The organism is Paraburkholderia sp. J12 (assembly GCF_905220215.1).
GTDB lineage: Bacteria > Pseudomonadota > Gammaproteobacteria > Burkholderiales > Burkholderiaceae > Paraburkholderia.
Genome location: NZ_CAJMZC010000018.1, coordinates 56,626 through 97,899, shown reverse-complemented (window position 1 = coordinate 97,899; position 41,274 = coordinate 56,626). Strand labels below are relative to the sequence as shown.

41 protein-coding genes and 2 tRNA genes (1 of these 43 only partly in view) are annotated in these 41,274 nt (G+C 59.8%); 19 read left to right on the top strand and 24 right to left on the bottom strand.

From position 1 onward, the window contains the following. Window positions 1-169: 169 nt before the first annotated feature. The 3 genes from U5760_RS27985 to U5760_RS27975 form a co-directional block, all read right to left on the bottom strand. The gene (locus U5760_RS27985; protein WP_322015549.1) at window positions 170-640 is read right to left on the bottom strand and encodes a GNAT family acetyltransferase; all 471 of its coding nucleotides are present in this window, start codon (window positions 638-640) and stop codon (window positions 170-172) included. 30 nt (window positions 641-670) lie between these two features. After that, window positions 671-1,855, bottom strand: coding sequence for an acetylornithine transaminase (locus U5760_RS27980; RefSeq protein WP_322015547.1), 1,185 nt, complete (start codon window positions 1,853-1,855; stop codon window positions 671-673). 329 nt (window positions 1,856-2,184) lie between these two features. Continuing rightward, window positions 2,185-3,216, bottom strand: a complete 1,032-nt coding sequence (locus tag U5760_RS27975; protein WP_322015546.1) for a CDP-6-deoxy-delta-3,4-glucoseen reductase — start codon at window positions 3,214-3,216, stop codon at window positions 2,185-2,187. Window positions 3,217-3,293: 77 nt separating this feature from the next. Between U5760_RS27975 and U5760_RS27970 the strand changes: the two genes are divergently transcribed. Then, a complete protein-coding gene (locus U5760_RS27970) occupies window positions 3,294-4,352 on the top strand; it encodes an NAD-dependent epimerase/dehydratase family protein (RefSeq protein WP_322015545.1) in 1,059 nt (352 codons plus the stop codon). A 34-nt stretch (window positions 4,353-4,386) separates the two neighbouring features. On the opposite strand, the gene U5760_RS27965 is transcribed toward U5760_RS27970, so the two are convergent. Further along, window positions 4,387-4,575 (bottom strand): hypothetical protein, encoded by a 189-nt coding sequence (locus U5760_RS27965; protein ID WP_322015544.1) that lies wholly within the window; start codon window positions 4,573-4,575, stop codon window positions 4,387-4,389. 185 nt (window positions 4,576-4,760) lie between these two features. Continuing rightward, window positions 4,761-5,465: a 16S rRNA pseudouridine(516) synthase gene (locus U5760_RS27960; protein WP_322015543.1), complete on the bottom strand. Its 705-nt coding sequence runs from the start codon at window positions 5,463-5,465 to the stop codon at window positions 4,761-4,763. Between the two features lie 240 nt (window positions 5,466-5,705). Here U5760_RS27960 and poxB point away from each other — a divergent pair, with 240 nt between their 5' ends. The 5 genes from poxB (at window position 5,706) to U5760_RS27935 (ending at window position 12,796) form a co-directional block, all read left to right on the top strand. Further along, window positions 5,706-7,424 (top strand): ubiquinone-dependent pyruvate dehydrogenase, encoded by a 1,719-nt coding sequence (gene poxB, locus U5760_RS27955; RefSeq protein WP_322015542.1) that lies wholly within the window; start codon window positions 5,706-5,708, stop codon window positions 7,422-7,424. 459 nt (window positions 7,425-7,883) lie between these two features. Next, window positions 7,884-8,888 carry a class I SAM-dependent methyltransferase gene (locus U5760_RS27950; RefSeq protein ID WP_322015541.1) on the top strand — a complete coding sequence of 335 codons (1,005 nt, stop codon included), beginning with the start codon at window positions 7,884-7,886 and terminating at the stop codon, window positions 8,886-8,888. A gap of 27 nt (window positions 8,889-8,915) precedes the next feature. Then, window positions 8,916-10,184 (top strand): alcohol dehydrogenase catalytic domain-containing protein, encoded by a 1,269-nt coding sequence (locus U5760_RS27945; protein WP_322015540.1) that lies wholly within the window; start codon window positions 8,916-8,918, stop codon window positions 10,182-10,184. 126 nt (window positions 10,185-10,310) lie between these two features. After that, a complete protein-coding gene (locus tag U5760_RS27940) occupies window positions 10,311-11,465 on the top strand; it encodes an FkbM family methyltransferase (RefSeq protein ID WP_322015539.1) in 1,155 nt (384 codons plus the stop codon). A 320-nt stretch (window positions 11,466-11,785) separates the two neighbouring features. After that, window positions 11,786-12,796 (top strand): SAM-dependent methyltransferase, encoded by a 1,011-nt coding sequence (locus U5760_RS27935; RefSeq protein WP_322015538.1) that lies wholly within the window; start codon window positions 11,786-11,788, stop codon window positions 12,794-12,796. Between the two features lie 258 nt (window positions 12,797-13,054). Here the strand turns inward: U5760_RS27935 and U5760_RS27930 are convergent. Then, window positions 13,055-13,139 (bottom strand) — tRNA-Leu (locus U5760_RS27930). Between the two features lie 142 nt (window positions 13,140-13,281). Then, the gene (gene hemN, locus U5760_RS27925) at window positions 13,282-14,667 is read right to left on the bottom strand and encodes an oxygen-independent coproporphyrinogen III oxidase (protein ID WP_322015537.1); all 1,386 of its coding nucleotides are present in this window, start codon (window positions 14,665-14,667) and stop codon (window positions 13,282-13,284) included. A gap of 167 nt (window positions 14,668-14,834) precedes the next feature. On the opposite strand from hemN, the gene U5760_RS27920 reads away from it, so the two are divergent. The 3 genes from U5760_RS27920 to U5760_RS27910 all read left to right on the top strand — a co-directional run bounded on the left by U5760_RS27920 (window position 14,835) and on the right by U5760_RS27910 (window position 16,704). Then, complete coding sequence (locus tag U5760_RS27920) at window positions 14,835-15,137, top strand: YkgJ family cysteine cluster protein (RefSeq protein WP_415914190.1); 303 nt, start codon at window positions 14,835-14,837, stop codon at window positions 15,135-15,137. 58 nt (window positions 15,138-15,195) lie between these two features. Then, window positions 15,196-15,783, top strand: a complete 588-nt coding sequence (locus U5760_RS27915; RefSeq protein ID WP_322015535.1) for a DUF1439 domain-containing protein — start codon at window positions 15,196-15,198, stop codon at window positions 15,781-15,783. 72 nt (window positions 15,784-15,855) lie between these two features. Next, window positions 15,856-16,704 (top strand): undecaprenyl-diphosphate phosphatase, encoded by an 849-nt coding sequence (locus tag U5760_RS27910; protein ID WP_322015534.1) that lies wholly within the window; start codon window positions 15,856-15,858, stop codon window positions 16,702-16,704. A 55-nt stretch (window positions 16,705-16,759) separates the two neighbouring features. Here U5760_RS27910 and trmB read toward each other — a convergent pair whose 3' ends face one another. The 3 genes from trmB to U5760_RS27895 form a co-directional block, all read right to left on the bottom strand. Next, entirely contained in the window at window positions 16,760-17,530 is a 771-nt protein-coding gene (gene trmB / locus U5760_RS27905) for a tRNA (guanosine(46)-N7)-methyltransferase TrmB (RefSeq protein WP_322015552.1), read from the bottom strand. A 250-nt stretch (window positions 17,531-17,780) separates the two neighbouring features. Then, window positions 17,781-17,990 carry a hypothetical protein gene (locus U5760_RS27900; RefSeq protein WP_322015533.1) on the bottom strand — a complete coding sequence of 70 codons (210 nt, stop codon included), beginning with the start codon at window positions 17,988-17,990 and terminating at the stop codon, window positions 17,781-17,783. A 216-nt stretch (window positions 17,991-18,206) separates the two neighbouring features. Then, window positions 18,207-18,281: transfer RNA gene (locus U5760_RS27895), tRNA-Gly, on the bottom strand. Between the two features lie 432 nt (window positions 18,282-18,713). Here U5760_RS27895 and U5760_RS27890 point away from each other — a divergent pair. The 6 genes from U5760_RS27890 to U5760_RS27865 all read left to right on the top strand — a co-directional run bounded on the left by U5760_RS27890 (window position 18,714) and on the right by U5760_RS27865 (window position 24,923). Beyond that, window positions 18,714-18,911 carry a hypothetical protein gene (locus U5760_RS27890; RefSeq protein ID WP_322015532.1) on the top strand — a complete coding sequence of 66 codons (198 nt, stop codon included), beginning with the start codon at window positions 18,714-18,716 and terminating at the stop codon, window positions 18,909-18,911. An 18-nt stretch (window positions 18,912-18,929) separates the two neighbouring features. Next, on the top strand, window positions 18,930-19,514 hold the full coding sequence (locus U5760_RS27885; protein ID WP_322015531.1) for a hypothetical protein: 585 nt from the start codon (window positions 18,930-18,932) through the stop codon (window positions 19,512-19,514). A 100-nt stretch (window positions 19,515-19,614) separates the two neighbouring features. Next, window positions 19,615-20,892, top strand: a complete 1,278-nt coding sequence (locus U5760_RS27880; protein ID WP_322015530.1) for an HlyD family secretion protein — start codon at window positions 19,615-19,617, stop codon at window positions 20,890-20,892. 3 nt (window positions 20,893-20,895) lie between these two features. Next, complete coding sequence (locus U5760_RS27875; RefSeq protein ID WP_322015529.1) at window positions 20,896-23,067, top strand: peptidase domain-containing ABC transporter; 2,172 nt, start codon at window positions 20,896-20,898, stop codon at window positions 23,065-23,067. After that, window positions 23,064-24,542 carry a TolC family protein gene (locus U5760_RS27870; protein WP_322015528.1) on the top strand — a complete coding sequence of 493 codons (1,479 nt, stop codon included), beginning with the start codon at window positions 23,064-23,066 and terminating at the stop codon, window positions 24,540-24,542. The genes U5760_RS27875 and U5760_RS27870 overlap by 4 nt, the downstream gene beginning before the upstream one ends. A gap of 159 nt (window positions 24,543-24,701) precedes the next feature. After that, window positions 24,702-24,923 carry a hypothetical protein gene (locus U5760_RS27865; RefSeq protein WP_322015527.1) on the top strand — a complete coding sequence of 74 codons (222 nt, stop codon included), beginning with the start codon at window positions 24,702-24,704 and terminating at the stop codon, window positions 24,921-24,923. Between the two features lie 3 nt (window positions 24,924-24,926). On the opposite strand, the gene U5760_RS27860 is transcribed toward U5760_RS27865, so the two are convergent. From U5760_RS27860 to U5760_RS27845, 4 genes are all read right to left on the bottom strand, one after another. Then, the gene (locus U5760_RS27860) at window positions 24,927-25,325 is read right to left on the bottom strand and encodes a helix-turn-helix transcriptional regulator (protein WP_322015525.1); all 399 of its coding nucleotides are present in this window, start codon (window positions 25,323-25,325) and stop codon (window positions 24,927-24,929) included. A gap of 100 nt (window positions 25,326-25,425) precedes the next feature. Beyond that, window positions 25,426-26,516 (bottom strand): IS3 family transposase gene (locus U5760_RS27855; protein ID WP_322015524.1). Its coding sequence is split into 2 segments (ribosomal slippage): window positions 25,426-26,264 and window positions 26,264-26,516, totalling 1,092 coding nucleotides; the frame shifts between segments, so codons are not numbered across the junction. 977 nt (window positions 26,517-27,493) lie between these two features. Further along, window positions 27,494-28,450: a hypothetical protein gene (locus U5760_RS27850; RefSeq protein ID WP_322015523.1), complete on the bottom strand. Its 957-nt coding sequence runs from the start codon at window positions 28,448-28,450 to the stop codon at window positions 27,494-27,496. A 239-nt stretch (window positions 28,451-28,689) separates the two neighbouring features. Next, window positions 28,690-29,289 carry a hypothetical protein gene (locus U5760_RS27845; RefSeq protein ID WP_322015522.1) on the bottom strand — a complete coding sequence of 200 codons (600 nt, stop codon included), beginning with the start codon at window positions 29,287-29,289 and terminating at the stop codon, window positions 28,690-28,692. Window positions 29,290-29,781: 492 nt separating this feature from the next. Here U5760_RS27845 and U5760_RS27840 point away from each other — a divergent pair, with 492 nt between their 5' ends. Both U5760_RS27840 and U5760_RS27835 read left to right on the top strand, forming a co-directional pair. Next, window positions 29,782-30,096 carry a hypothetical protein gene (locus U5760_RS27840; protein ID WP_322015521.1) on the top strand — a complete coding sequence of 105 codons (315 nt, stop codon included), beginning with the start codon at window positions 29,782-29,784 and terminating at the stop codon, window positions 30,094-30,096. Beyond that, the gene (locus tag U5760_RS27835) at window positions 30,093-30,248 is read left to right on the top strand and encodes a hypothetical protein (protein ID WP_322015520.1); all 156 of its coding nucleotides are present in this window, start codon (window positions 30,093-30,095) and stop codon (window positions 30,246-30,248) included. The genes U5760_RS27840 and U5760_RS27835 overlap by 4 nt, the downstream gene beginning before the upstream one ends. 1 nt (window position 30,249) lies before the next feature. Here the strand turns inward: U5760_RS27835 and U5760_RS27830 are convergent, their stop codons facing one another. The 6 genes from U5760_RS27830 to U5760_RS27805 form a co-directional block, all read right to left on the bottom strand. Continuing rightward, entirely contained in the window at window positions 30,250-30,993 is a 744-nt protein-coding gene (locus U5760_RS27830) for a hypothetical protein (protein WP_322015519.1), read from the bottom strand. Continuing rightward, window positions 30,986-31,522, bottom strand: a complete 537-nt coding sequence (locus U5760_RS27825) for a hypothetical protein (protein ID WP_322015518.1) — start codon at window positions 31,520-31,522, stop codon at window positions 30,986-30,988. Before U5760_RS27825 ends, U5760_RS27830 begins: the two co-directional genes overlap by 8 nt. 272 nt (window positions 31,523-31,794) lie before the next feature. Further along, window positions 31,795-32,241 carry a DpnI domain-containing protein gene (locus U5760_RS27820; protein ID WP_322015517.1) on the bottom strand — a complete coding sequence of 149 codons (447 nt, stop codon included), beginning with the start codon at window positions 32,239-32,241 and terminating at the stop codon, window positions 31,795-31,797. Between the two features lie 411 nt (window positions 32,242-32,652). Then, complete coding sequence (locus tag U5760_RS27815) at window positions 32,653-33,216, bottom strand: YggT family protein (protein ID WP_322015516.1); 564 nt, start codon at window positions 33,214-33,216, stop codon at window positions 32,653-32,655. A gap of 75 nt (window positions 33,217-33,291) precedes the next feature. Further along, window positions 33,292-33,612: an EthD family reductase gene (locus U5760_RS27810; RefSeq protein ID WP_322015515.1), complete on the bottom strand. Its 321-nt coding sequence runs from the start codon at window positions 33,610-33,612 to the stop codon at window positions 33,292-33,294. A 505-nt stretch (window positions 33,613-34,117) separates the two neighbouring features. Next, complete coding sequence (locus U5760_RS27805) at window positions 34,118-34,438, bottom strand: hypothetical protein (protein ID WP_322015553.1); 321 nt, start codon at window positions 34,436-34,438, stop codon at window positions 34,118-34,120. A gap of 379 nt (window positions 34,439-34,817) precedes the next feature. On the opposite strand from U5760_RS27805, the gene U5760_RS27800 reads away from it, so the two are divergent. Further along, window positions 34,818-35,105 carry a hypothetical protein gene (locus U5760_RS27800; protein WP_322015514.1) on the top strand — a complete coding sequence of 96 codons (288 nt, stop codon included), beginning with the start codon at window positions 34,818-34,820 and terminating at the stop codon, window positions 35,103-35,105. A 109-nt stretch (window positions 35,106-35,214) separates the two neighbouring features. On the opposite strand, the gene U5760_RS27795 is transcribed toward U5760_RS27800, so the two are convergent. The 3 genes from U5760_RS27795 to U5760_RS27785 all read right to left on the bottom strand — a co-directional run bounded on the left by U5760_RS27795 (window position 35,215) and on the right by U5760_RS27785 (window position 39,158). Then, complete coding sequence (locus U5760_RS27795) at window positions 35,215-35,883, bottom strand: LysE family translocator (RefSeq protein ID WP_322015513.1); 669 nt, start codon at window positions 35,881-35,883, stop codon at window positions 35,215-35,217. A gap of 122 nt (window positions 35,884-36,005) precedes the next feature. Further along, window positions 36,006-37,478, bottom strand: coding sequence for an NAD-dependent succinate-semialdehyde dehydrogenase (locus U5760_RS27790; protein ID WP_322015512.1), 1,473 nt, complete (start codon window positions 37,476-37,478; stop codon window positions 36,006-36,008). A 111-nt stretch (window positions 37,479-37,589) separates the two neighbouring features. After that, on the bottom strand, window positions 37,590-39,158 hold the full coding sequence (locus tag U5760_RS27785) for a UbiD family decarboxylase (protein ID WP_322015511.1): 1,569 nt from the start codon (window positions 39,156-39,158) through the stop codon (window positions 37,590-37,592). A gap of 609 nt (window positions 39,159-39,767) precedes the next feature. On the opposite strand from U5760_RS27785, the gene U5760_RS27780 reads away from it, so the two are divergent. Next, the gene (locus U5760_RS27780; RefSeq protein ID WP_322015510.1) at window positions 39,768-40,967 is read left to right on the top strand and encodes a lytic transglycosylase domain-containing protein; all 1,200 of its coding nucleotides are present in this window, start codon (window positions 39,768-39,770) and stop codon (window positions 40,965-40,967) included. 143 nt (window positions 40,968-41,110) lie between these two features. Here U5760_RS27780 and U5760_RS27775 read toward each other — a convergent pair whose 3' ends face one another. Next, on the bottom strand, window positions 41,111-41,274 hold the 3' end of the coding sequence (locus tag U5760_RS27775; RefSeq protein WP_322015509.1) for a pyridoxal phosphate-dependent aminotransferase. The gene runs 1,030 nt beyond the window's last position; the window shows 164 of its 1,194 coding nt (coding positions 1,031-1,194); its start codon lies off the right edge, out of view — the gene reads right to left on this strand; it ends in the stop codon at window positions 41,111-41,113.

Below are 41,274 nucleotides of genomic sequence, written 5' to 3'. Positions count from 1 at the left end.
TGCGAAGCAGATGCTCGACGATCCGAAGGTGCGCGCGGCGTATCTCGGCGAGTAAGTCGTATGCCGCTGCTTCAGGGTTGTCGGCAGCACAAACAAAAGCCGCATGGGTTTGACGCCCATGCGGCTTTTTTCATGGCGTTCGCGCGAGCGCCACGCGGGCTTCGGCTGCTTACTCCACGGCGGCTTCCGTCACCGGTGCCGACGCTTCCAGGCGCTTGCCGAGGCTCACCACGGCGTCGGCGCGATAGCCGAGCGACTCGTAGAACGCGAGCACCTCGGGCTTGCTGCTGAGCACCTGCAGATTGAGCTTCGGGCAGCCGCGCGCGGCGAGCGCAGCTTCCGCATGACGCACGAGCTGCGTGCCGATGCCGAGCCGGCGCGCGGCCGGATCGACGGCGAGCGAATAGAGCCAGCCGCGATGCCCGTCGTAGCCCGTCATCACGGTGCCGACGACCGCGCCGTCGTCGTCGCGCGTGGCGACGAAAAACAGTTCGGGCTGCGTACCGAGTTTGTTCGCGATCGACAGATGCGGATTGCGGTGCGGGCGAGTCGTGTCCCGGTACTCGGGAAACGCCTGCTGCCACAGCGCGATCACGGCATCGGTATCGGCCGGTGCGAAGGGGCGAATCGAAACGGACATCGTGCGTGGCACTCCGTCAGGTTGCGGCGCTTACAGCGAATCGAGGATCGTGCGCAGCATCGACAGCATCTGGTCGATCTCTTCGTTCGTCACGTTCAGCGCGGGCATGAAGCGCAGCAGGTTCGGGCGCGCGGCGTTGAGCAGCAGGCCGTCCGGCTGCATGAGGCGCGCCTTCTCGACGATCTGCGGGCCGATGTCCTTGCCGAGCAGGAGCGCACGCAGCAGGCCTTCGCCGCGCTCGCCTTCGAAGCCGCGCTCGGCCGAGAGTTCGAGCAGCTTGTCGCGCAGGTAGTCGGCGCGCGCGCGCACGCCTTCGAGGAAGCCCGGCGCCACCAGTTGCGAGATCACCGAATAGCCCACGGCGGTCATCAGCGGATTGCCGTTGTAGGTGCCACCCTGGTCGCCCGCTTCGAACACGCAGACGTCCTGCTTCGCGAGGAGCGCCGCGAGCGGCACGCCGCCGCCGATACCCTTGCCGAGCGTCATGACGTCCGGCTCGATGTCCGAGAGCTCGTAGGCGAAGAGCGTGCCCGCGCGGCCGCAGCCGCTTTGCACTTCATCGACGATCAGGAGAATGCCGTGCTTCTGCGTGAGCGCGCGCAGTTGCTGCATGAACTCGCGCGTGGCGGGGATCACGCCGCCTTCGCCCTGGATGGGTTCGAGCATCACGGCAACGGTCTTCTTGCTGATGAGCTTTTCGACCGACGCGATGTCGTTCAGATCGGCCTTCGGGAAACCCGGCACCTGCGGCGCGTAGATCGTGTCCCAGCCGGGCTTGCCGCTGGCGGACATCGTCGCGATGGTGCGGCCGTGGAAGCTGTGGTCGAACGTGATGATTTCGTAGGCGCCGTCGCGATGTTTCCTGCCCCACTTGCGCGCGAGCTTGATCGCGCCTTCGTTGGCTTCCGCGCCGCTGTTGGCGAAGAACACCTTGTCGAAGCAGCTATGTTCCGTGAGGAGGCCGGCAAGCTTCGCCATCGGCTCGTTGTAGAAAGCGGGCGAAGGGTTGATGAGCAGGCGCGACTGCTTCTCGAGCGCCTCGATCATGCCTTCGTTGCAGTGGCCGAGGCTGTTGACGGCCCAGCCCTGGATGAAGTCGAGATAGCGCTTGCCTTCGTTGTCGTAGAGCCACGACCCCTTGCCATGCGTGAAAACGATTTCGGGCCGGTTGGTGATGTACATCAGCGACTCGATCGGGTACTCGGAAAAATTCATGGCAACGGGCTCCGCGCTCAGGATGACAAACAGGTTGGCAGGGAAGCCGCAACGGTGGCGGCCGGAAAAACAAAAAGCCACGGCGGGCCGTGGCTTTCGTGATTCGAACTGCTGCGCGTGAGTGTCACGCGCGTCCGCGACGAGGCCTGGCCCTAAAACGGGGGCGAGCGGCGACGTCGGAGAGTGGACAGGATGCGGTTCATGGGCGCAAGAATACGACAAGCCGAACCGCGGTGTAAACCGTCAATGTTGCGCGACGGAAGAATTTTTCGTGACGGCCGCCGCGCATTTCAGGCGCGCTGGGGTGGGCAGCGCGCCTGAAGCATGCTTCAGACCGCGTTCGCGAGGTCCGCGGCGCTCGTGAAGGAGTCCGCGTAGAACTCGTCTTCGGGCAGGCCGTGGTGCTGCGAGAAGTCGCGCTGGGCCGACTCCACCATCACCGGGGCGCCGCACGCGTACACCTGGTAGCCGGACAGGTCGGGCAGGTCCTCGATCACGGCGCGGTGCACGAAGCCCGTGCGGCCGGTCCAGTTATCGCCGGCGGCGGGCTCGGAGAGCACCGGCACGAAGCGGAAGTCCGGAATGTCCTTCGCCCATTGTTCGGCGAGCTCCATCAGATAAAGGTCTTTCTTCTGGCGCGCGCCCCAGTAGAGCGTCATCGGCCGGTTCAGGTTCTTGTGAGCCGCATGCTCGACGATGGCCTTGATCGGCGCGAAACCGGTGCCCGAAGCGAGCAGGACGATGGGCCTGGCGGAATCCTCGCGCAGGAAGAAGGTGCCGAGCGGCGCCTCGAAGCGCAGGATGTCGCGCTCTTTCATCTGCGTGAAGACGTGGTCGGTGAACTTGCCGCCCGGCATGTGGCGGATGTGCAGTTCGAGCGGCCCCTCTTCGTGCGGGGCCGTCGCCATCGAGTAGCAGCGGCGCGTGCCGTCCTTCAGGACGAATTCGAGGTACTGGCCGGCGAGGTACTGCAGACGCTCGTTCGCGGGCAGTTGCAGCTTCAGGACGATCACGTCGTCGGCGCGGCGCTCGATGGCGGCAATGCGCGTGGGCAGCTTGCGCACCTGCATGTCGCCGACGCCCGCCACTTCGCGGATGTCGATTTCGAGGTCCGTCTGGGCCGTCGCGCAGCACAGGAGGGCCATGCCGCGCGTGCGTTCGTCGTTCGACAGCGCGGAGGCCGCGTGGGCGCGCTGCTCGATTTCGCCGCTGCAGATCGTGCCTTTGCACGAGCCACAGGCGCCGTTCTTGCAGCCGTACGGGAGGCCGACGCCCTGGCGCAGGGCTGCGTTGAGGATGGGTTCGTCCTGCTCGACCTGGAACTGCCGGCCGCTTTGCTTGAGCGTTACGTTGAAAGCCATATTCGAGTGAAGCGTAAGTCCTGTAATCCGTCGGAACCGAGGTCGATCCTGGAGCGACGGCTTAAAATGGGTCCACCATGATTACTACACGAACCTTGCGCCGTGCGCGCATCCTGATCGTCGGTTGCGGCGATGTCGGCCTGCGCTGCGTCGCGCTGTTGCGTTCCCGTGCGCGCGTGTTCGCGCTGACGAGCCAGCCGGCCCGCACGGCGGCGCTGCGCGAGGCCGGCACGATACCGCTCCTCGGCGATCTCGACACGCGCGCGAGTCTTGCGCGTCTTGCCGGGCTTGCCCGCACCGTGCTCCATCTCGCACCGCCCGAAAAGGACGGCGACGAAGACATGCGCACCCGCCGTCTGGTGGCCGCGCTGAGCGCGCGCCGCCGTTCGCCGGCAAGGCCCGCGGGCCCCGGCTCGCGGACGACCTGGCAAGCCAGAAAAAGCCTTTTGCAGCAAGGACCTGCGGCACGGACACCGCATCTGCCGGGCCCGCGCAGAACATCCTCTATTGTACCCGAGCGCACTGCCGGGGCCGTCCATACCCACGCCGGCGTGAAGCTGGTCTACGCCAGCACGACGGGTGTCTATGGCGACTGCGAAGGCGCGCTGATCGACGAAACCCGGCCCGTGCGGCCGGCCAACGCGCGGGCCAAGCGCCGCGTGAGCGCCGAGCGGCTGCTGCGCCGCGCGACCGCGCGTGGCGCGCTCTCGGCGTCGATTGCGCGCATTCCCGGCATCTATGCCGCCAACCGCCTGCCGCTCGCGCGTCTGGCGAAAGGCACGCCGGCGCTGATCGAGCGCGACGACGTGTACACGAGCCACATCCATGCCGACGATCTGGCGGCGATCATGGTGCGCCTCGTGACGCGCGGGCGCCCCGCGCGCGTGATCCACGCCTCGGACGACAGCGAGCTGAAAATGGGGGAGTATTTCGACCGCGTGGCGGACGCCTTCGGCGTGGCCCGCGCGCCGCGCGTGAGCCGCGACGAGGCCGAGCGCAGCCTCGAGCCCACGCTGCTTTCGTTCATGCGCGAATCGCGCCGGCTTTCGAATCGGCGCCTCAAGCGGGAACTGGGCGTGAAGTTGCGCTACCCGAGCGTCGACGACTTTTTGCGCACGATGCCGCCGCACCCGTGAGAGAGGACGCGGCGGCATGGCGCAAGCGTGCCGTTCACGTGATGGCCGGCAGCGCCTCGAGCAGAAGGAAGCAGAACAGGGCGCCGATCAGCACGCCGATCAGGTTCGGGTGATAACGGTGGCGCACGTGCATCCAGACCAGCAGCCCGCCGATCAGGAGCACACCCAATCCTACGAACGCCATCAACACCGTTGAGATTTCGAATGTTCCGTTGATGAACATATCCGCCCCCTTCAATGCATCGCTTGTAATCGTTGTGTTTGTAATCGTTGTTTAAACGAGTATAGGGCGAAACGTCAGGAAGAACATGTTGCGCCGCGGCGTGGCGCGAGGTGTTTTGGGATGCGAAGGTGCGTTAGCGCACATAGCCGCGGAGCGTGCATTCGCGGCGGCTGGCCGGGTGCTCGTCAACCCTGGCGCAGTGCCTCGAGTTCGGACGCGCCGAGCCAGCGCCAGGCACCCGGCGCCAGATCCGCGGGCAGCGTCAAGCCGCCGATGCGCTCGCGGTGCAGCGCTTCGCAACGATTGCCGGCTGCCGCGATCATGCGCTTGACCTGGTGGTACTTGCCTTCCAGCACCGACAGTTCGAGCTCGTGCTCGCTGCGCGCGCGGGCATCGACGGCTGCGACCGGTTCGCGCTCGCCGTGCAGCAGCACGCCGGTGCGCAATGCCGTTAGCTGCGCGTCGTCGAGCGGGTGGCGGGTGGTCGCCACGTAGAGCTTGGGCACCTTGCGTTTGGGCGAGGTGAAGGCATGCACGAACTGGCCATCGTCGGACAGCAGCAGCAGGCCGGTCGTATCCTGATCGAGCCGGCCGACGCACTGCACGCCGCGGGCCGCAAACTGCGCAGGCAGCAGATGAAAGACGCTCAGGTGATGCTGCGGATCGCGCGAGCATTCGTAGCCGGCGGGTTTGTTCAACGCGAGATAGGCGCGCTCGTGGTACGGCCATGCCTCGCCGTCCACGCTGAAGGTGAGCCCCACGGGGTCGAACGGCGCGAGCGGATCGGTGCAGACGATGCCGTCAACGGCAACGCGCGCGTCGGCGACGAGCGCCCGGCACTGGCGGCGCGAGCCGAAGCCCTGGCTGAAGAGAATGCTTTCGAGATTCATGGAGACCGGCGGACGGCGTCAAACCGCTGCATTCTAACCGGCGCGCAGCACTGCGGCGGTGCAGTGGCGAAAGGGCGGAACGGGGACTGCAGGCTTCGCGACGCATTTCACGCAGATGGCGTAACGTAGCGCGATGCATTGCGGATCGTGGCGATGGGTGCATGGCATGCATCGCACGAGATCCATCCTTTTTCCGGCGTGGCGCCCGTGCGTCGCGCATGAGCCCACGAGGAGGACAGCATGGCGAACACGATCGCGGATTTTCTCGCGAAGACGCTCGAAGCGGTAGGCGTCGAACGTATCTGGGGCGTAACCGGCGACAGCCTGAACGGCCTGACCGCGAGTCTGCAGCGTCTTGGCACGATCCGCTGGATGCACACGCGGCATGAAGAGGTGGCCGCCTTCGCGGCCGGCGCCGAGGCCGCGGCCACGGGCCGGCTGGCGGTGTGCGCGGGAAGCTGCGGGCCCGGCAACCTCCATCTGATCAACGGTCTCTACGACTGCCATCGCAACCAGGTGCCCGTGCTGGCGATTGCTGCGCATATTCCCTCGACGGAAATCGGCCTTGGCTACTTTCAGGAAACGCATCCGCAAGAGGTCTTCAAGGAGTGCAGCCATTACGTCGAACTGGTGACGAATGCCTCGCAGTTTCCGCGCGTGCTCGCGACGGCGCTGCGCACTGCCATCGACGAAAAGGGCGTGGCGGTCATCGTCCTGCCGGGCGACGTCGCGCTGCTCGAAGCGACTGCCGAAGAACCGGCGTGGGCTCAGTCGTCGCGACCGGTGACGACGCCGTCTTCGGCCGACCTCGACCGGCTCGCCGATCTGCTCAATCGCTCCGAAGCCGTCACGCTGCTGTGCGGCAGCGGCTGCAAGGGCGCGCACGACGAGGTCGTGGCGTTTGCGGACGCGCTTGGCGCACCGACCGTGCACGCGCTGCGCGGCAAGCAGTACGTGGAGTGGGAGAACCCCAACGACGTGGGCATGACCGGCTTGATCGGCTTCAGTTCGGGCTATCACGCGATGATGTCGTGCGACACGCTCGTGATGCTCGGCACCGACTTCCCGTATCGCAACTTCTATCCGCAGCACGGCAACATCGTGCAGATCGACCGCAATCCGGCGGCGCTCGGCAAGCGCGCGCCGCTCGCGCTCGGGCTCGTGGGCGACGTGCGCGAGACGCTGCGCGAGCTCACGCCCAAGCTCACGCGCAAGACCGACCGCCGCTTCCTCGAACGCGCGAAAGAGCACTACAAGGACGCACGCAAAGACCTCGACGATCTCGCGCGCCCGGCTGCGGCGGGCAAGCCGCTGCATCCGCAGTATGTGACGGCACGCGTCGATGCGCTCGCGGCCGAGGATGCGATCTTCGCCGTCGATGTCGGCACTCCTACGCTCTGGGCAGCACGCTATCTCACGATGAACGGCAAGCGCCGGCTGCATGGCTCGTTCAATCATGGCTCGATGGCGAACGCGATGCCGCAGGCGCTCGGTGCGCAAGCCGCGCATGCGGGGCGGCAGGTGATTTCGCTTTCGGGCGACGGTGGCCTTTCGATGCTGCTCGGCGATATTCTCACGACGCGGCAGCTCGATCTGCCCATCAAGATCGTTGTCCTGAACAATGGCACGCTGGGCTTCGTCGCGATGGAGATGAAAGCGGGCGGTTATGTCGAATCGGGCACCGACCTCATCGCGACCAATTTCGCGGACATCGCGAAAGGGGCCGGCATCTTCAGCGTGCGGGTGGAGACTTCGGAGGCGCTCGACGATGCCTTGCGCGAGGCGTTTGCGCACCCGGGGCCGGCGCTCGTCGACGTGGTGACGACGAAGCACGAACTGGCGATGCCGCCGAAGCTGCAGTGGGCGCAGGCGAAGGGTTTCAGTCTTTATATGTTGCGCGCGGTGTTGAGCGGGCGCGGGGATGAGGTGATCGAGCTGGCGCAGACTAATCTGCGTTAGGGGGTGTGCTGAACGGACTGTATGCGACCAGGGTCCGCGGATGCGGGGCCTGGTTTTTGGATCCGGTGTTCGGGCCGGAATGGACTATCGCCGGCAACTGGCACTTCGGGCTCGAAGGGTTTTTGTCGTCTTGCGCCCAACCTGGACAGTCAACATGACTGTCATGTTGCCGACATGTGCGTGGGCTCTCAATCGCTTGCAGAGACGTCACCCTGCAGGACAACGGCATCACCATGCCGTCACGCAACGTCGGTAACTTCAACATCCCCAGGGAATCCTTCCGGGATCTATGAGGGCGAGTACCCTTACAATTTTCTATCAACGGCGGTAGGTTGCTGGGGCTGAGCGGCGCCGAAAAGGGGCGGCCCTATATCGAAATTACAAGCTGGAAACATTCATTTCAAATTAATACGCCAGGCTACAAGGCCATCGCGATCAACGATTCCACCAGGAGCCCCCGTGATTACAAAGCAGGATGTTGTTGCGGCTTATCAGCTACTTTTGCGTCGAGCACCCGAAAGCGAAGAGGCAATCGACCACTGGCTGGAACGTTGCGCCTACCCTGACGAACTGGTGAATGGGATTCTCGGTTCCAAGGAGTTCGAGGTCGGCCTATACAACCGTTCGACGCCCACGTCATCGATCCGGCCTTCTGACGAAGAAATCGTGGCCAGGTTTGGCGTCTACCCAGAACCGGATCTGGTGCACTGGCTGAGAAATCTTCCGGCCATCGAGGGTATGGTGTTGCCCAGCAGTGCATACATCTCAGCCGCTCTGGCGCAATTCCAGGCACGTAACGATTACCGTGGAAATATCGCAGAGATCGGCGTCTACCACGGCAAGTACCTCGCTGGCCTGGCGACGTCGATTCGACCCGGCGAGAAGGTCATCGCGGTTGACCTGTTCGAAGACCAGGATCAAAACGAAGACGTTGGCGGATACAGCGAAGCCGGATTCGAAGCTCCTCTTCGTGCACTAACACAAGACGTGTTTGCAGAAGTCATGTCGACCTATGCGCCGCACGCTGAACTGCTAACAATCAAGCGCTCCTCACTCAATGTCACTGCGGACGAACTTATGCCGGACGGCCAGCGGGTTCGATTCTTTTCGGTCGACGGAGGTCATACTCATGATGTTTTTCTGAATGATCTCCGTCTGGCGGAGACGACCCTCGCGCCGTACGGCATTGTCTCGATCGACGACATTTTGAATCCTGACTGGCCCGGCATCATCACAGCCGCGGTACGTTACTTTGACGGCACAACGAAGCTGCGCCCTGTAGCCTTTATTGAAAACAAGCTGCTTTGTGCGTACGAATCGCACGCTGACATCTATCGAACGGCGCTTCGCAATATCGCACCTCGTTCACTCAGACGGCGTGACGTCGAGTTCTCGAATTACACGGCTGACGAATATGTCGATGGCTTCGATCTGTATGCGTTCCTGCGATCGTTGCCGCTCTGAACTGAACTGAACAGGCAGGGAAGTCCCATGATTACAAAGCAGGACGTGGAGTCGGCATATCTGCTGCTCCTCGGGCGTCCCGCAGAGCCCGGCGCTATCGATCACTGGATGTCGAGCGCATACAACACGTTTGATCTCGTCAAGGGAATCATGGGTTCGGACGAGTTCCGGGAAAATCGGCTTCCTCGCCTGGTTGATGCCGGAGTTTCGCTTTCGTTGGCGCCCTCGGCCCAGGGGATATCGACGCATTCAGACAGTGGTCCGCCGATGCGAGCGGCTATTCATCGAGGCATTCGCGAGATCGAAGTCGTTGCGATCAACAGGCCTGAGCCGCTGCCCGGCACCGTCGTGATCAAGGTCGGCGCCGCGGGGATATGCGGCACCGATTTGCATGCATATCGCAAGGACGCAAGCCGGCACGATCGTCCGCATGGTCACGAGTATGCCGGTGAGATCGTCGAAGTCGGCGGAGGTGTCTCACCGGCGCGCATGGGGCAGCGCGTCACTGCCGACTCGTTCCTGAACGCGATGTGCGGCGTCTGCGAGTTCTGCGTCGGTGGCAATCCATTTCACTGCACCCATAAGGCACTTCCGTTCCGGTCTGGTGGATTTGCTGAGTACGTTCGCGTTAAGGATTCGGCGACCTTCGACCTCCCGGATTCGGTCGACGATGCACTCGGTGCGCTAGTTGAGCCGCTCGCCGTGGGCGTTCATGCCGTGCGACGAATTGGCGTCAAGCCGGGTATGACAGGCGTCGTGATCGGGGCTGGCGCCATCGGCCTCGGTGCTGTAGCAGCGGCACTCAACGCAGGCGCGACGCAAGTATTCGTGGTTGCCAGACACGCTTTTCAGGGTGAGCTTGCAAAGGCAATTGGCGCGACCGATGTATTGCCAGTTGATCTCGGCGCAGCGATCAATCGCGTACTTCAGGCGAAACCTCACGGCGTTGACTTTGCCATCGAAGCGGTCGGTGGTTCGCAACCGACGCTCGACCAGGCCAGCCGATTTGTACGGCCGATGGGTTCTGTTGCCATCGTCGGCGCGTTCGATCCGGGCTTCAAGGGTGTCGAGTTATATCCGCCCTTGATCAAGGAGCTCACGTTCCACTTCTCCAACTGTTATGGTTATCTGGACAACAGGCACGATTTTGAAATTGCAATCGACCTTCTGGCGCACAAGGGTGATCAGCTTCGCGGGCTGATCACCCATCAGTTTCCAATTGATGATGCAGCTCGTGCTTTCCAGGTCGCGGACGACAAGCAATCTGGTGCGGTGAAGGTTCAGATTCAACCGTAGTCAAGAATTCAACGCTGAAGGGTTTTCTGTAATCGCGAAAGCTAAATGTATGCTCGACAGCGGCAGCATCGGCGATTACATTACCGCGTGCATTCTTGCAAAATTTTTCCGACGGAGCGAGACAAGATGCCAAGTACAGCCGACTTCAACGATAACCAGATCTATACCGGAATTGATCCACAAGACCTGACAATATTCGAGAAGTACCGGAACCCCGCCGCTTGTCCAACTCCAGGCTTCTATACTGACTTTATGGGTGTCAGGACACGCCTGTCGTACTTCGGAGTAAAGGACACCCACTTCGGCGAGTCGGTTGGTGAAATCCCTTTCCCCAGCGATGGGCTACATGCCGAGGCGGTTGAGTATGTTGCGGCCCTCTATGCTGTAGACACATCTGCCCCGTCGTCTTTTACCGCCGTAGAGTTGGGCGCCGGGTATGGGCCGTGGTTAGCCTTTAGCGCCAAAGCCGCGCAGCATAAGGGCGTGAAGAAAATCAATGTCATTGCCGTAGAAGGAGACCGGCCGCGCCTCGCTCTTCTTCGCACCCATTTTGAAGATAACGGTTTACCCGTTCCTGATCAAAGCGGTTCAGGCGTGCTCGGTGATGTACGCTCAAAACTGGTCCACGGAGCCATTTCCGATACTAACGGTACCGTAACGTTCGGCTCGCAAAGCGTTCACGACTGGGGGGCTGCGCCGGTAGAAAACGGGGAGGCCGTTGATTATCGTGGCCTTGAAATAAGTGGCGAAGCGGTCGACTCATACACGATCGAGCATGTTATCCGCGATCTCCCGTCGGTCGATTTCCTGCACATGGACATACAGGGTTTTGAAGCGCGCGCGGTGCGTGCGTCTCTCGACGCTCTGCTCTCTAAAGTTCGTGTGATGCTGATTGCCACGCACAGTCGCCAGATCGAAGGCGAACTGTTCGAGATGCTTTTTGGGCACGGGTGGCGCATCTTCTGTGAGAAGCCTTGCAAGTTCGCGCGAAAGGAAGCCAACAATCTGGTGGCGCTCACAACTGTCGATGGCACACAGGTTTGGGTGAATACGGCCTTGGACGAACAACGGAAGAGCCTTGAGGCGCTCGGCACCGTCAAGGCACAAACGTCGCAACACGAATTGAACGTTGCCCTTGAACGCACCCAGTCCCTTGAAAGGAAGCTGGAGCAGGCAAATGAATCGATTGCCGCCTTGAGGCGCGAGGTCGCGGCCCTTCGGGATTCAACGAGCTGGAAGGTTACCGCTCCGCTGCGCAAATTACGGAGCGTTATACATTGACGAGGCTTGGGACCTGGGTGCCCGCGGCTACCGGCGGGTCAAACTTTACTGCATAGCTGGCCCCGGCAATCATGCTTCGGAGCGGTTTGTAGCATTGCTTTCTCTCAGCCGCATCAAAACAATCCCCAAACCCGGCTTGCTGGTGCACTCGGCATGCTCTGATGGCGCCGTGCCCCATTTGTTGTGCGACGGCGCAGGGTACCTTGCGTAATCGCTGGAGCAGGTTGGTTATCCAGACATGCATCGATCTTTTCCGGCCGGGGAGCGCTGAGCTACCATCCACGGTTACGAAATCTTCCGGGTAGGAAGAGCTGGGCAGCATGCAGCGCGAACAGGCGAATAAAGAACGAGAAATGCAATCTCTGGCTAATGCTTTGAAAGGTGTGGCGAGAGCCTCCAAGAAGGCTCCAGTCGTCGGCCGGATATTTGATACGGTCCATTTTGCAATCTGGCGCGGGCGCATGGAGCGTGACTGGGCACGCCGCTACGAAGAATCGCCTCTCGTGGCGAGCGCGGCTGGCGATCCGCCATCGCTTTCCCGAATCACGTCGCAACTGTGCACGGCAACGCAGTTCCGCGAGGGAGCATATGGGCGCTGGTGCCGCGAAATGCGCACGCCCGCGAGGTTCGCGCGCAAACAATGGGAGTTCGTCTACATACTCGAGGCCCTGAGCCAGCACGGGATGCTTCAGCCGGAAAAGACGGGCTTGGGGTTCGGCTGCGGGAATGAGCCGCTCGCCGCGGTCATGGCGAAGCATGGGGCTAAAGTACTGGCCACCGATCTCGCGACGGCGGAAGCCACAGACAAGGGCTGGGTGGAAAGCAATGAGCACGCGGCGACGCTCGACGGGCTGAACGATTTCGGTATCTGCGACTGGCCCACGTTCCGGCGCAATGTCGGGTTCGAGTTCGCGGATATGAACGCAGTCCCCGAGAAGTTCGACGGCCAGTTCGATTTCGTATGGTCGGCGTGCGCGTTTGAGCATCTCGGCTCGATCCGCCATGGCCTGGACTTCGTCAAAAACTCCGTGCGTTGCCTTAAACCGGGCGGGGTGGCGGTGCATACCACCGAATTCAATCTATCGTCGAATGACCAAACTCTCGAAGATCCGGGTTGCGTCATCTTCCGGCGTCGGGATATGGAGCTTCTTGCTACTGAACTCGAATCACTCGGGTACGAGGTGGCGTCATTCAACTTCAATCCGGGCTCAGCGCCGATCGACCACCACATTGATGCGCCGCCGTACGGTATTCCCCACCTGAAGCTTGCTCTCGAGGGATACGTGGCAACGTCGATCGGCTTGATTGTGAAGCGCCCGTTCGGCTCCTGATGTCGATGACTGCAGGTAACCCCAAGCTAGCTCGCTGCGTTTGGCAACCTGGCGCAGAAAAAGGTGCTTCTTGTGCTGTGCTGGCGCTGTGGCACACCTGGACGACGATTGCTGGAACCCCAGATAACCTCCGGAAAACCCCCACCGAGGCGGTTGTTTGTGATGGCTGAGCTCGGGGATAATTTGCAACAAAAAACCCCGCGAGACTAGATCTGGCGGGGTTTGCTGGTAAAACGTCGTGAGCGTTTGGAGAGTACTTGGTGCCTCGGGCCGGAATCGAACCGGCACTCCTTTCGGAACCGGATTTTGAGTCCGGCGCGTCTACCAATTTCACCACCGAGGCAGAACCCGACTTTGAATCTGTCGCCATTTACGACGGACGCCCATCGGGTAGCCGGAGATTATGGCGCAATTCCTGCCATCGGGCAACTGCAGTCAGCCGGCGCCGCTTACGGCCTCATACAGGGATGGCCAAAAGCACGCCCTCAAACCGTCCGCGAGAACCGCTCGAGGCGCTGCGTGCCGAGATAGCGATCGAACACCATGGCGATATTGCGCACGAACATCCGCCCGGCCGGCAGCACTTCAAGCCGGTTCGTGCTGCGCGCCACGAGTCCGTCGTCCTCGAATGCCCGCAGCCGCGCCAGTTCGTCCGCGAATGCGCTCGGGAAGTGCACACAGTAGGCGGCTTCGAATTCGTCGAAGCGCAGTTCGAGATTGCACATCAGTTCGGTGATGATGTCGCGGCGCAGCCGGTCGTCGGCGTTCAGGCGGATCCCGCGCGCGGTCGCGAGCCGTCCCGCTTCGATCGCCGCGCCATAACCCGGCAGATCCTTCGCATTCTGTGCATAAACGTCGCCGACCTTGCCGATGGACGACGCACCGAAGCCGATCAGATCGCATTCGGCGCGCGTGCTGTAGCCCTGGAAATTGCGATGCAGCGTGCGCTGCTTTTGCGCGATCGCGAGCTCGTCGGTGGGCAGTGCGAAATGATCCATGCCGATATACACATAGCCCGCGTCGGTCAACTGTTCGACTACCAGCTGAAGCAGCGCGAGCCGCGTGGCGGGCGAGGGAAGCGCCGCCGGGTCGATGTGCCGTTGCATCTTGAAGAGATGCGGCATGTGCGCGTAGCCGAACACCGAAAGGCGTTCGGGCGCGAGCAGCAGGATCGTATCGAGCGTGCGCCGAAAGCTCGCCACGTTTTGATGCGGCAGGCCATAGATCAAATCGACGCTGATCGACTCGAAGCCGTTCGCGCGCGCTGCGTTCATGCACTCGACCGTCATGTCGAGCGGCTGAACACGGTTGACCGCGTGCTGTACGAGCGGATCGAAGTCCTGCACGCCAAGACTCAGGCGATTGAAGCCGAGGCCTCGCAGATGCCCAATGGTGGCCGCCGAGGCTTCGCGCGGATCGATTTCGATCGAGTACTCGCCTTCGGTGTCGGGGCGCAGTGTGAAGTGCTCGCGCGTGGTGGCCATGAGCGCGCTCATTTCCTCGAGCGAGAGGAAGGTGGGCGTGCCACCGCCCCAGTGAAGCTGCGAGACGGGGCGCTTCGTGTCGAAGAGCGCGGCCTGGAGCGCCAGTTCGCGAATCAGTTGCTTGAGATACGGCTTCGCGCGGGCGCGGTTTTTTGTCGCAACCTTGTTGCAGCCGCAATAGAAGCAGACCGTGTCGCAGAACGGAATGTGGAAATAGAGCGAGAGATCGGTGTCTTCGGCGCCGGGGTCGGCGGCGGCGCGGCGGTAGTCGGCGGGGTCGAACTGCTCGCTGAACTGCAGCGCGGTGGGGTAGGACGTGTATCGTGGGCCGTTTGCGCCGTACTTCGCGATCAGGTCGGGGCGGAAGAGGAGATCGGCATCGCTCATGCGGGACTCTCGGTGTTGGGGCGACGGAATTTCTCGCGCAGGTTCGATTCAGTTTAAGAGCGTGCCGTGTCCGGTGTTTGTGTAAAAAGGTCGCAGCCGCGGGGATGGCACAATGCGTCTGGTCCGTCGCTTCGCGGCGCCAATGTATCGACTGATTCAGGAAGTAGATGGTGAGTGCCGGTTCCCCCTTCGACGCACCCGGGCACGCGTGCCGCCCCGGCTGCGGTGCGTGCTGTATCGCGCCGTCCATTACGAGTCCGATTCCGGGCATGCCCGAGGGCAAGCCGGCGGGCGTGCGTTGTGTGCAGCTTGGCGACGATCTGCAATGCGCGATCTTCGGTTCGCCGCTGCGGCCCGCATGCTGCTCGGGGCTGCAGCCTCAGGCCGAGATGTGCGGGACCACCCGCGACGAGGCGATCGTCTGGCTCACCCGGCTCGAAGCCGCGACCCGGCCGCCGCACGGCGTCTGAGCGCTGCATCCACGTTTCGAACGGCCGCCCTCGCGCGGGCCATTCAAGGAGATTTCGCATGATTCACACCGCAACGCGCGTTTCCCGGCGGGCTTTTCTCTTCGCGGCCTGTGCCGCGGCGGGCGCGGCTGTCTCGCTGGGCGCGTGTGCGACGGGGACCTTCCCGTTCATCCCCGATCACTACACGTTCTCGCAGGACCAGGTGCAGGCGGCGGTTCAGCGCAAGTTCCCGTACCACCGCTCGGTGCAGCAACTCTTCCAGGTTTCGCTGACGAATCCCGTCGTCGTGCTGCAACCCGATCGCAACCGCGTGGCCGTGCGGCTCAATGCCGAGCTTCAGAGCCCGCTGATCCAGCAGCCGGTGGACGGCGTGTTCACGCTGTCGAGCGAACTCGCCTGGGACAGCGCGGCCCGTTCGGTCGTGCTCAAGTCGCCCTCGGTCGATAGCGTGGACATGCAGGGCGCGGCAGCCGCCTACGGGCAGCAGGTCGGGGCAGTCGCCGCCCTCGCCGCGGCGCAGATGCTCGACAACTATCCGGTCTATACGTTCAAGCCCGAGCAGTTGCAGTTCGCCGGAGTCAACTACGAACCCGGTACAATCACCATCCTTACAAACGGCATACGCGTGCAGATCGTCGAGAAGTGAGCCGACGGGACGCCGCCGCGTGCAGCCGCCCGCGGACTCGCCGCGCGGCGCGAACCCCCGCGAGGAGAAAGGATGGACTGGCTACTGTTCTGCAAGGCGCTGATTCTGGGCATCGTCGAAGGGCTGACCGAGTTCCTGCCGGTTTCGAGCACCGGTCATCTGATCGTCGCAGGGAGTGCACTCAATTTCGACGGCGATTACGAGAAGACCTTCGATGTCGTGATCCAGTTCGGCGCGATCCTCGCCGTGTGCTGGGAGTTTCGCGGCAAGATCGTCAGCGTGATCGCCGGGCTGCCCACGCGCCCCGACGCGCGGCGTTTTGCGTTGAACGTGATCGTGGCCACGGTGCCGGCGGTCGTTCTCGGCCTCCTGTTCGAGAAGGCCATCAAGTCGGTGCTGTTCGCGCCGGTGCCCGTGGCTTTTGCGCTCGTGGCCGGCGGCCTCGTGATCCTCTGGGTGGAAGGGAGCCGACGGCGCCAGAGCGCGCCTGCCGCACAGACGCCGGCACGCGTGCGCTCGATCGACGACATCCGGCCGCTCGACGCGTTCAAGGTGGGCTGCGCGCAGTGCTTCGCGCTGATTCCGGGCATGTCGCGCTCCGGCTCGACGATCATCGGCGCGATGCTGTTCGGTTTCGAGCGGCGCGTGGCGACCGAGTTTTCGTTCTTCCTCGCGATTCCGGTGATTTTCGGCGCGACCGTCTATGAACTGCACAAGAACTGGCAAGCGCTTTCGGTGGACTGGCTGAGCCTGTTCGGCGTGGGCTTTATCGCTGCGTTTCTGAGCGCGTTCGTGTGCGTGCGCTGGCTGCTGCGTTTCGTCGCTTCGCACGATTTCACGGCGTTCGCCTGGTACCGCATTGCGTTCGGTCTCGTGATCCTGCTGTTCGGTTACGGCGGCGGGCTCGGTTGGGACGAGTGAAAATGACAAGGGGCGCTTCAAGCGCCCCTTGTTGTTCGTGCAACCTTCCGCAAGCCTACTGCTCGCGGCGGCGGAACACGAGATCCCACACGCCGTGGCCGAGGCGCAGGCCGCGCCGCTCGAATTTGGTCACCGGGCGATAGTCCGGACGCGGCGCGTAATCGGCCGCGGTGTTTTCCAGCGCGGGCTCCGCGCCCAACACTTCCAGCATCTGTTCGGCGTAATTCTGCCAGTCCGTCGCGCAGTGGAGATAACCACCAGGCTTCATGCGCGAAACCAGCAGTTCGACGAATTTCGGCTGGATCAGGCGGCGCTTGTGGTGGCGCGCCTTGTGCCAGGGATCGGGGAAGAAGATATGGACGCCGTCGAGGCTCGCGGGCGCGATCATCTGCTCGAGCACCTCCACCGCATCGTGCTGGATGATGCGGATGTTCGTGAGGTTTTGCTCGCCGATCAGCTTGAGCAACGCGCCAATGCCGGGCTCGTGGACCTCGACGCCGAGAAAGTCGTCGCCGGGACGCACCGCGGCGATTTCCGCCGTGCTCGCACCCATGCCGAAGCCGATCTCCAGCACGCGCGGCGCGCGGCGGCCGTACACGGAGTCCCAGTCGGGCTCGTGCGGCGTGTACGGGACGACATAGCGCGGGCCGAATTCGTCGAGCGCGCGGCGCTGCCCCGTCGAGACGCGGCCGGCGCGCGTCACAAAGCTGCGGATGCGGCGTCGATGCAGGACCTCGCCTTCGGCGGTGGTGTCGTGCGTTTGTTCCGCGGGGGCGTCGGGCTGCGGGCAGTCGGACGGGACTGCGTCGTTCGGATCGTGAATCATCTTCGAGGATGGGCAGGTGAAGGCAGTGCCGCCGGGCGCGGCGTTCGCGCGTACCGGCGCGCCGGTTTTGCCAGTTTCGCCAATGGGGATCGCGCAAGTCATGCGGGATCGCGATTGGGTGGCCGATCGGGCCGATCTTTCGCGCGGGGCAGGGAGCGCCTGCGGATGCTGCAGGCTGCTGCGCGGCTGCAACCAGCGCGGGAACCGACGCGCATTATAGCAGCGCCGCCTCGCGGGGCCGCCCGCAGGCTCAGTCGGCCGAGATCGTCACCTGGGTGGGCGCCGGCCGCGTGAGTTCGAAGGTGTCGATGCGGCAGGCCCGCACGTCCAGCAGCAGGCGTTCCAGTTGCTGCGCGGTGTCGTGGAGCGGCTGGGCATCTGCGGGGAGACGTTCGTTGGCGTCGGCGAGCAGCTTCTTGCGGGTGCCCACGATCAGCGCGATCGCGCTGCGGCGGGACATGAAAAATCGTTCCATCGTTGACGGTCTCGCGCATTGCGAGAAACGAGCCGGGTTGCATCGGGATCAGGGCGCGCCAGCCGCGGCGAACACCGGGATGATCCATGACGAGCCGGACTTCGAACGTGTGTGAACGTACGACGGAAGGGATTCAGGACAACCCGGGGAGACTGCGCGAGGCCAGCTGCTGCGTGGCCATGCAAGGCTGGTGAGCCGGTGTGGAGCGGGCGATGGGAATCGAACCCACGTCTCCAGCTTGGGAAGCTGGGGTAATAGCCATTATACGACGCCCGCAGAGCCGATGATTCTACAGGGAATTTGGGGGTTTGGGGAGGGGCGTGGTTTGGAGGCTGGCAGCGAAACTGGCATGGTTCGATCGTAGAGCGGTGGCAGTGGGGTGATCGAATTATGGCGGGAGGGACTTTACTCGTAGGCCATTCATGTCTGTCAGGATATTTTTTGAGATAAGGATTGGCTCAAGGATTGCGATGATTGGCGTGCAAAAGATTGTAGGTTGTTGGACCAGCGCACAGAAGAAAATATATATCAACTCCCCGCGGGAGTGTGTTCGTATTAAACGGTTGTTGCAGTTAATTTGTAATGTAAATGGTTGGGTGTTGAAATAATTGTCTGATGAATATCGTTGCGAAAAAAAATTTAGGGTGCTATGTTCTGTGGGCCGAGTGAAAAACGGCGAATCTACCACTAGGAATAGGAGATCAAGCAATGAAAGAGCTTACGGTCGACGAAATTAATCAAGTCGGTGGCGGGGATGCGGTACATGCAGGGATGTTTTATACTGGCTTGCTTGGGGCTATTGCCGGCGGTGCTTTGGTGGCCTCTGGATTGGGAATTCCGATTGCGATTGGGGGCGCAGCACTCGCGGCGGAAGGTGGTGGCCTTATGACGCTTTCATTCTTCTAAAGAAAATTAGGTGGGGTTATGGCATTTTTTTATGATGGAAACGTGAATTATTTTTCCTTGAGCCTTGACCCCATCGGAAAGAAAGTGGCTTATGTTTTTAAACTCACTGGGAGGCAGTTTAAAACTCTCTCCTGGTGCCTTCCGGTTATATTTTTTGTTTTAATTTTTCTTGTTTTATCATCTATTTTTCTGGTTGATGGTCTATTCGGGAATGAATATTTAATCCTGAGTGATCGTTATCAAGACTCCGCTCTTAGAGTGGTTTCTGCAATTTCCGCAATGTTTGCGCTGGCGGAGGTTGGATTTTTCTTATGGGTGAGGGGCAATGGGGGTCTGCGTTTAAATGAGTTGGAGAGAGCGCGGCTGGGATTGGTAAAAATAAATAAGAAATTATCTTTCCTTGCTTACCTTAATTTTCTACTTGGACTTTTACCGTCTCTTTTTGGGTTGGCTTTTTTTTGGAGGCTGGGTGTGATGAGTGGAGAAAGGGTATTTTCCGGAGATATGCTTGTGATGATGCAGGTAGGGGGGCTCAGCTGCGTCATTGCCCTATTTTTGGTCAGAAGAATTTTTCGCGTTGTAATGTGGAAATCCGAAGGATAAGGGCACTCCTTTAGTTGGATCGCAGGCGTCTCGGCGGGCGCAGATGGGGTATTCTAGAAAGTTTCTGTAGAATTAAAATTAAATCGATATAAGAAATATTGTGCAAAATATCTCGCGGCGCGATCTTTTTAGAGGTGAGGTTGTTTTCAATGATAAATCTCACGCGTTGGGGGAAATCGTTCTTGTCCGGCCAATATCATTCCCGTTCATTGCCTGGATATCGCTGCTCATATCTAGCGCAATTGCCGCATTGCTATTCTGGGGTTCTTATACGGCTCGCAGCGCCGTTTCTGGTCAACTCGTTCCCGACGCCGGTCTGATCAAAATTTATGCGCCCCAAAACGGCGAGGTCATAACAAAACACGTAACGGAAGGCGCGCCAGTAAGAGCGGGGGATGTCCTATACGTCCTATCGAGCGATCGGGATAGCAGTGAACTTGGCGCCACACAAGCAGCGATTAGCGCCCAAATCGAATTACAAAAAAACAGCCTCGATCATGAAATAGGCGAAACGCGGTTGCTTGAATCCGAGCAGCGGGTTGGCATTGCCAAGAAAATTTCAGACCTTCAAGGCGAAATGGGTGCGCTTGCACAGGCAATTTCGCTACAAAGCGATAGAGTCAACTTGGCTGAAGACATGCTTGCGCGGTATCAAGTTTTGCTGGCAAAAGATTACATTTCGAAAGAACAACTTCAGCAAAAAACCGAGGATTTGCTTGATCAAAAGCAACGCCTTCAAGATCTTGAGCGGAATCAGATCAGCACACGCAGCGAACTCTCCGATCAGCAAATTGCACTCAAGAGCTTGGGTATGAAGAGTGACAATGAGTTGTCCGAGTTGGATCGAAACCTCGCTTCTGTGCAGGCGCAACTTACGGACAGCGAGTCCAAGCGCCGCGTCGTCATTACCGCACCTATCTCGGGTACACCTAGCGCAGTTTTGGTCGATGTCGGGCAAACGGTAGATAACAGTCGCCCACTATTGAGTATCGTCCCCAAGGATGCTGTCCTTAGAGCCGAGCTGTATGCTCCGAGTCGCGCGATCGGATTTGTGAGACCGGGACAAAACGTCTTGCTCCGTTTCCAAGCTTACCCCTATCAGAAATTTGGCCACCAAACAGGCATCGTGGAGTCGGTCTCGCGAACCGCCTTGACGCCGGAGGAAATTTCCGAAGTTGGTATGTCGCTCGCAGGCATGAGCGACCGCGAGCCGCGTTATCGCATTATCGTCAGACTGCCGGCGCAAACCATTCGCGCCTACGGCGCGCAGCAGCCTTTGCAGGCCGGCATGCTAATCGATGCGGATATCCTGCAAGAGAAACGCCGTCTTTACGAATGGGTACTTGAGCCGTTGTATAGTCTTTCCGGAAAGTTATAGTTGATGATAGAAAATCTTTCCTTTGGCTTTGGCCCCAAGTTGCCGCTTCTGTTGCAAACAGAGGCAACAGAATGTGGCCTCACATGCCTAGGCATGGTGGCGAGCTACTATGGGTACCGCATCGACTTGCCGACTCTACGGCGCCGTTTTCCCATCTCCTTGAAGGGTGCAACTTTAGCGCACTTAATCCGCATCGCCGGAGACTTGAAATTGGTCACGCGACCGCTCAAGCTCGAACTCGGTCATCTGAATCAGTTGAAATTGCCTTGCATCTTGCATTGGGACCTCAACCATTTCGTCGTTCTACAAGAAGTTGGCCCTCGGGCGATCACGATTTATGATCCCGCACGCGGTATCCGAAAGTTGCCGATGGCGGAGGTATCTAAATCGTTTACGGGCGTGGCGCTCGAATGTTGGCCGAGCCCCGAATTCAAAAGGGTGGACCAGCGACAAACGGTAAAGCTCGGTGTACTCGTCGGGCGCGTCACCGGACTTTTCCGGGCGTCTGCACAAATTCTTTCTCTGGCGATTGGGTTGGAAATCATCGCGCTCGTCAGTCCTTTCTTCTTGCAATGGGTAGTTGACAACGTTTTAGTCTCCGCTGACCGTGACCTATTGACGACACTTGCGCTTGGGTTCGGGCTTTTGATGCTGGTCCAACGTGTGATTACCTTGGCACGCAGTTGGATACTGATGGTCGTGAGTACCTCGATTAACCTCCAATGGCGCGCCAATGTCTTTTCTCATCTGTTGCGCTTGCCGATCGCCTATTTCGAAAAACGGCATCTTGGTGACGTAGCATCGCGTTTCGGGTCTATCGACGTCATTCAGCGAACTCTGACGACTTCGTTTGTCGAAGGCGTGCTCGACGGCATGATGTCTATCGTTACGTTGGGCATGATGTTTCTTTACAGCCCGCTATTGGCATGGATCGGTGTGGGAGCGATGACGCTTTATGCCATTGGACGCTGGGCGTGGTTCCAACCTCTACGTAATGCTACGGAAGAGCAGATAATCCATGCGGCGAAACAGCAAAGTCAATTCCTCGAAACGGTCCGTGGCGTCAAGACAATCAAACTCTTTGGTCGGGAGGACGAGCGACGTTCGACTTGGCTCACCCGTCTAGTCGAGCAGATAAACGCCGATCTACGTACTCAGAAGCTAAGCCTGTTATATCAGTCGCTCAACGGGTTGCTATTCGGCATCGAAAATATTCTGGTGATTTGGTTAGGTGCAAAACTAGTACTCGACGGCAATTTCACCGTCGGGGTTCTAATTGCATTTAATGCCTACAAGAGTCAATTTGATACACGTGTGAGTTCGCTGATCGACAAACTGATCGACCTGAGAATGATGCGGCTGCAAGGCGAGCGCCTGGCCGATATCGCGTTGCAGGATGTCGAAATTTCCCATACGGCGGTGTTTAGCGAGGAAACCGCCCATTTGAACCCGTCGCTCGCCATAGAAAATCTACGTTTTCGCTATTCTGAAAATGAACCTTATGTGTTGAACGGCGTGAGCTTCAAGGTACAGGCCGGTGAGTCGATTGCGATCGTCGGCCCTTCCGGCTCGGGTAAAACAACACTTATGAATATTATGTTGGGACTCTACCCACCAACAGAAGGCAAGGTTCGCTTCGGCGGTCGGGACGTTACCCAAGTCGGGTTCGACGTTCTGCGTCAAGCTGTGGGCACGGTACTGCAAGACGACGTACTTTTTGCCGGATCCATCGCTGACAATATCTGCTTCTTCGATGCTCAACCTGAACAGAAACGTATCGAGGAGTGTGCGCGTTTGGCTGCAATCGATGAAGATATTAACGCCATGCCGATGCGTTACAACACATTGGTCGGCGACATGGGCACGGTCTTGTCTGGTGGACAAAAGCAACGAGTTTTACTGGCGCGCGCTTTGTATAAGCACCCACAGATCCTCTTTCTAGACGAGGCGACCAGTCATCTCGATGTAGAACGCGAATATAGAGTAAATACCGCGATCAGGGAATTGAACATCACTCGCGTGATTGTTGCCCATCGTCCAGAAACAATACGCACGGCCGATCGTGTCATTGTGATCAACGGTGGCGTAGTCGTTCAGGATGTGCCGGTATCTTCGATTTTCCCATCTGAAGAAAATTCCCGCCCGCAGTCTGCAGCGGAGGCCTCTGCTGCATGAGGCTTTCCGTAATGCATTATGGTGGACGATTTAAAGCGACGCCTCGCATATTGTCTATAATCGCGGCATTTGTGTTCGCCCACCCAGGCCTCGCGTCGGGCGTTTCGCTGAACGATCCATTGAGCGCGTTGGGTTCGATTCCGTCATCTCCGGCTAAAGATCTAGTGGCGGCACCAGACCCATGTGATCTGGCTACTCCGCTGCAACCAATGCTCGCACTATCCGATGCCGTCGAACATGCACTGTGTCATAACCCGCAAACGCGAGAAGCGTGGGCCAATGTCAAGCTACAAGCCGCCACGATAGGCGAAAAGCAGGCAGCTTATCTGCCGACCCTCACTGTGAGCGGGAGTTACGGTCCTGTCGAAAAATCCACTAGTTATCCCGGGCTTCCGGAATTCGACTCAACGTTGAGCACGCGGAGTAGCGATGTCAACGGCAGTCTTAACTGGGTACTTTACGATTTTGGTCTCCGTTCCGCCAATCTAGAACAGGCGAGGCAACTCCTCAATGCCGCCAGCGCCAACCAAGATGCAGTTCTACAGGCTGTATTCTTTACCACGGCACAGCATTATTATGCGGTTCAGGCAGCACAAGGCCTTACCGTCTCGACCCTGGATGCGGAGCACTATGGGCAGCAAAGTTTTGACGTTGCGAACGAGAAATACAAGCTGGGCGTGGGAACCTTGGCTGATAAACTCGCCGCTCAAACCGCGCTGGACCAGGCCACCCTTAAACGCGTCCAGGCTGAGGGCGATTTGAAGACCGCAATCGGCAATTTAGCAATCGATATGGGGATACCACCTGAAACACCTGTCACGGTTAGTTCTGCGTTTGGAGGAAAAGACGACCCTAGCTTCATGAACGCGGCAGTTAACCAGTTAATTGATGAAGCAGTAGCGGCCCATCCCAAGGTTCTCTCTGCCGAGGCTCAAGTCAAAGCGGCACAAGCCCAAATTGACGCGATAAAGGCTCAAGGACGTCCAACCATATCGCTATTTGCCACGGACGACCGTAGCAATACACCGATTCAAGAAGTCTCGTCTGAGGAAATTGTTGGCACGCGAACCATTGGGATACAGATCTCTATTCCGCTTTTTGAAGGTTTTTCGCGGGAATACAAAATTCACGAGGCACGCGCAGAGCTTGAGGAGAAAGAAGCCGAATTGAGCAACATCGAACAACAAGTCGCCCTGGAGACCTGGACCAGTTTTAACGATTTGAAAACGCAAATGAGTAGCCTCAATGCGACCGCTTCACTGTCGAAAAGTGCCCGCGAGTCTTACGACGTGGCATATGGCCGCTATAAAGCCGGGGTCGGTAGTTTGCTAGAATTGCTGAACGCACAAAGCAACTTAGCGAGTGCGGATCAGCAACGTGTATTAGCACTAACTCGCTATCGAACCGCATGCTTACGGCTTGGGGCGAGCCTCGGGCAGCTTCGACTGGATACTGTGCGCGATAAGAGCAATTAAAAGCGCTCAATTCTCCGGAGCAGATGCTGTCTGGCCTGCTACCGCCTCCAATCGTGATTATTCACACTATTCTCAAATGGTAACTCTATTGAGGCAAGTAAATTGTGCCAGCGGCTATCCGCCGTTGTGCAGTCGCGGGGGTGACGGGATAGTCGTCGCATGGACGACACTCAACACCACGACGATTTCCCGCCGCTGACCATCGAACAGATTCGCGAACTGGCAGAGGCGATCCGCGAAGTCTTTGGAGGCAACCTCCCACGGACGGAGTTTGCCGACAAGCTGATGATGTTTCTCGAAGACGTGCCGGGATACGAGTCCTGCGAAGTTGCTGCGGCGTTGGTTGAGTCGGCGTGGGTGATGTACGCCGACGACCAGTGATAGCTATTTGCGCCGCTGACCCTTGGTCGAATGCCGCGACCTGAGCATATCGGTGAACTGCTGCACAAAATTCACGACGAGCATGCGTTCGTCGGTATCCAGCCCGTTCAGGGCATCTGCAATATTCGCCATCTGGTCATTGGGACGTTTCGATCCCCGCTGCAATAGCTGATCTACCGAGCATTCCAGCGCGTCGCTCAGTTGTTGAAGGCGATGCAGCGTTGGGACACGGGTTCCGCGTTCCCACCGACTGACCGCTTCTTGTTCAAGATCAATCATCTCCGCGAGTTGCGCTTGGGTTAAACCCTTCGCTCGTCGCAGCTCGGCAATGGATTCGCCCACTCGGATCGCGAGCACCGCGTCCTGAGCATCGTTGGTGGACTGATATGAGCGAGTAGGCATAGGACAGAATGGTGGTCTCTATGCCAAACTTGATGAATACCCCAAATGGAATGTATATTCCTATTTGGGTGTTTTTTGCGTCACCGACGTCCCCCCGGTTTCAGTAGCACTCGGCTTTGGAGCCCGGGGTTAATTTAGCTGCGTTCGCAATCAACTGGCGAGCGTAGTTTGCAGGCGTCAGCCCGCCCAGCGATTTCTTCGGCTGCTCCTCGTTGTACTCTCGTCGCCATGCCTCGATCAGCACCTTGGCATGAGACAGACTCGTGAACCAGTGCTCGTTGAGGCATTCGTCGCGGAATCGACCGTTGAACGATTCGATGTAGGCATTCTGATTCGGCTTGCCGGGCTCAATCAGAAACAGCTTCACACCTCGCCGATGTGCCCAGGTCAACATCGCCCGACCACAGAACTCCTTGCCATTGTCGGTCCGAATGGCCTTTGGCAAGCCGCGAAGCAATGCAACGCGATCAAGAATGCGTGTCAGTAAATTTCCGCCAATTGCCCGCTCCGGCACAATGGCCACCGCTTCGTGCGTGGCGTCGTCGACCACGGTCAAGCTCTTGATCACACGGCCTTCGGCCGTCCGGTCAAATACAAAATCCATCGACCATACCTGGTTGGCCGCCGACGGCCTGCCCAGTGGCTGACGTTGCGCAACGGGCACCTTCTTGCGCTTGCGGCGACGCACTTGCAGTTTCTCTTGCGCGTACAACCGCTCTACGCGCTTGTGGTTCACGATCATGCCCGAGCCATAGCGACGGTGCCGCTGCGCCAGCGCGACGATCTGCTCTCGCAGTGCATGATTGCGATCCGGCGCCGGCTGATAACGATAAGCGCTCGCGCTCATGCCAATCACCCGCAGTGCGCGTCTCTCGCTCAAGCCGCCGTGAGTCATATGGCGCACCAAGTCCCGGCGTGACGGTGCGCTCACCACTTTTTTCGCAGCGCCTCGCGCGTCACCTCGTTCTCCAGCATCGATTCAGCGAGCAGCTTCTTCAGTCGGTTGTTTTCGGCTTCCAGTTCCTTCAGCCGTTTTGCGTCGGACACGCTCATTCCGCCGAACTTGCTACGCCACAGGTAGTAGCTCGCTTCGGAAAAGCCATGCTGACGGCAGAGCTCCTTGACTGGCAAGCCAGCCTCCACCTCGCGCAGGAAACCAATGATCTGCTCTTCGGTGAATCGTTTCTTCATGCCCAACCTCCTGACTACGTGATTGGACTCTAAAGCGTCGCGCTACTCAAGGGTGGGGAGACGTCGAAGGTACCGCATGATGCACATGCAACTCGACATCGACGTAATAGGCTGGTGAGCGCCCGCAAATGAGGCAGCGACGGCCATCGCGTGTGAGCACCTCCATGCGCAACTTCTTTGTTGGTGCATGTTGCAGTTGGGTATTCGAAAGGCCATTAGCTGAGATGTAGCCGGTGCCACTGGAATCGCGAAGGCAAACGCGCGGCTCGATATAGCGAGCGAACCGCCGTTGTGCGACCTCTTTTAATATTAGTGCATGTCCACCAAATAAATAAAAATAGCGCAGATCCGATTCATCATTTATGAGAAGAGCAGGACGCCCTGCTCTTCTCAACCAGTCTCTCTGTGCGTCGCCATGAAGGAGCGATCCTTCCCTGATCTCTCTGTGTGGCCTATCGTCTGTATATCCGCACCAATGCGAATCGATTGACCACTGTACCCCAACACCAGGTGTGAGCACTGTCGAAAATTGATAGTAAAGCCCGTCGGTTATCTCTGATTGCGTGAGAAGTCGAATGATCTCGTCTTTGTAGGCCATAGCACGTCAACATAATTTATCGAATACGTCGATAGTTTATATCGACTGGCCGATTTTCGATCTAAGTGACAGTGCTAACGGCCTCTTTTTATGCTGTCCTTGATGCTGCGGGACTGAACGGTTATTCGAGACGGTGACGGGGTGACAATGAGAAGTGCGCGTTGCGGCGAGTACATAACACCCGAACGGCCGCGGGTGTTCCTGCGGCAGAAGCTAGTTAAGCTGATGATGTGCCTCGAAAATTCACGCTGCATCAATAGGATAGGGGGGCGGTGCGGGAGAGTGACGTGAAAACTGTCACTGTTGCTTGCCCGTATCTTCATGCTGGTCGCGTCGTGTTCAATGTCACTGCCCGCTCACCCTGATTCGCTTGGTCCAGTCAGTCAAATAGATCCCTGTTTGGCCCAGAGACCGGTTCAAGACCACTAAAGATTAACTTTGGTCTCTTTGCGCCGATTCGACCTTTCTCGTCGAGTCTGTCAACTATTCCCACGAGGCGGCATGTTTCGAACAGCATCGGCTTAAAGGGAATAATGTTTCGCGTTTCGGGATAGGCTGTAAGAATATGCCCTTGATATTTGAATCCCATCGATTGTGATGTCTTGTTCTCTCGGGTGACTTCTCCGGTCAGGACAACAGAAGCTCCGTGAACAAGTTCTGGAAAGAGAAGTTCGTCTGATTGTTCTTCTTCTTCATCGAAGAAAATCGATTTTTCATCTTCGGTGATGCTCTCCTGATCTACTTCACCTTCCTCTACTACGCCGATTGATAGGGTCGTTTCGGAGTCGACGTTTGCCGCCAGTCTTTCCAATATTTTCGGGCTGCAATTTGCATAGAGTTTCAGATATTTAACGGGCAAGAAAAGATAATCACCGGATTCATTCTGAATCCCAACAAGCTCATTGTTTTCGCTGAATTTGACGCTTTCAAACTGCTTCTTATCTAGGCTACCTAAATGCTTTCCAATTCGCACTACCCATTTGAGGGCCTCTAGGGATGTTTTGAAAATGTCCTTGAAGCCTATACTATCAAAATCCTTTTCGGCCATCTTCTTGGCCGCGTTAGTAACATATGCGGTAGCAGCGATACCAAGACCCAACTTGAACAATGTTGAGATGTCGGTTGGGATTAAGGCTATCCATGATCCTTTTTCAATCCGAACTGGAACCTCGAATTCGGTATCTCTCAGATCCGGTGCCTGCGCAAGAATGAAATGGCGAATTGCTTCGTCAAAGCCAATCAGTGCATTGGCAGACTTGCGTGCATCGAACGCCCCTGATTCCAACCGCTTACCTTCGTACTTTACAAAGCCGACGGATTCTTTTTCCGAGCTCATGGATTTTTTGGTCTGAAATGAATTATTTTGGGTGCTTGACTCTATTTTAATAAGAGTAACCAGCTTCTAAATTATTCAATTTGCATAAAGCTGTCTATATAGCCAGTAGGAGTAAGTTTGCCTGAAAAAACGCATGAGCGCTTACCATCGATGAATTTTCGAGGCTTGCAGGGTCCAGCTCATCGGCGTGCATGGGACCTACTCTGCCTCGGTTTCTGAAGCAGTTGGCTATCAGGTCATCAAGGGGAATTGGGTGGATATTCTTGAGGAGCAATCAGGTCGGTGAGAAAGTCGCTCTCAGCCACAAGATCTTCCGGCACCAGCGCGAATCCGCCCCACACCATGATCCAAAGCGAAAGGTCGCCGATATCATCGATCACATATAGCGAGTGCGGTTTGTCTTTGAGCCTGTCTCGGACGCGATCTGGATTGACCAGCGCTCCTTTGCGGATCTCTTTCGTGGTGTCCTCGCCGACAAAGCCGAGCCATGTGGTTTTGCAGCATGCGACCGATCGCGTCATAAGATCGCCATCATCGTCAAGACCTAGCGCCGCATGGAACCAATAGTAATGGCGATTCTTCGCGGGTTGAACCATCATCGCACAGCGAATACGCTCTTCTTGAATGGCGAAGTGCCGCGCTCTGCTTTTCAGTCCCTTGATGCGTTCGAGAAAATAGTGATGCCGCTCCATGCCAAGCTTCTTGGCCGCAGCGTCGAGCGCTTGCATGTGCTTAATACCAAGCCGCTCTTCAAACTTCTTCGCTTCCCTTTTGTATTTCGCTTCGTATCGGGAAATGAAATTCTCGGCTTCGATATGCCGAAGATCTGATGAGTTCATGACGTGTCCTTTCGTATACGCGGCCATCTTCCAATAGCCCGCTCTAGCCGGAATGGCCACATTAAAGGATGTCAACTCAAGAACCCAGAAACCGTTGCTCTCTAGGAGCGGTTTTGCCTGTGCGGGCGGCAGGTAGTCTGGACTACCTGTCATCAAATATATCAATGGATGATTTCTACCACAAGAGCTCATGATGGGAAGTCTTGCGGCCCGCTCCGATGCCATTTGATCGAGGCGGCGATGGACGCTATGTCGAATAGGTGCGCGAGGTGCCTACGGCAGAATCCTAATAAGCTGATGATCTAGTTCGGAAATCTCCGGCGAATCAAGGGGATAGGGGAAAGGTGGGGGAGGGTGACGTGAAAACTGTCACTGTTGCTTGTCGAAATTCGCTGTGGTCGCCGTCGTGACGGTCGCGATTGCTCGCTTGCCGTTGCCCTGAATGGCAGTTTGCTGGACCCTGGGCGCACGTTCAACGAATGGAGTGCGAAGATGGTCGATCAGAAGCAGGGTGTGGCGAGCAAAGACGAGAAGGTGGGCAAACCGGTTGGCGCTGACCAAAAGCAGGGCGCGGTCGGATCAGCGCCGAGTTCGACGGAGAGCGATCCCGCAACGAAGGTGGAACTGGCTACGCCGACGAAGATGGAATTGGCGACGGAGATCTACAAGCGGATGCGGACCGTCAAGGACGTGACCCGGAAGGACATTATCGAGAAGTTCGTCTCGGAGGTGAAGCTCACGAAGGCCGGTGCAAGCACGTACTACCAGCTCATCAAAGACAAGCACGAGCCGATGGGTAAGAAGTGAAATTCGTGCTGAATGTGGCGTTCGATGAAAGGCTCCTGCTGGAGCCTTTCGTTTTTTCTCGTATTGAAGACGGTAGTCACTGCTTCCATAGCATCGTCGATGCGGCAATGAAAAAAAGGTCGTATGCCAAGCGTGAAATGGCAGGATATTGAGCTAAACGGACAGTTTTTTTAACTCTGCGACTGCCGCCGCGTGGCCCGCTTGCGTAAGCCGATAGCCCGATTTCGCGTCGCCGTGTGCAAGTTTTTCTGCATGTAGGTCTCTCAGACGATTGCGAACAGTGCCAGCGCTCCGGCGACTCAAACTTTTCAGCACCGCATCTACGGCAACGGCGTTAGGATAGTGGCTATGCAGAAGGAACAGCAATTCCGTTCGGACGGGGACGTCCGCATGGACTAGTCTCGTGCCGTCTATTTCTTCGATGAGCGTCCCCACAGGCGCTTGCACGAGTTCGATCAATGCGCCGGCCTCCTGCATTGATATGCCTGTTGCGTTCCGTAGAAGCTCGGCCGTTATCCAGGCCGCACCTTGATGGGCGAATGCTAAGTCGTGCGTGTTCGTATCGACGTCGTTCTTGTGGGCGATGTTTCGCTTGTTTCGGAAGGTGTACATAGCACGCGCGACCCGCGCTGCACATACCCGCAATCCCTCGGGAAGCGAGGTATTCTCGACCTTCTTGCCGAGATAGTCGTCCACACTTGGCTTGGCGTCGTAAGTCCCGGTATCGATGTGCTGAAGGCACTGCACGAATGTCTCGACAAACTTCCCCGGCGCAGCCCTCTCAAGCGTCCTCGTCGCACAATCCCGCCTAACCTTGATAAGATCGGCGGTTAGGTCAGTGGCGAGCGTCGTACCGAGGAGGCTCGACAGCGCGGCTACGAGTCGTATCTCATCCACTGATCATCACCTCAACGCGCTTAACTCCCTCGTGGCTCACCTTATAGAGTTTACGAGCTTGGCGACTGTTCCCGCTCTTCTTGAGCTGAAGGATCAGCATCGGTTTTTGGTTCTTCATCGAGTCTATTGCGTCGGTGATGTTCGCGACCTTGTGTCCAAGATGAGTCAGTTCTTTGTTAGCCGAGGCGGCTGTGAAGTTCTCCGCCCCTTGGCATACCTGTAACCAGTAGCCAACGACTAGCGCCCTTTCGCCGTTGTTTTTTGGGCCAGCGGCAGCGTAGAGCTCCGCGAACGTAGAGAATGTCGGCGCATCTTTGGCTGCTTCGTCGGCGGCCTTTTCCGCCGCTGCCTCGTTGCCGGGCTCCGAGTCTGCGGGTGCTGCGTTGCTTTTGCTCGTTACCTTCGCATCAATACCTAGCAGGCTCGTGATGTAGGCTAATACGCGGGTTCTCGCTTCTTCGTCCAACGGCTCCAGCGCGTCATGTACCGTTTTGATCGCGCTGAATTCCTTTGCTGCTTCTTCGCTCATGACAAAGTCCCCGGACGAATGGTATCGCTGCATTTTATTCGTAGCGTCTTGAGTGTCAAACAGCTCATGTTGCTCCGAATGCCGTAGGCGGCCCAGGCGTTATGTCGACTAGCTATTCAAGTCGCTATTTCGGATGGCGCGGGGGCGGTATGTAAACGTTTGTTCGTTGCGATGCAGCAAAAAAACGATGCATCGTGCGCGCAGCCTCCAAAAGGTTGTAGGCTTCGCGGAGAGGGAGCCAGGGGGGCGGGAAAGGGAATTGTGATCGACAGTCAAAGTAGACGAACGAGCGCTCCCTCAGGAACTGCGCTTAGGACATACATGAAGCCTTGCCAGCCTTTGCGGCGTGCGTTCTCAGACAGGGGCTTGCGAGCGGCAAAGAGCGCTGGGTTTTGAAAGTCTGTTGGCAGATAGTAGATTGCGTGAGCATCGGCGGTCTTGAGAACAAGAAAGAGGGCAAAGTAAATTGCCGCATCCATGCGCTCTTTTTGCGGTCCCCAGGCAGCACCTAACACCTGCTTAGGTAGCGGTGCAACATTTGGCGCCGACATGGTCTTGACTTGTGCGAGGAACCCGCAAAAGTCGCAGATGAGGTCTGCGCACTTGAAATTGGTTGGTAGCCGCTTGAATGTTTTGCTTCTCTTGCACTTGGGGCAATTGCACTTCTTGACAACCAACTGCTCTCCCCATGAGCCGAGCTGTTGCTTTGCTGTTGCCATCGATCACTCAAAAGTTGTAGTTGTACTGGAGGGCGATATGCGGCTTGCATGGTGGTTCTGTTGCGCATAAGTAACACCCATGGCCTCGTAAGGGTCGCATTTTACTGCGAGCTAGATCTGCAGCTTTTGGGTAACGCAAGTGGGGTGAAAACTGGCATCGCGGTGAGCCCCGCATGAACTGTGGGGCTTAGCGAACTCGGGCGAAAACCCGACGTGAGAACGCGCGTGGATAGTGGTGTTGCTTAACGCGCTGGGGCTTGGGAAGCTGGGGTAATGGCCATTATACGACGCCCGCAGAGCGCGCTATTTTACGCGGTTTTCGCCCAGTTGCGCAATCGAGCGCGGCGGCTAACCCGAGGACTTGCAGGCGGTAGTTCTCTGCAAGTCCCCGCCAGCCGCTGCGCACAGCCATCAAATCCCGAACAGCGTGAGCGACACAGCCGCGCGCGTGACCACCATCAGCAGCACCTGCACGATGACGAACAGCAGGATCGGCGACAGATCGAGGCCGCCCAGCTGCGGCACGATGCGCCGCAGCGGGTTGAGGAACGGCGCGGTCAGCTGGAACAGCACCGGCATGGCCGGCGAGCCCGGATTGAGCCACGAAAGCAGCGCCATCAGGATCGTGAGCCAGATGATGAGGTTGAGCGCCCACTTGATGAGCGTGAGCAGGGCGACGATCAGGAGCGTGGGCAGCAGGCCGAGCGGATCGACGCCGGCGAGCCAGACCATCAGCAGCACGTAGAGGAGCGCTGCGATCAGCGCCGCGATCACGCTTGCCCAGTCGATGCCGCGCACGCCGGGAATCACTCGCCGCAAGGGCAGCACGAGCCAGTTGGTGACCTGCTGCACGGCGTGCGACACGGGGTTGTACGCCGGCACCCGGACGTATTGCATCCAGGCGCGCAACAGCAACGCGGCGCCGAATAGCGTGAAGATCGTACTAAGCAGAAAACGGGCGATATCGCCGAACATCGGTGTCTTTTCCTTCGTGTGGTTGGCGCCGGCGCGGACGGTGGCCGGGTCGCAAGGCGGTCGGGGCGTTGACGCTCAGACCGATACTTTGATCTCGCTGATCAGAATCGTGCCATTTCCGCCGTCGGTGTAGTTGGAAATGTCGTCGAGCAGCGTCTGGGCGTGGGGCTGGAACGCGTCATAGAACGCTTCCGGCGTGTCGAACAGAAAGTGCCCCGCAGCGACATACGGCGGCGGCGTGCCCGGCGGCCCCGCGTTGATGCCGATATCGACCGACCAGCCCCGCAGCGTGTCGCCGAACAGGCGCGCGGCGAGCGGCATGTGTCGCGTGGCGTAGTACTCGCTGTCGAAGCGCCCGTTTTCGCGATACGGATAGAGGATGCTGACCTTGATCATTGTGCGTTCTCGTCGGTGGATCCCAGGACGCGCGCCGCATGGTCCGGGCGGTGCGTGTGCCGCTGCCACATTACCACGCCTTTTAGGGGTGCTGTGCACTGTGGCCTGGCTGCCCTGGCTGGGTACGCGGCAGGTTTCTCCCCAAACGGGTAAAGTGGTTTCACCGCCGTGGTTTACCGCGTGTTGCCGTGCCGGCGGGAAGGCGGACCGGTCGCGGCCACGTCCCGGCCACGTGAGGGTTTTCCGCGTGCACACGGGCTATGTTGGATATCGTACCGATGCCGGGCGTGCCGGCGGTTACAAAGAATCAGGGCGGCTCGCCCGACCGGAGGTGCCGGAGCCGCGATGTCCGTGCCTGTCCGTGCCGGATAGCTGGCGCCGGGTAAAAGGCGCCGCATCGCGCACGACCGCGCTACCCGCACGACGGCCGGAACCGTCGCGACCGACAGGTCAAGAGACATATAAGGTGGGATTGCGGCTATCTCGCAACACCGCGGTCACTGCTTCAGATTTTGCGCACAATGGTCTTAATGGTTTCGGTTTTTAGTTGCAGCTGCGTGCGCTGTTTCTTGTCGGCAGTCCGATTCGGGAGTTCACCATGAGCATCTTCGCTTACCGAAAGCATCTGCGGTTTCTCACGCCCATCCAGCGGCGCCGCTGGTGGGATCAGAAGAAGCGCCTGAAGCCCAGGGTTCAGATCAGTGGCGCCTACGTGCCGCCCAGCATCACGCGAGAGTTCACCTATGTGAAGGTCGGATAGCGGCACGCGCTCGCTGGCGAGCGCGACCGGCAAGCCAATCGGCAAGTCATCGGGATGCCCGGTCATGGACCGGGCATCGTCGTTTACGCGCCGCCGGGGGTTCCTGGCGCGCGGGCAGGCGTAGCCGATTCAGCCAATTTGTAATCAAACTTTACCGCGCCATTCGCCGAGACGCGTTTGCCGGACGGTAAGAATGACTTTACGTCGCCTGGTCTGACGATTCACGCCCGGGAACGGCGTATCTGCGGGGTTCTACGGATAAGGGGCATCCGCACCGGCGATTTTGCACGCCTTCTCCGGGCGAAACGGGATTGCAATTTGCAACAAATGGCCACGTCTTGAGCGCTCTATTTTCGATACATTGGGATCGTGGGTTGTGGCCGTCTGTCTAATAGATTGAATTCGTTTGAAGTTGGCGCCGTTGTTGGCTGTCAGGAGAAGAGAAGTGAAAAAGACCGTTTCGTTTATCGTTGCCGCTGCGCTGGGTTTGGGGCTGGTCAGCGCAGCCGAGGCGCACGTTTCGGTGGGCATCGGTATCGGCATTCCGGTTGCGCCCGCGTATCCGGTGTACGCTGCTCCGGTTTATGCGCCGCCTCCGCCCGTGGTCTATGCTCCGCCGCCGGTCGTCTATGCACCGCCGCCGGCCGTCGTGGTGGGCGGCTACTGGGGCCATCCGTACTACTGGCATCACCCGTATTACCACGGCTACTACCACGGGTACTATCGCCGTTGATCGCGGGCGGCAGCCGCCGCCTTGCCGATTTCACGCGCTACGGCGCAACGCGGGTTCAAGCCGCGTTGCGCCGTTTTCGTTTTGCGTCACCGAATAAGCGTAAGGTCGATCAGGACGCGTGCTGATCGATCAGATCGTGGTAGCCGTGCACGATCACGCTATAGGAGAAGTACGCAAAGAGCAGGGCGGAAAGGACGTGGCACGCGCGCAGCAGCGTCGTGCCGGCGCGCTTGCGGCCGTGGCTCGCGAGGCTGCAGAGGAAGAGCGTCCAGCCGAGTCCGCCAAGGAAGAAGCCGGTGAGGAAGAGCGCTGCGGCCCCGGCACTCGTCGCCCCCGACTTCGCGATCAGCGCGCCGCCTACCGCAGCGAACCACAGGATCGCACTCGGCGAAGAGAGTGCGAGCAGCACGCCGCGCAGGAAGCCGCGCCACGGCGACAGCGTGGGCGAGGCCGGATCCGCCTCGCCTTCCACGGGCGGTGCCGCCGCCGGATTGAGCGCTTCGCGCGCCATCTTGAAGGTGAGCATCAGCAGAATGGCCGACCCGCCGATCCAGACCACCCAGCGCACCGGCTCGAATTGCAGCAGCGCCGCCATGCCCGCGAGTGCGAGGGCCGCGTAGGTGAGATCGCCGAAACAGGACCCGAGGCCCAGCCAGAAACCCGGCTTGAAGCCGTGCGACAGCGTGAGCGAGATGATCGCGACGTTAACGAGGCCGATATCGAGGCAGAGCGAAAGCGAGAGAAAGAAGCCGTCTGAGAGCAGTGAGAAATGAGGCATTGAAGCGAATTTCTTGTTTGAACTTTATTGTTTGGACTGGCGTGTCCGTATAGGTGTCCATATGGCGCGAGCGGCGCGGCGCCGTCCGCGCGCTTCCTGTCGCGAGTGTAAGGTCTCAATAATCAGACGCCAATACACAGGTATTTGAGCTCGACATATTCGTCGATGCCGTACTTCGAGCCCTCGCGCCCGAGTCCCGACTGTTTCACGCCGCCGAACGGCGCGACTTCGTTCGAGATGAGCCCGGTGTTGATGCCCACCATGCCGTACTCGAGCGCTTCGGCCACGCGCCACACGCGGCCGATGTCGCGGCTGTAGAAGTAGGCGGCCAGGCCGAATTCCGTGTCGTTGGCGAGATGGATCACTTCCGCTTCGTCGCGAAAGCGGAACACGGCGGCCACCGGACCGAACGTTTCCTCATGCGCGATCAGCATGTCGCGCGTGACGTTCGCGAGCACGGTCGGCTCGACGAAGCGGCCTTCGCCCATGCCGCCTCCGGTGACGAGCGTGGCGCCCTTCGCCGTGGCGTCGGCAATGTGTTGAGCGACCTTTTCGACCGCGGCGTCGTCGATCAGCGGGCCCTGGGTAATGCCGGCCTCGAAGCCATTGCCGACACGGATTGCCCGCGAGGCTGCCGCGAGTTTCCCGACGAACGCATCGTAGATCGCGTCGTGCACATAGAAGCGGTTGGTGCAGACGCAGGTTTGTCCCGCGTTGCGGTACTTCGAGATCATCGCGCCTTCTACTGCCGCATCGAGATCGGCATCGTCGAAGGCGATGAACGGCGCGTGGCCGCCCAGTTCGAGCGCGATCTTCTTTACGGTGGGCCCGCACTGCTGCATGAGGATGCGTCCCACCGGCGTCGATCCCGTGAACGAGAGATGCCGCACGATGTCGCTTTCGCAGAGCACTTTGCCGATCGCGATCGAATTCGCCGCATCGGCCGTCACGACGTTGAACACGCCGCGCGGCACGCCCGCGCGCTGCGCGAGTTCGGCCAGCGCCAGCGCGCAGAGCGGCGTCTGCTCGGCGGGTTTCACGACGATCGTGCAGCCCGCGGCGATTGCGGGTGCGACCTTGCGGGTGATCATCGCGATGGGGAAATTCCACGGCGTGATCGATGCGCAGACACCGATCGGCTGTTTCAGGACGACTAATTTTCTGTCTGCCGCAGGACTCGCAAGAACATCGCCGTTGACCCGCTTCGCCTCTTCGGCAAACCATTCCAGAAACGATGCGCCGTATGCGACCTCGCCGCGCGCTTCGGCAAGCGGCTTGCCCTGCTCGGCGGTCATGATGGCGGCGAGATCGTCGGCGTGCTCGGTCACGAGTTCGAACCAGCGGCGCAGGATCGCCGCGCGCGCCTTGCCGGTCAGCGCGCGCCAGGCGGGCAGGGCGGCGTGGGCCGCCGCGATCGCGCGCTGGGCTTCGTCGGCGCCGAAATCCGGGACGCGGGCGATTTCGGTGTTGTCGGCGGGGTCGAGGACGGCGAAGTCCGCGGTGCCGCCGCTCCATTCGCCGTCGATCCAGGCGCGGGTCTTGAAGAGAGCGGGGTCTTTAAGCTGGGTCAGGCGCTCCGTTGCGGACAGAATCATCTTCGTGTCTCCTGAGTGCGTGAGCGGCGCGGCGATGGCCGCACCGCTCTCCAGTCGGGCGGCGCGAGGCGCGCGCGATCCGGCCGGAGCGGGCACCGGAGGCGCCGCGCCTCAGAGCCCGAGTTCGTCGTACAGCGTGTCGATGCGCGACTTCACGGCGGGGTCCATCTCGATCGCGCGGCCCCATTCGCGCGTGGTTTCGCCGGGCCACTTGTTGGTCGCGTCGAGCCCCATTTTCGATCCGAGCCCCGCGACGGGCGAGGCGAAATCCAGATAGTCGATGGGCGTGTTCTCCACGAGCACGGTGTCGCGCGCGGGGTCGATGCGCGTCGTGATCGCCCAGATCACTTCCTTCCAGTCGCGAATGTTCACATCATCGTCCACCACGACGATGAACTTTGTATACATGAACTGGCGCAGGAAGCTCCAGACGCCGAACATCACGCGTTTGGCATGCCCGGGGTAGCTCTTCTTCATCTGCACGATCGCCATGCGATAGCTGCAGCCCTCGGGCGGCAGATAGAAGTCGGTGATTTCGGGAAACTGCTTCTGCAACAGCGGCACGAACACTTCGTTGAGCGCCACGCCGAGCACAGCAGGTTCGTCGGGAGGTTTGCCGGTGTAGGTGGAGTGATAGATCGCGTCGCGGCGCATCGTGATGCGCTCGACCGTGAAGACCGGGAACCACTCCTGTTCGTTGTAATAGCCGGTGTGGTCGCCGTAGGGACCTTCGAGCGCATGCTCGTAGCTGGCGCTCGCGCCTTTCGCGGGCCGCGGCGGCGCGCCCGCGGGCGCCGGTTCCGGCTCGCCTTTCTGCGGGTAGATGAAGCCTTCCAGTACTATCTCTGCACGCGCGGGGACCTGCAGCGTGTCGACGCCGGGCGTGAGGCACTTCGCGAGCTCGGTGCGGCCGCCGCGCAGGAGCCCGGCGAACTGGTATTCCGAGAGCGTGTCGGGCACCGGCGTCACGGCGCCGAGGATGGTCGCGGGATCCGCGCCCAGCACGACGGCCACCGGATAGGGCTCGCCGGGATGGCGCAGGGCGAATTCGCGGAAGTCGAGCGCGCCGCCGCGATGGGCGAGCCAGCGCATGATGAGCTGGTTGCGGCCGATCAGCTGCTGGCGGTAGATCCCGAGGTTCTGGCGCGGCTTGTTTGGCCCGCGCGTGACGGTGAGGCCCCAGGTGATCAGCGGGCCGGCGTCGCCGGGCCAGCAGGTCTGGATGGGCAGCTTCGCGAGATCCACGTCCTGCCCCTCCCAGACGATTTCCTGGCAGGGCGGCGCGCTGACGGTCTTTGGCGCCATGTCCCAGACGGCCTTGGCGAGCGTGAGCAGTTTGCCGGCGTCCTTCAGGCCGCGCGGCGGCTCGGGTTCCTTGAGCGCCGAGAGGAGGCGCCCGACGTCGCGCAGCGACTCCAGGGCGACGCCGTCGCCGGCGCTCTCGGGCGTGTCGAGGCCCATGCCGAGCGCGACGCGGCGCGGCGTGCCGAACAGGTTGCCGAGCACCGGGAACGCATGGGCCGAACGGTTCTCGAAGAGCAGTGCGGGGCCGCCGGCGCGCAGCACGCGGTCGCACAGTTCGGTCATTTCGAGCACCGGGGAGACGGCTTGCGGGACCCGGCGCAGTTCGCCGAGGGTTTCCAGGCGAGCCACGAAGTCGCGCAGATCTTTATATTTCATCGGGAGCGGGATGGTGCCGCACCGGGCGGCGGCTGCGGGCGCCGCGGCCTTCGCGAGGGTGGGCGCAGACGGCGGATTCGATTGTCGATTTTACCTGTGTTGGCAGACACACGCTGCCGGACACAATGCGTAATGGGAGGCAAGACGAGGTCAGCAGGCCGGAAACGCGCATGGTGCGTGGCTCTCCTCGGACTGAACGCTGTTCATCATTACAATTAGTTATAACTTTGACAATCCATAGTATTGACGATCTATAAAACGCTGCTAGAATCCGTCCACACTGGTTGCAGGGCTTGCAAATTTTAGCCATCGTCCCGGTCCTTCAGACGCAACGCGTCGCCGTTTAGCCGACTCCCTGCACGGCTTTTCACGGTCTAGATTGGTTGTCCTTGCCAGCGCGCCTGTGCGCTGGCTTTTTGCGTGAGAACTCCCGCGCCGCCTCGGCGTGCTTCGATCAGTACCGGAGGAGTTCCACCGCGGCGAACTTGCCGTTTTCCCGACGCCGCTGCCGCACCAGCCAGGGCGCGCGGCGTCTTGATCCTGCATCGGGCTGTTGGCCTCGTGCCGCTCCCCCGGTCGGCCGGATCATGCAACATGGGAGATCTGTAGATGAATACCTGGTTATCGTGGTGGCGCGCCGACGAGCGTGTAGCGCTTGGTCTACGTGCGCTGCTGCGGCGTGGCACCCGCCTGAGCCATCACCTGTTCAGCCTCGTCGGCGGTTGCGCCGTCCTGCTCGCGCTTGCCCTCTGGCTGCTGCCCACGTGGCGCGGCACGCTGGCGGCGCGTTTGATGCCCTTCGTGTCGGCGGCCGTGCAGGCCGGACCGGCTCGCCTCCTGCAAGGCAACCCGCTGCCCTCGTTCGCACCCCCGGGCGCGGCGACGGACGACAACGGCAACGACGGCTCGATGCTGCCCGTGGCCGTCACGGCCGATAGCGGCGCGAACGTGGCAAACGGTGCAAACGGCGTCGCCAACGTCGCGGGCGTGGCCCAGTCGAACTCCGGCCTCGCGACGCTCGACGCGGCGGCGCTCAACGGCCTCGATCCGCGCTCGCTGCCGAGCGTCGGCTCGCTGGCCCGCATGATTCCGTCGCAGCGCATTACGCCCGATGCCCGCGATGACCGCATTCTCGTTTCGGAGCGCGAGCAGGCGCTCGTCGCCACCTATCTCTCGCGCCGCTATCGCGTGGCGCAGGAGCCGGTGGCTGAACTGGTCAAGGCTGCATTCGATACGGGCCGGGAAGTGGGGCTCGATCCGCTCCTGCTGCTCGCGGTCATGGCGATCGAGTCGGGCTTCAATCCGTACGCCGAAAGCGGCGTGGGAGCGCAAGGGCTGATGCAGGTGATGTCGAAGGTCCACTCCGACAAGTTCCAGTACTTCGGCGGCCAGAGCGCAGCGCTCGATCCGCTTGCGAACATCAAGGTGGGCGCGCTCGTGCTCAAGGACTGCATTGCGCGCGGCGGCTCGCTGCCGGGCGGTCTGCGTCTCTACGTCGGCTCGACCACGCAGGACGACGGCGGTTACGGCGCGAAGGTGATGGCCGAGCGTTCGCGTCTGCGCGACGTCGCCCGCGGCCGCAACGTGCCGATCAATGCGCCGCAGGCGCCCGTCACGACGGCGACGGCTACGGTCAGCACGCCTGCGCCGCAGAAGGTGGCGAGCAACAAGCGCGTGCAGGTGACGCTGGATGGTGCGCATCCGATCATCGAGAAGACGTCCGTTACGCCCGACAAGACCACGCCGGATCAGGACGACGCCAGCACCACGGCGCAGAAGCACGGTTCCGCGGCTCAGCTTGGCGCGTAATTAACGCATAAGGCGGGCAGCGCAACGCCGGCTCCTTTGGCAGGATCCACAAAAAATGGCACCCCCGGGTGCCATTTTTCTTGCCTGCGCGAAACGAAGCAGGCAGCCGAAGCAGGCAGCCGAGCCCGTTACCGGCTACCAGGCTACCGGCCGAAGAACCCGCGCAGCCGCTCGACAGCCTCTTCCAGCCGCTCGTATGCCGTGGCGTAGGAGAGCCGCACGTACTGGTGCGGTGCCGCGCTGCCGAAATCCATGCCCGGCACCATGACCGTCCCCGCATCGTGCAGCATCGCACGGGTCAGCGCGT

What these genes read in the sequence shown, in the direction of transcription:
- U5760_RS27885 (WP_322015531.1), top strand. Translation starts at nt 18,930, where the DNA reads ATGGCATTTTTTTATGATGGAAACGTGAATTATTTTTCCTTGAGCCTT.
- U5760_RS27785 (WP_322015511.1), bottom strand. Translation starts at nt 39,158, where the DNA reads ATGAAATATAAAGATCTGCGCGACTTCGTGGCTCGCCTGGAAACCCTC.
- U5760_RS27945 (WP_322015540.1), top strand. Translation starts at nt 8,916, where the DNA reads ATGATTACAAAGCAGGACGTGGAGTCGGCATATCTGCTGCTCCTCGGG.
- U5760_RS27840 (WP_322015521.1), top strand. Translation starts at nt 29,782, where the DNA reads ATGGTCGATCAGAAGCAGGGTGTGGCGAGCAAAGACGAGAAGGTGGGC.
- U5760_RS27900 (WP_322015533.1), bottom strand. Translation starts at nt 17,990, where the DNA reads ATGTCCCGCCGCAGCGCGATCGCGCTGATCGTGGGCACCCGCAAGAAG.
- trmB (WP_322015552.1), bottom strand. Translation starts at nt 17,530, where the DNA reads ATGATTCACGATCCGAACGACGCAGTCCCGTCCGACTGCCCGCAGCCC.
- U5760_RS27805 (WP_322015553.1), bottom strand. Translation starts at nt 34,438, where the DNA reads ATGACCGGGCATCCCGATGACTTGCCGATTGGCTTGCCGGTCGCGCTC.
- U5760_RS27850 (WP_322015523.1), bottom strand. Translation starts at nt 28,450, where the DNA reads ATGAGCTCGGAAAAAGAATCCGTCGGCTTTGTAAAGTACGAAGGTAAG.
- U5760_RS27870 (WP_322015528.1), top strand. Translation starts at nt 23,064, where the DNA reads ATGAGGCTTTCCGTAATGCATTATGGTGGACGATTTAAAGCGACGCCT.
- U5760_RS27975 (WP_322015546.1), bottom strand. Translation starts at nt 3,216, where the DNA reads ATGGCTTTCAACGTAACGCTCAAGCAAAGCGGCCGGCAGTTCCAGGTC.
- poxB (WP_322015542.1), top strand. Translation starts at nt 5,706, where the DNA reads ATGGCGAACACGATCGCGGATTTTCTCGCGAAGACGCTCGAAGCGGTA.
- U5760_RS27875 (WP_322015529.1), top strand. Translation starts at nt 20,896, where the DNA reads ATGATAGAAAATCTTTCCTTTGGCTTTGGCCCCAAGTTGCCGCTTCTG.
- U5760_RS27920 (WP_415914190.1), top strand. Translation starts at nt 14,835, where the DNA reads ATGGTGAGTGCCGGTTCCCCCTTCGACGCACCCGGGCACGCGTGCCGC.
- U5760_RS27810 (WP_322015515.1), bottom strand. Translation starts at nt 33,612, where the DNA reads ATGATCAAGGTCAGCATCCTCTATCCGTATCGCGAAAACGGGCGCTTC.
- U5760_RS27795 (WP_322015513.1), bottom strand. Translation starts at nt 35,883, where the DNA reads ATGCCTCATTTCTCACTGCTCTCAGACGGCTTCTTTCTCTCGCTTTCG.
- hemN (WP_322015537.1), bottom strand. Translation starts at nt 14,667, where the DNA reads ATGAGCGATGCCGATCTCCTCTTCCGCCCCGACCTGATCGCGAAGTAC.
- U5760_RS27780 (WP_322015510.1), top strand. Translation starts at nt 39,768, where the DNA reads ATGAATACCTGGTTATCGTGGTGGCGCGCCGACGAGCGTGTAGCGCTT.
- U5760_RS27910 (WP_322015534.1), top strand. Translation starts at nt 15,856, where the DNA reads ATGGACTGGCTACTGTTCTGCAAGGCGCTGATTCTGGGCATCGTCGAA.
- U5760_RS27815 (WP_322015516.1), bottom strand. Translation starts at nt 33,216, where the DNA reads ATGTTCGGCGATATCGCCCGTTTTCTGCTTAGTACGATCTTCACGCTA.
- U5760_RS27890 (WP_322015532.1), top strand. Translation starts at nt 18,714, where the DNA reads ATGAAAGAGCTTACGGTCGACGAAATTAATCAAGTCGGTGGCGGGGAT.
- U5760_RS27865 (WP_322015527.1), top strand. Translation starts at nt 24,702, where the DNA reads ATGGACGACACTCAACACCACGACGATTTCCCGCCGCTGACCATCGAA.
- U5760_RS27790 (WP_322015512.1), bottom strand. Translation starts at nt 37,478, where the DNA reads ATGATTCTGTCCGCAACGGAGCGCCTGACCCAGCTTAAAGACCCCGCT.
- U5760_RS27980 (WP_322015547.1), bottom strand. Translation starts at nt 1,855, where the DNA reads ATGAATTTTTCCGAGTACCCGATCGAGTCGCTGATGTACATCACCAAC.
- U5760_RS27985 (WP_322015549.1), bottom strand. Translation starts at nt 640, where the DNA reads ATGTCCGTTTCGATTCGCCCCTTCGCACCGGCCGATACCGATGCCGTG.
- U5760_RS27825 (WP_322015518.1), bottom strand. Translation starts at nt 31,522, where the DNA reads ATGAGCGAAGAAGCAGCAAAGGAATTCAGCGCGATCAAAACGGTACAT.
- U5760_RS27915 (WP_322015535.1), top strand. Translation starts at nt 15,196, where the DNA reads ATGATTCACACCGCAACGCGCGTTTCCCGGCGGGCTTTTCTCTTCGCG.
- U5760_RS27940 (WP_322015539.1), top strand. Translation starts at nt 10,311, where the DNA reads ATGCCAAGTACAGCCGACTTCAACGATAACCAGATCTATACCGGAATT.
- U5760_RS27820 (WP_322015517.1), bottom strand. Translation starts at nt 32,241, where the DNA reads ATGGCAACAGCAAAGCAACAGCTCGGCTCATGGGGAGAGCAGTTGGTT.
- U5760_RS27965 (WP_322015544.1), bottom strand. Translation starts at nt 4,575, where the DNA reads ATGTTCATCAACGGAACATTCGAAATCTCAACGGTGTTGATGGCGTTC.
- U5760_RS27860 (WP_322015525.1), bottom strand. Translation starts at nt 25,325, where the DNA reads ATGCCTACTCGCTCATATCAGTCCACCAACGATGCTCAGGACGCGGTG.
- U5760_RS27960 (WP_322015543.1), bottom strand. Translation starts at nt 5,465, where the DNA reads ATGAATCTCGAAAGCATTCTCTTCAGCCAGGGCTTCGGCTCGCGCCGC.
- U5760_RS27935 (WP_322015538.1), top strand. Translation starts at nt 11,786, where the DNA reads ATGCAGCGCGAACAGGCGAATAAAGAACGAGAAATGCAATCTCTGGCT.
- U5760_RS27970 (WP_322015545.1), top strand. Translation starts at nt 3,294, where the DNA reads ATGATTACTACACGAACCTTGCGCCGTGCGCGCATCCTGATCGTCGGT.
- U5760_RS27845 (WP_322015522.1), bottom strand. Translation starts at nt 29,289, where the DNA reads ATGAACTCATCAGATCTTCGGCATATCGAAGCCGAGAATTTCATTTCC.